Genomic DNA, 57,034 nt, shown 5'->3' with positions numbered 1-57,034 from the left:
CAAGAACATGACTTTAGCTGCAGCGTTGACACTGGCCATGACGGCCTGGAGCTCCGGCGCCATGGCCCAGGAGGCAGTGGCGGCACCGGCTGCCGTCGAAGCGGTACCCGATAATGTGGTGAGCTATAACGTGGCGCTGACCAGCGACTACCGCTACCGTGGCGTGTCGCAAACCCGCCTCAAGCCAGCGATCAGCGGCGGCGCCGACTATACCCATAATCCTACCGGTCTGTATGTGGGCACCTGGCTGTCGAGCATCAAATGGATCAAGGACGGCGGCGGCGATACCAACCTGGAATGGGATGTCTACGGCGGCAAGCGCGGCGAATTTGCACCGGGGATCACTTACGATGTGGGCGGCCTGTATTACTTCTACCCATCGAATGGCCTGAGCACGAATGCCAATACCTTCGAGTTGTATGGCCAGGTCGGTTTCGGCCCCGCCTACATCAAGTATTCGCACTCGACGACCAATCTGTTCGGCGTGGCTGACAGCAAAAACAGCGGCTACATCGACGCCGGCCTGAATATACCCCTGTACGACGATTACACCTTCAACCTGCATGTGGGCCATCAAAGCGTCAAGCATAATGAATCGCTCAGCTATTACGACTACAAACTGGGCGTAACCAAGGATTTCCCCGGCATCGCCACCGTGTCTCTGGCCGCCGTCCGGGCCGACATCACGTCGCTGGCGCCTAACGGCAAGAATCTGGCGAAACTTGGCTTCGTATTGACTGTTTCTAAAACCTTTTAAGCGAGACTGCCATGAAAATGATTACTGCAATCATTAAACCGTTCAAACTGGACGAAGTGCGTGAAGCCTTGTCGGCTATCAATGTGCAAGGGATTACCGTTACCGAAGTCAAAGGTTTCGGCCGTCAGAAAGGCCACACGGAACTCTACCGTGGCGCCGAGTATGTTGTCGATTTCCTGCCAAAAACCAAGATCGAAGCGGCTGTCGACGACGCCATCGTCGACCAGGCCATTGAAGCGATCGAAGGCGCCGCGCGTACCGGTAAAATCGGTGATGGCAAGATTTTTGTGTACAACCTGGAACAAGTCATCCGCATCCGTACCGGTGAAACCGGCAACGAAGCGCTCTAAGGGGAATATTGATGCGTAAAAATATAACAAAATTGCTAGCTGGGTTTGCCTGTCTGTGTGCGTTTGGCGTTGCCGCGCCTAGTTTTGCCGATGCGCCGGCCAAGCCGGAAGCCGTGGAGATGGCTGTTGCCACGCCTGCCGTGACGCTCGCTCCGGATGCTGCTGCTCCTGCCGTGACGCTCGCGCCGGATGCTGCCGCTCCTGCTGTCGCACCAACTGCCGCCGCTGCGGCCCCATCAACGGCCGCGCCCGTCGCCAACAAGGGCGACACCAGCTTCATGATGATCTGCACCGTGCTGGTGATCCTGATGACGATCCCCGGCCTGGCCCTGTTCTACGGCGGCCTGGTGCGCTCGAAGAACATGCTGTCGGTACTGATGCAAGTGTTCATGGTGTTTTCGCTGGTAGTGGTGCTGTGGTGCATTTATGGCTACTCGGTCGCCTTCACGGAAAAAACCGCCTTCTTTGGTGGCTTCGACCGCCTCTTCCTGAATGGCATATGGGATCCGGCCAAGGGCACGTTCGCCGCCGCCGCTACTTTCAGCAAAGGCGTCGTCATTCCCGAATTCGTGTTTGTCGCCTTCCAGGGCACGTTTGCCGCGATTACCTGCTCGCTGATCGTCGGCGCCTTTGCCGAACGCGCCAAGTTTTCCGCCGTGCTGGCCTTCATCGTGCTGTGGTTCACGTTTGCCTACCTGCCAGCGGCCCACATGGTCTGGTTCTGGACCGGTCCTGATCTGATTACGGACGCGGCCACCGCCGCTACCGAAGCGGCCAAGGCTGGCTGGATCTGGCAAAAAGGCGCGCTGGACTTCGCCGGCGGCACCGTGGTGCACATCAATGCCGCTATCGCCGGCCTGGTGGGCGCGATCATGATCGGCAAGCGCGTCGGCTACGGCCGTGAATCGATGGCGCCGCATTCGCTGACGATGACCATGATCGGCGCTTCCCTGCTGTGGGTAGGCTGGTTCGGTTTCAATGCCGGTTCCTCGATGGAAGCGGGCGACGTGGCGGCGTTGGCTTTCATCAATACCATGCTGGCCACGGCGGCTGCGACCCTGTCGTGGGTGTTTGGCGAGTGGATCAGCAAGGGCAAGCCTTCCATGCTCGGTGGCGCTTCCGGTGCCGTTGCCGGTTTGGTGGCGATTACCCCGGCTGCCGGTTTTGTCGGCCCGATGGGCGGCCTGGTCATTGGCTTGCTGGCCGGTATCGTCTGCCTGTGGGGCGTGAATGGCCTGAAACGCCTGATCGGCGCTGACGATTCGCTCGACGTGTTCGGCGTGCATGGCGTGGGCGGCATCCTGGGTGCCTTGCTGACGGGTGTGTTTGCGGCGCCGCAACTGGGTGGCCAGGGCATCTTCGACTACGTCACCAACAAGATGTCGGCTGACCCGTATTCGATCAGCCATCAAGTGTGGGTGCAGGCACAAGCTGTCGGTACCACCATCATCTGGTCGGCCGTGGTCTCCGTCATCGCCTATAAACTGGTCGACATCGTCATCGGCCTGCGCGTACCGGAAGAAGAAGAGCGCGAAGGCCTCGATATCACGAGTCACGGCGAACAGGCTTATCATGGCTAAATAATAAGTTTCTGCTGCGCCAGCGCCACGGCGCGGTGTGCCAGCGTTGTTTTGCTTGGAAAGGCACCTCGTCGAGGTGCCTTTTTTTCGTTATGGGAATGGAAAAGGTCTTTAAAACAAGGCTTTTGCCCCGATTTAGGGTGCTTACACGGTAATATAGTCGGCAGTTCTGTGTGCTTTTTTGAATACTGCACATAATTTAAGGATGTAACTATGGTTCCCCATCTCGTCACGGCCCTGACCGGACCGCTGCTCGACCTCGAAAAAAAGATTCTGGCCGCGACGCCGGCCATTGAGCGCTGGTTCCGCATGGAGTGGCAGGAGCACACGCCGCCCTTTTATTGCTCGGTAGACTTGCGTAATGCCGGCTACAAGCTGGCGCCCGTCGATACCAATCTGTTCCCTGGCGGTTTCCATAACCTGGCCACGGAAATGCTGCCCTTGTCCGTGCAGGCTGCCATGGCCGCCATCGACAAGTATTGTCCAGACGCCCGCAACCTGCTGATGGTGCCGGAATTGCACAACACCACGCCGCAGTACCTGCAAAACGTGGCGCGGCTGATGCAGATTTTCCGCCAGACGGGTTTGCACGTGCGCCTCGGTTCCTGGTCGCCCGAGATTACCCAGCCCACGCCGTTAGCATTGCCGGATGGAAATATGCTTGTCATCGAGCCGCTCGTGCGCCTGAACAACGGCCGCCGCCTGGGCTTGAAGGATTTCGATCCATGCACGATTTTGCTGAATAACGACTTGTCGGACGGCATCCCCGATATCTTGCAAAATATTCATGAGCAAAGCCTGCTGCCGCCGCTGCATGCGGGCTGGGCCTTGCGCCGCAAGAGCAACCACTACACGGCCTACGATGAAGTGGTGAAAAAATTCGGCAAGATGATCGATGTCGATCCGTGGATGCTCAATCCTTTCCACGCCAAGTGCAGCGACGTCAATTTCCAGGAAGGCGAGGGCGAAGATGCGCTCGCTGCCAGCGTCGACGTGCTGCTGGCGAAGATCCGCAAGAAATACAAGGAATACGGCATCAAGGAAAAGCCGTTCGTCATCGTCAAGCCCGATGCGGGCACGTATGGCACGGGCATCATGACGGTGCGTGACGCCAGCGAAGTGCGCGATCTGTCGCGCAAGCAGCGCGACAAGATGTCCATCGTCAAGGATGGCAAGATAGTCACCGACGTCATCATCCAGGAAGGCGTGCCGACCTTTGAAAGCATCAAGGATGCCGTGGCCGAGCCGGTCGTCTACATGATCGACCGCTATGTGGTCGGTGGCTTTTACCGCGTACACGCGGAACGGGGCGTGGACCAGAACCTGAACGCGCCTGGCTCGCAGTACGTGCCGCTGGCATTTGCCCAGCAGCACGCCGTGCCGGACTTGAAGGCCAAGCCGGGCACGGCCGCGCCGAACCGCTTCTATGTGTATGGCGTGGTGGCGCGCCTGGCCTTGCTGGCCGCGTCGCTGGAAATGGAACGCACGGACCCGAATCCCGAAGTGTATTAATCCGCCGATGACGGCGCGCCGGGCGTGGTGAGCACTGCGCCTGGCGATCTCGGCTAGAATCAGGCATTACCCAGGCACCCGATTGGACCGTATCATGAAAATTGCATTCCTCGCCGATCCGTTGGCAGGCTTCAAGACTTATAAAGATTCCACCTTCGCCATGATGCGCGAGGCGGCCAGGCGCGGCCACGCCGTCTACGCCTTCGAGCAGAAGGACATGGCGCTGGAAGAGGGCATCGTCACGGCCCACATACAGCACATCGAGCTGACGGGCGACGAACACGACTGGTACAAGGTTGTTTCCCGCGAGGAAGTGCGGCTGTCGACCCTGGACGCCATCATCGAGCGCAAGGATCCGCCGTTCGACATGGAATACGTGTACGGCACCTATTTGCTGGAGCTGGCGGAAAAACAGGGCGCCTGCGTCTTCAACAAGCCGTCCGCCATCCGCGACAACAATGAAAAGCTGGCCATTGCCCAGTTTTCCGAATTCACCTCGCCGACCCTGGTGACGTCGAGCGAAGCGCGCCTGCGCGCCTTCCACGCCAAGCACCAGGACGTCATCTTCAAGCCGCTCGACGGCATGGGCGGCACGGGCATCTTCCGCGTCAAGGCCGACGGCCTGAACTTGGGCGCCATCATCGAGACTTTGAGCGAGAACGGCGCGCAAACCATCATGGCGCAGCGGTTTATCGCCGACATCGTCAAGGGCGACAAGCGTATTCTCGTCATCGGCGGCAAGCCGGTGCCGTTTTCGCTGGCGCGCATCCCGCAAGCGGGCGAAGTGCGCGGCAACCTGGCCGCCGGTGGCAAGGGCGTGGCGCAGCCATTGACGGCACGCGACCTGGAAATCGCCGAAAAGCTGGGTCCCATCCTGGCCGCGCGTGGCTTGATGCTGGTAGGATTGGATGTGATCGGCGACTATTTGACGGAAGTCAATGTCACCAGCCCGACTTGCTTCCAGGAAATCATGCAGCAGACCGGTTTTGATGTGGCCGCCATGTTTATCGACGCCGTCGAGCACGGCGTCGCCACAACGCAGCAGCGCCAAGCAACGATAACAAGGTGAAATGCATATGGTAGGGATTTTGCTCATGACACATGCACCGCTGGGACAGGCGTTCATCGCCGCTTGCGCGCATGTGTTTCGCGGGCCAACGGAACGTTTTGAAGCCATCGATGTCGTCGCCGACCAGGACTTGGCCGAAGTGCAAAAGCTGGCCGCGGATGCCATCTGCCGTCTCGACGACGGTGCCGGTGTGCTGGTCATTACCGACGTGAAGGGCGGTACGCCATCGAACTGCTGCAACAAGCTGGCCGATGCGGGCAGGGTGGAAGTCATCGCCGGCATCAGCCTGCCGATGCTGCTGCGCGCTATCACGTATCGCCGCGATACGCTTGACGTAGTAGTGGAGATGGCGCTGGCTGGCGCGCAAAGCGGCGCCGTGCGCGTCGACAACCGCATTCGCGTGGGCGAGTAAACAGTGTCATGGCCGCCGCCTTGCAGGTGGCGGGTTTTACAGGTCAAGATTGTCATCAGCGTAGTGCATTCAGGGATAGAGACCATACAAAAATGATTCAAAAAGAACTCGAAATCATCAACAAGCTGGGACTGCACGCACGCGCTTCCGCCAAATTTACCCAGTTGGCCGCCAAGTTCAAGAGCGACGTGTGGCTGACCCGCAACGCGCGCCGCATCAATGCCAAGTCCATCATGGGCGTCATGATGCTGGCCGCCGGCAAGGGCGCGAAAGTGACCCTGGAAGCCGAGGGTGATGATGAGCAGGCATGTGTCGATGCGCTCACCGCCCTGATTAACGACAGGTTTGGCGAAGGCGAGTAATGCCCGCCGAACGCAGCCGCAGCCGCATTCCGACAGGTCAACCCATGGCATCCTTCACGCTCCACGGCATCCCGGTTTCCCGCGGCATCGCCATTGGCCGCGCGCATCTGCTGGCGCCGGCCGCCCTTGACGTCAAACATTATCTGGTTGCCCAGGAACAGATCGAGGCCGAAGTACAGCGCCTGCAAAACGCCATCTCCACCGTCCACAAGGAACTGCAAACGCTGTGGAACGATCTGCCCAAGGATGCGCCCACGGAGCTGGGCGCCTTCATCGACGTGCACGCGCTGATCCTGTCGGACCCGATGATCGCCGAAGCGCCGCTCGACATCATCCGCAAGCGCCACTACAACGCCGAATGGGCGCTGTTGACGCAGATTGATGAATTATCGGCACAGTTCGATGAAATTGAAGATCCGTACTTGCGCGAGCGCAAGGCCGACATCCAGCAAGTGGCCGAACGCGTGCTGAAGGTCTTGCTGGGCACGGAGCAATTGCTGCCGGCAGCGGCGGCCGAAGACGAATTGATGGCGCAGATGATTGTCGTCGCCCATGACATTTCTCCGGCCGACATGCTGCAGTTCCGCGACCGCTCCTTTATCGGCTTCATCACCGACGTGGGCGGGCAGAACTCGCATACGGCCATCGTTGCGCGCAGCCTGGATATTCCGGCCGCCGTCGGCATGTCGCAGGCGTCGATGCTGATCGAGCAAGACGACTGGCTGATCATCGATGGCGACGCCGGTGTGGTGATCGCCAACCCCAGTGCCCTGGTGCTGGAACAATACCGCGAACGCCAGACGGCCATGCAGCGCGCGCGCAAAAAGCTGGGCAAGCTGAAAAAGACGCCGGCCGTGACCAAGTGCGGCACCGCCATCACCTTGCTGGCAAATATCGAGCTGCCAGAGGATTGCCCGTTTGCCCTGGAATCGGGCGCCAGCGGGGTGGGCCTGTTCCGCTCCGAATTCCTGTTCATGGGCCGCGGCCACAAGATTCCCACCGAGGACGAGCAATTCGAGGCCTACCGCAACACGGTGCAGTCGATGAAGGGGCGCGTCGTCACCATCCGCACGCTCGACATCGGCGCCGACAAGCCGCTCGATCAGTCGGACCATACGGCCTTGAATCCCGCGCTGGGCCTGCGCGCCATCCGCTATTGCCTGGCCGAGCCGCAATTGTTCCTGACGCAGTTGCGGGCCATCTTGCGCGCCTCCGCTTTTGGCAAGGTGCGCATCCTGATTCCCATGCTGGCGCACGCGTTCGAGATCGACCAGTCGCTGGCGATGATCGCGCAAGCCAAGGCCAGCCTGCGCGCCGAGGGCATCAAGTTCGACGACGAGGTCGAAGTGGGCGCCATGATCGAAATTCCCGCCGCCGCGCTGGCGCTGCCCATGTTCGTCAAGCGCATGGACTTCCTCTCCATCGGTACGAATGACTTGATCCAGTACACCCTGGCCATCGACAGGGTCGACTACGAAGTGGCGCATTTGTACAATCCGCTGCATCCGGCCGTGCTGCAACTGATCTCCATGACGATTGCCGCCGGGCACAAGGCGGGTATCGACGTGGCCGTTTGCGGCGAAATGGCAGGCGACGTGAAGCTCACGCGCTTGTTGCTGGGCATGGGCTTGCGCGAGTTTTCCATGCACCCGGCGCAACTGTTGGCGGTCAAGCAAGAGATCATCAACAGCGATCTGGGGCTGATTGCACCACAAATGCGCAAAATTATGCGTTCCATGGAGCCAAATGTGATCGCGGAAGCCGTACAACAGTTGCAGCTCATGTAAACTGTCACTTCATCAGCATCAGGGCACATCGCGCGCGGCAAGATGTTTCCTGGTATTAAAGTTGCAGAACCTATCATCGCGGTGCTGCATCGACCAAGGCCCGTGGGGCCACCCCCTTTTTATAAACCGACACACATGTCATCCATTGGAATCGTTTCGCCGCAAGCCATGTATTTTGCGCAACCCTTGCAGCTGCAAAGCGGAGCATCGCTGCAGGACTATATGTTGATGTATGAAACCTACGGCACGCTGAACGCCGACAAATCGAACGCGGTGCTGGTCTGCCACGCCCTGAACGCCTCGCACCACGTGGCCGGCGTGTATGCGGACGAGGCGAAAAGTACGGGCTGGTGGGACAATATGGTCGGTCCCGGCAAGCCGCTCGACACCAACAAATTCTTCGTCATCGGCGTCAACAACCTGGGCTCCTGCTTCGGTTCGACGGGGCCCATGCACACCAATCCCGCCACCGGCAAGCCGTATGGCGCCGCCTTCCCCGTCGTCACGGTGGAAGACTGGGTCAGCGCGCAGGCGCGCCTGGCCAATGAACTGGGCATCACCCAGTTCGCCGCCGTGATGGGCGGGTCCCTGGGCGGCATGCAGGCGCTGGCGTGGAGCATCATGTTCCCCGAGCGGCTGCGCCACTGCGTGGTGATCGCCTCGACGGCCAAGCTGTCGGCACAAAATATCGCCTTCAACGACGTGGCCCGCCAGGCCATCCTGTCCGACCCTGATTACCATGGCGGCGACTTCTATGCGCATGGCGTGGTGCCGAAGAATGGCTTGCGCGTGGCGCGCATGGTCGGGCATATCACTTATTTGTCGAATGACGACATGGCCGAAAAATTCGGCCGCAAGCTGCGCGACGCGGCGCAGACGGGCGACTACAAGTTCGGCTTCGGCATCGACTTCGAGATCGAATCGTATCTGCGCTACCAGGGCGACAAGTTCTCCGAATACTTCGACGCCAACACGTATCTGCTCATCACCAAGGCGCTCGACTATTTTGATCCGGCGCGCGCGCATGGCGGCGACCTGGCCAAGGCCTTGTCGGGTACGCAAGCCAAGTTCTTCGTGGCGTCGTTTTCCACGGACTGGCGCTTCTCGCCCGAGCGCAGCCGGGAAATCGTCGAGGCACTGGTGTGCAACCGCCGCCAGGTGACGTACGCCGAAATCGATGCGCCGCACGGCCACGACGCCTTTTTGCTGGAAGATGCGCGCTACATGAACATGGTGCGCGCCTACTATGGCCAGGTATGGAACGATATCGCCGCGGGCGTGCCCGCAGCCGCCGTACAGAACACCGCCGTCCGCCAGGGCGCGAAGGAGACCGCATGACTTTTGACGAATTGAGCGCGCTGCGCCCCGACCTGGCCTTCATCGCCCATTGGGTGCCGAACAACGCGCATGTACTGGACGTGGGTTGCGGCGAAGGCGTGATGCTGCAGTACCTGCAAAGCGATAAAGAGTGCAGCGGCTATGGCATCGAGATCGCCGACGACAAGGTATTGGCCAGTACTTTGCGCGGCGTCAATGTGATCCAGCAGGACATGGAAAAGGGCTTGGCTATCTTTGGCGACAACAGCTTCGACACGGTGCTTTGCCTGTCTTCCCTGCAGATGATGAAGCAGGTCGAGCCGCTGTTGCGCGACATCGTGCGCGTGGGCGCCGAGGCCATTGTCTCGTTCCCCAACTTCGCCTATTGGCCGCACCGCGTGGCGCTGCTGAAAGGGCGCATGCCCGTCTCGAAATCGCTGCCTTACCAGTGGTATGACACGCCCAACGTGCGCTGTGCAACCATCACTGACTTCCGTGAACTGGCCGAGGAATGCGGCCTGGAAGTGATTGAATGCGTGGCCCTGGCTGAAGGCAAGATGGTTTCCGTGCTGCCGAATCTGCGCGGCGACCTGGCCGTCTTCCGCCTGCGCAAAAAAGCGGTGCACTGATGACAAAAAGCCCGGCGCCAGGCTGGCGTTCCTACGTCAGCGGCCGCATGCTGGCCGTGCTGGTGCTGGGCTTCAGTTCCGGCCTGCCCCTGTTCATCTTGCTGTATCTACTGCAGGCATGGCTGGCCAAGTCGGGGCTGAACGTAAAGGCGCTGGGGCTGTTCGCCCTGGTGCAGTTCCCGTACATCTGGAAATTTTTGTGGGCGCCCCTGATGGACCGCTACAGCATCCTGGGCCTGGGGCGCCGGCGCGGCTGGATGGCCGCGACGCAGGTGGCGCTGTTTTTCTCCATCGGCGCCATGGGCATGCTCGACCCGCTCACGCAGATCGGCCTGATTGCGGCAGCTGCCGGTGGTGTGGCTTTTCTGTCGGCCAGCCAGGATATCGTCATCGACGCCTACCGGCGCGAAATCCTCAGCGATAACGAGCAGGGGCTGGGCGCCGCCGTCATCGTCAACGCCTATAAAGTGGCAGGCATGGTGCCGGGCGCGCTGTCGCTGATCCTGGCCGACCGCATGCCGTGGCAGAGCGTGTTTTGGATCACGGCCGCCTTCATGCTGCCGGGCTTTGTGTGCACCTTGCTGATCAAGGAGCCGAGCGTGTATGGCTCGCCGCCAAAGACCATGCGCGAAGCGATCATCTTGCCATTCCAGGAATTCATCGCACGCGATGGTTGGCGTAACGCAATGTGGATACTCGCCTTTGTACTACTCTACAAAATAGGCGACAGCATGGCGACGGCGCTGGCGACGAAGTTTTATCTCGACCTGGGATTTTCCATGACGCAGATCGGCCTGGCGGCCAATACCACGGGTTTCTGGGCCAGCCTGGCCGGTGGCATGGTGGGCGGCGTGTGGATGCTCAAGCTGGGCATCAACCGGGGCCTGTGGGTATTCGGTGCGCTGCAAGCGATCGCCATCCTGGGTTTTGCCTGGCTGGCGCAGGTAGGGCAAAATACCATGCTGCTCAGCGCCGTGATCGGTTTTGAAGCATTTGCCAGCCTGGGACTGGGTGCAGCCGCCTTTGTGGCCTTTTTGTCGCGCACCACGGATCCGCGCTACACGGCCACGCAATATGCCTTGTTTTCCAGCCTGAGTGCCGTGCCGCGTACGTTGATCAATGCCTCGGTGGGGTTCCTGGTCGCCGAGCTGGGCTGGTTTTCATTTTTCATCGTTTGCTTCTTCCTGGCCTTCCCGGCCATGCTGATGCTGCCTAAAATTGCTCCATGGAGGTCTGCCAATGGCACCAATATCCCTTAAGCGCTACGCCTTGCTGGCCAGCCTGTGCGCGGCCACCGCGCTGGCGCCCCTGTCCGCCCAATCGCAGCAGCAGGTCGTCCAGGATGGCATCAAGGTGCGTCCCTTGTCCGGCACGCGCATCTTTGCGGGCGGCGAGAATTTCAATGAAAAGTCCAGGTTGCAGTACGCGCAACTGGTGCGCGACGCGAAGGAAAAAAACGCGCTGGTGCCCGACAGCGATCCGCAGGTGAAACGCTTGCGCGCTATCGCCCAGCGCATCATTCCATACGCCTCGCGCTGGAACGATGCCGCCAGCAGCTGGCAGTGGCAAGTCAACCTGCTCAACTCGGACGAAGTGAACGCCTTCTGCATGCCGGGCGGGCAGATCGCCTTTTACAGCGGCATCCTGAATAAATTGAATCTGACCGACGATGAAGTCGCTGTCGTCATGGGCCATGAAATCTCGCATGCGCTGCGCGAACACTCGCAGGCGCAGGCGGGCAAGGGCAACCTGGCGGCCGTGGGCGCCAAACTGGCCGGCGCGGGCCTGTCGGCCTGGCTCGGCGTCGATCCGAGTATTACCAGCACCGCCACCAACATGGCGGCCCAGGGCGTGATGTTGAAGTTCTCGCGCGACGACGAACGCGAAGCGGACCTGATCGGCATGGACCTGGCCGCGCGCGCCGGTTTCGATCCGCGCGCCGGCGTGGTGCTGTGGCAGAAAATGGCCGCCGTGAGCAAGGGCGCGCCGCCGGAATTCCTCTCGACGCATCCATCGGGCAGCGACCGCATTTCGCAGATGAATAGCCACATGGCGCAAGTGCTGCCTTTGTTCGCACGCAGCAAGGGCGTCAGCGTGGACGCCTTGCCGCCGTACCGCAGCAACGCCATCGCGACGCGCTAGGATGTCCGTTCGCAGCAATCATCCTGTGGCTGTGGCTGTGCCTGTGGCGCCGCTGCCCATGCGTGACGGCGTCGCCCCCAGTTATTTGTGGCTGCCGGAAGGCCAGTGGCCGGACATGCTTGCTTTTCTGATTGCACGCTATCCGCAGATCAGCGCCGCGCAATGGCTGGACCGTATGGCACGCGGTGAAGTGGTCAATGGCGATGGCGCCGTGCTGGGCCCGGAAAGTGCGTACCGGCGCGGCATGCGCATTTTTTACTATCGCGAGCTGGAGCGCGAAACGCCAATTCCGTTCCAGGAAGAGATCCTGTTCCAGGACGAGCATTTGGTGGTGGTCGACAAGCCGCATTTCCTGCCCATGACGCCGGGCGGGCGTTTCGTGCAGGAGACCTTGCTGACGCGACTGAAGAAAAAGCTCGATTGCACCGCCCTGACGCCGATACACCGCCTCGACCGCGAAACGGCTGGCGTGGTGCTTTTTTCGCGCCAGTTGTCCAGCCGTGGCGCCTATCAGTCGCTGTTCCAGCGCCGCGAAGTGCGCAAGACTTATGAAGCGCTGGCGCCGCGCCTGGAAGGTCGCGATTTCCCTTTTACCTACCGCAGCCGCATGGTGGAGGGTGAACTGTTTTTCCTCATGCGCGAGGAAGCGGGCGAGCCGAATTCGGAAACCGTCATCGACGTCATCGAGCAGCGCGGGGACTTGAATTTATACCGTTTGCATCCCCACACAGGACGCAAGCACCAGCTGCGCGTGCACCTGGCTGCCCTGGGCATCCCCATCGTCAATGATGCGTTTTATCCGGTCATCTTGCCGTGCAAGGAAGACGACATGTCGCAGCCTTTGCTGTTGCTGGCGCGCGCGATCGATTTCACGGACCCTCTGACGGGAGAGCTGCGCCACTTCGAGAGCCGGCGCAGCCTGTAATGGAGCTCAGTTCTTGGGCGTGTAATCGATGATCAACGGCGCGTGGTCGGAGAAACGCTCGTCCTTGTAGACGCTGACCGTATGCGCCTGGCCCGCGATGCCGGGCGTGGCGACGTGGTAGTCGATGCGCCAGCCCACGTTCTTCGCATAGGCCTGGCCCCGGTTGCTCCACCAGGTGTACTGGTCTTCACGCTGGTCCAGGCCGCGGTGCACGTCGACGTAGCCTAGTTCATCGAAGACGCGCGTCAGCCACGCCCGTTCTTCGGGCAGGAAGCCGGAGTTCTTCTTGTTGCCCTTCCAGTTTTTCAGGTCGATCTCGTGGTGGGCGATATTCCAGTCGCCGCAGATGACCACTTCGCGCCCCAGCGCCTTCAATGCCAGCAGGTGCGGCAGGAACACGTCCATGAAGCGGAACTTGGCTTCCTGGCGCTCCGGACCGGATGAGCCGGACGGGCAGTACACGGAAATGATGGACAGGTTGCCAAAATCGCAGCGCACATAGCGGCCTTCGGCATCGAATTCAGGGCAGCCGAAGCCGACATGCACGGCGTCCGGTTCTGCCTTGCTGTATACGCCCGTGCCGGAGTAGCCCTTTTTCTCGGCGTAGTGGAAATGGCCATGATAGCCATGCGGATTGAGGAATTCCGGCGTCATGTCGGGCAACTGCGCCTTCAACTCCTGCACGCAGATGAAATCGGCGGTCTGCGCGCCCATCCAGTTGAAAAAGCCTTTTTTGGCGGCGGAACGGATGCCGTTCAGGTTGGCGGAGATAATTTTTGGCATAGGTTGAGAGTGAAAAGGGCGCTGGGCGGGGCCGGCGGGCGCGGCATGGCGATTGTCTCGCCGGTGCGCGCGGATTAAAATACAGGCACTTTTAAAAAATGAGGCTAATGTGAATAATTTACGCCAGCAGTTTATCGCGTTTTCAGTATCCAAGGGAGTCTTGCGGTTCGGCGAGTTCACCACCAAGGCCGGCCGCCAGTCGCCATACTTCTTCAACGCAGGCCTGTTCCATGACGGTGCCACCCTGGCCGAGCTGGCGCAGTTCTACGCGCAGACCCTGCTCGACTCGGGCGTGGAGTTCGACATGCTGTTCGGCCCCGCCTACAAGGGCATCACCCTGGCCTCGGCCACCGCCGTGGCGCTGGCCGGCAAGGGCCGCAACACCTCGTTCGCCTTCAACCGCAAGGAAGCCAAGGACCACGGCGAAGGCGGCACCATCGTCGGCGCCAAGCTGCATGGCAAGGTTGTCATTATTGACGATGTGATCTCGGCCGGTACTTCGGTGCGCGAATCGGTGGACATGATCCGCGCCGCCGGCGCCGAACCATGCGCCGTGCTGATCGCCCTGGACCGCATGGAGCGTTCGGGCCCGGACGGCCAGCTGTCGCCAAGTTCGGCGGTACAGGAAGTGTCGAAACAGTATGGCATTCCCGTCATCTCGATCGGTAACCTGGACGACTTGTTCGGCTATCTGAATGGCGCGGGTGCCGATCCGGAACTGCTGCAGCACAAGGCAGCCGTCTCCGCGTACCGCGCACGGTATGGTATTTAAGTAGCCTTCCCCAGCAACGGCGCGCTTGCTGATGTCGGGCATGTTCGCCTTGCTGGACTTTTTTTCAGGACGTTTTCATCACGCCAGCCATGGCTTGAGCGCCGAATGCAGTCCCAAGGCGAACAGGCCGATGAAGAAGCATTTCCTGAACAGCTCTTGCGAGATGCGCCCGCGCAGCCACTGGCCGGCCAGCATGCCGGCCAGTGCCGGCAGCAGCGCATACGCGGAAGCGCCAGCCGCACCCAGGCTGAAATCGCCGTGCAGCGCCAGGCTGGCAGCCAGCGCGATGGTCGATGCCGTGAAGGCCAACCCCAGCGCCTGTACCAATGCATCGCGCGCCAGCCCAAGCCCTTGCAGGTAGGGCACGGCCGGCATCACGAATACGCCCGTGGCGGCCGTCACCAGCCCCGTCGCGGCGCCCACCACGGGTGCCAGCCAGGCTTCGTGCCTGGCTGGCACCCGCAACTGCAACGAGAATAGTCCGGCCAGCGCATACAGCATCAGCGCTGCGCCCAGCGCGACGACGGCCCAAACGCCACCGTCCTTCGGCAGCAGGGCGCCGCCCGTCAAGGTGCCGGCCACGACGGCAGCCAGCATGGGCCACAAACGCCGCAGCAGGGCGCGCAGGCCGGGGCCGGCCGCCAGCTGCCACAGATTCGTCACCATCGACGGCACGATCAGCAGCGCGGCTGCCTGCACAGGCGCCATGACGAGGCTGAGCGTGGCCATGGCGACCGTCGGCAAGCCCAGTCCGACTACGCCCTTGACGAAGCCAGCGATGATGAAGCTGGCGCCAACTGCCAGCAGGAATGCGATGTCCATTTTTTGCACTTGTGAATGAATTTGCATGAATTCTGCGCGTTGCGCACGATTTCGCCAAGGTGGATTATCTTGAGTCAGCCTAAGTTAAATGCGAAGGCTGGTAAGATGGCGCAAAGGAGGGGCCATGCGCTTTGATCTGGTCGACTTGCAGCTGTTTGTCAACGTGGTGGAGGCGGGCAGCTTGACGGCGGGCGCCGCGCGCAGCCACCTGGCGCTGGCGTCGAGCAGCGCGCGCGTGCGCGGCATGGAAGAGATGCTGGGCATGCCTTTGCTGCTGCGCGGCCGGCGCGGCGTGGAGCCGACGCCGGTGGGCCAGACCCTGCTGCATCACGCGCGCCTCGTTTTGCTGCAAATGGAGAAAATGCGCGCTGAGCTGGGCGAATTTGCGCACGGCTTGAAAGGGCAGTTGCGTTTGCTGTGCAATACGGCGGCACTCAGCGAATTCCTGCCCGAGGCGCTGGGCGCTTTCCTTGACAGCCATCCAAACCTGACCATCGACCTGGAAGAGCGTCTCAGTTACGATATCGTCAAGGCTGTCTCGGAAGGGCTGGCCGACATGGGCATCGTCTCCGATTCGGTAGACATGCGCGGCTTGCAGACGTTCTTGTTCCGCCCCGACCGCCTGGTGGTGATCGCCGCAGCGGACGGCGTGCACCACCGCGCCATCGGCCAGGGTGGTGTCGTCGATTTTGCCAGCGTGCTCGATCACGATTTCATCGGCCTGGCCGACGACAGCGCGCTGCAGCAGTACCTGGGCCTGCATGCGGCGCGTCTGGGGCGCCCGTTGAAGGTGCGCGTGCGCCTGCGCAGCTTCGACGCCGTATGCCGCATGGTGGCCAGCGGCGTGGGCATCAGCGTGGTGCCGCTGGCGGCGGCAAGCCGCTGCCAGCAGACGATGGCGCTGCGCTGCATGGAGTTATCCGATCCCTGGTCGGTACGCAATCTGACCATCTGCGTGCGCCAGTTCAGTGAATTACCCCTGTACGCGCGCCAGTTGATCGATCACCTGAAGGCGTGACAGGATATGACAGGAGCAGTGATGCGTTTTTCAGAAGACAAGATGGCCAGCCTGCGGTGCAGCGACCAGGTCGAGCGGCCCATCCACATCTGGCAGCCGCCACAGCCACAACTGCCACGCGCCGTGATCCTGGCGATCCACGGCGGCATGGCGCATGCGGGCGACTACGTCACGCCGGCGCTGTACTTCCGCCAGCACGGCATCGCCACCGTCAGCTTCGACATGCTGGGCCACGATGGCAAGCGCCGGGTCGACATTGCCTCGTTTGCCGCCTTCCTCGACGACGAGGAACTGTTCCTTGCCTGGGTCAAGGCGACATATCCGGGCTTGCCGATTTTTGTCATGGGCCACTCCATGGGCGCCCTGATCGCGACGCACCTGGGACTGCAGCGTTTTACGGGCGACCCGGCGATCAAGGGTTTTATCATTTCATCACCGTATTATGTGAATGCGATTCCCGTGCCGAAGGTGCTGCAAATGCTGTCGGGCTGGCTGGCAAAGCGCTTCCCGACGATGAAAGTGCCCTTGGGCAACCTAACCATGCTGCTGACGCACGATCAGACCATCACTGCGCGCCATTTCCAGGACGAGCGCGACGGCATCCGCGCCAGCGAGGCGACGGTACGCTTTGCCCACGCTTTGATGTCGGCGCAAAAAGAACTGGCTGGCGGCTTGTCTGCCTGGGGCTTTCCCCTGTTTGCCGTGGTGGCGGGCGACGATAAGCTGGCCAACAGCGGCGCCACGGAAAGCATGCTGCGCAGCGTGCCCGATGGACTGCTCGATTACCATTTTTATCCGGCCAATTACCACGAGAATTTCAATGAGATCAACCGCGACGAGATCTTTGCCGCCATCCTGGCCTGGATGAACAAGCTGCTTGCGCCATCGGCGACTTGATCCGGTCCATATCGTTATAATTGGCTTAACTACTTTCACAGTCGGCGCATGCCGGCCCGAGCCCCGCGGCACAGGGGATGCACAAGGAAACAAACATGCGCTTGCTGATCGCCCTGATACTCCCATGGCTGACCTTTTTCACGATCGGCCGTCCTATCGCCGGCATCATTTGCCTGCTACTGCAAATTACCCTGATCGGCTGGCTGCCGGCCACGATTTGGGCCGTGTATGCCCTGAGCCAGTACAAGACGGACCAGAAGATCGCCGAGGCCATGCGCCGGCGTTGATGATTCTCTAAGGACTGCCTAAGCTGCACTTCCTATCTTGATACAAGCGAGTTGATGGAGACTGAAATGGCACATGACAGACGCGGTATCCTGGGCCTGGCAACAGCAGTGCTGGCGGCCGGACTATTCTTGGCAGGCGCTGTTCAAGCTCAAGCCCAGGCCGAGAATGCATTGCCGCCCGTGCAAAAGAGCGGGGCGGTGCAATACCTGAGCGGCGGCATTGGCCTGGACGAATCGACGGCCATCAAGAGCGCCAGCCGGCATTGGCCATTGAGCCTGGTGTTTTCCGTGCAGGCGGCGGGCAAGGCGGAATTTGCCTCCGACGTGAAGCTGGAAATACGCGATGCCAAGGGGGTGCTGGTGCTGGAAACGACGGCCAGCGGGCCATTCCTGCTGGCCAGGCTGGCGCCGGGTAGCTACAGCCTGCGCGCCACGCTGGCGGGCAAGACTTTGGCGCGCAAGGTGCAGGTCAAGGCGGGCAGCTCAAGGCAAGTGGAACTGGTCTGGCCGGCAGGAACGAATCAGGGTCAACCCTGATGTTTGGCACCGCGTGGCGATTTGCGCGTGGCCATCGACAAGCTGCTGGCGGTGGACGCCATCATTTTTCTCGTCAGCGCCTTGGTGCTGGCCTTCGTGATCACCTGAGCTCGATCAACCGACCTTGAGCACGCGGCCTTCGGCTGCGCTTTGCAGCGCCAGTTCGATCAAACGTATCGTCGCCGCCGCATCTTCTGCCGCCACCGGTGCCGCTGCGCCGTGGCCGATGGCGTCGGCCATGCCCTGGTAAAAGTCCTGGTAGCGGCCGGGCTGCATTTCCAGGTGCTGGAACTGGCCGTCGGGCTGCGCCCCCAGGTGCAGCGCACCGCGCACGGGATCGACGCCCCAGCCAGGCTGGCCTGGCTTGCCGCCCGCCTTCAAGGCATCTTCCTGCGGATCGAGTCCGAATTTGACAAAACTGCCTTTGTCTCCATGCACGGCGAAGCGCGCCGTCGGCGCCTTCACCAGGCAGCCCGCCTGCAATACCACGCGCAGCCTGTCGTAATACAGCACAAGGTGGACATAATCGACAGCCTGCGCGCCATCGCGCTGCAGGCCGATGTCCGCATACAATTTTTCCGGCTGGCCGAACAGTTGCAAGGCCTGGTCCAGCATGTGCGGGCCCAGGTCGTACAGCAAGCCGCCGCCCGGTGCGCTGGACTCCCGCCAGCGCTGGCGGATCTCGGGGCGGAAACGGTCGAAGTGCGATTCAAAGCTGGCGATGCGGCCCAGAGTCCCTTGCGCCAGCAGCGCCTTGAGGGTCAGGAAATCGCCATCCCAGCGCCGGTTGTGGTACACGCTGAGCACCAGATTGCGCTCTTTGGCCACAGTGATCAGGGTCTGCGCCTGGTCGCTGGAAATGGTAAATGGCTTGTCCACTACCACATGCTTGCCCGCTTGCAGGGCTGCCAGCGCCAGGCTGAAATGGGCTTCGTTGGGCGCGGCGATGACCACCAGCTCGATCGATGCGTCGGCAAACAGCTGCGCCGGTTCTGCATACACGGTCGCTTGCGGCCAATCCTTGTGCACGAGTTCTGGCTTGCTGGAGGCGACGGCAGCCAGTTCCAGGGCATCGATAGTGGACAGTACGGGAGCATGGAAGGTGGAGCCGGCAAAGCCGTAGCCAACCAGGCCGGTTTTGATTTTTTTCATGGCTTGTTCACGGGGGCGTGGAAGAATCCATGATCATACCCGCAAGCGGGCGGCGGCACCGCTGCTGCAATGCCGCCACTTTTACATTAGTCCAGGCTCCAGACGTATTGCAGCCTCACGCTGGCGCTGACGGGCTTGCCTGCGGCCAGCGCCGGCTTGAACGTGCACTTGGCCATGCCACTACGTGCCGCCTCATCGAGGGCAGGGTGGCCGCTGCTCTTGATAACGCTTGACCCCTGGACCTTGCCCGTGGCATCGACATCGTAGGACAAGATGACGGTGCCGGTTTCCTTCGCCTGCAGCGACGCGCTTGGATAGTGCGGCTTGCTGCAGACACCAAAGTCGATGATGGCGTTGCGCTCCAGCACTGGCGCGCTGTCGGCGGCGACGGCTTGGCCGTAGATGCCCAGGCAGGCGCCAGCCAGTGCCAGCAGCGGCACGGCCGCCTTCCAGTTCAGGGTTTGTGGTGCGGGGCGCAGCAATCGTTTGATACGTGACATAAGGTCTCCTCCGTTGGCCGCCTGGGCCAGGTGGTGGGTTGAGAACTGGAGACGTTCCAGTTCCGAGAGTGCAAGAGCCAGACGCCGCGGTTCGCCCAGTTGTCTTGCTGCGAAATCATCTGCAATGTGTTCGCGTTCGAGGCGCACGCCGCGTGAGATCCACCAGACGGCCGGGTGAAAGAACAGCAGCGCCTCGATGGCGTTTTGCAGCAGGTTGAGCAGATAGTCGTGGCGCCGGATGTGCGCCAGTTCGTGCGCCAGCAGCGCGTCGAGCAGATGGGGTGGCATGCCGCTGATCAGCGCTGCGGGCACCAGTACCATGGGGCGCCAGATGCCGGCCGTGAACGGACTGGCAATGCCGCCGAGCACGCGCAGGCGCACGGGCCGCGTCACGCCGGCGTCTTGCGCCAGGCCTGACAAGCGTGCCTGCCACGGCGCATGCATGGCGGCTGTGTTCCTGCTGCTGCGTTCTATCCACAGCATGCCCAGCGCCATGCGCAGGGCCAGCATGGCGGCGCACAGCGCCCAGACGCCGACGACGGCGCGCAGGGCCAGGTCAAGGTTGGGCAAGTCAACTGGCGCCAGCAGTGCGGCTGGCAGCAAGGGGCTGGAGAACATGGCGCCGGTGGCATCGCCGCCTGCCAGGCGCAGATACAAGCCCGCCGCCGGCCACGCCAGGCAGGCCAGAAGGGCGCCGCAACCGACGGCGTAGCGCGCTTCTGGCCGCGCATTGCGCAGGGCTGCCCACGCCAGCGCCGTGGCGCAGCCGATCAGCAGGCCTTGCCACAGGAAGTGCAGCAGGGTCCAGCCCAGGGCCTGCACGAAGCTGCTCATGATTGATCGTCCTTGAGCATTTTTTCAATCTCTTCGCGTTCGGCGCGCGACACGCCCGTGCGCAGGGCAGCCAGCACCAGCGCCTTGGCCGAGCCGGCAAAGGCTTTTTGCATCAATTCTTTCAGCAGATTCGTCTGCAGGCTGTCCTGTGCCTGGGCCGGCGCATACACGTGCGAGCGCTGGCTTTCATCGCGGATCAGCAAGCCCTTGGTGTGCATGATCTGCATCAGGCGCAGCACGGTGCCATAGGTAATGGCCGGCTTGGCCAGCGCCATCGCCTCGTGCACCTGCTTGGCCGTGGCGGCACCGAGTGGCCACAGTGATTGCAGCAGATCGAGTTCGGCTGCCGTCGGTTTCGGGATGTCTGGAGTCTTGAGCACGCTGTTTTCCTCTTGCCTGAAATTCAATATGGCTAGCGTAAACGTTGTAGACAAAAATGTATACTTTAATTTCAGTGTCACATAAGCGCCTTTAAAGAATGGGAAAAAACCTAGACAAGCTTGTTTATGAATGACACGTATAGACGAAAAAAAAGACGCCGCAGCGTCTTTTCCTGTTCCAGCCGGCGCTTATCCGGCCAGCTTGGCTTTCAGCAGCTCCGTCAGCTGGGCCGGGTTGGCCTTGCCTTTGGAGGCTTTCATGGCCTGGCCGATCAGCGCATTGATGGCCGCTTCCTTGCCGGCGCGGTACTGCTCCACCGACTTGGCGTTCGCCGCCAGCACTTCATCGACGATCGCTTCCAGGGCGCCCGAGTCGGAAATTTGCTTCAGACCCTTGGCGTCGATGATGGTGTCGACCAGATTCTCGTCGCTCGCCTTGGCTTCCCACATGCCGGCGAAGACTTCCTTTGCCGCCTTGTTCGAAATCGTGCCGTCGGCGATGCGTTTCAACATCGCGGCCAGCTGCGCGGCGGAGACGGGCGCTTCATCCAGGTCCACGCCTTCGCGGTTCAGGGTCGACGCCACGTCGCCCATCAGCCAGTTAGCGGCGGCCTTGGCGTTGTCCTTGCCTGCCTTGTCCACCACGGCGACGAAATAGGTGGCCATCGATTTCGATTGCGTCAGCACCAGCGCATCGTATTCCGGCAGCGCGTATTCGCTGATGAAACGCGCGCGCATGGCCACTGGCAGTTCTGGCATCGAGGCCTTGACCGAATCGATCCACGCTTGCGAAATGGCCAGCGGCGGCAGGTCCGGATCCGGGAAGTAGCGGTAATCCTGGGCGTCTTCCTTGCTGCGCATTTCGCGCGTTTCCTTGCGGTCCGGATCGTACAAACGCGTAGCCTGCACGACCTTGCCGCCGTCTTCGATCAGTTCGATCTGACGGCGCACTTCGACGTGCACGGCTTCCTCGATGAAACGGAACGAATTCAGGTTCTTGATTTCGCAGCGGGTGCCAAATTCTTTCTGGCCGACGGGGCGCACCGAAACGTTGACGTCGCAGCGGAACGAGCCTTCCTGCATGTTGCCATCGCAAACGCCCAGCCACATGACCAGCGAGTGCAGTGCCTTGGCGTAGGCCACGGCTTCGGCGGCGCTGCGGATTTCCGGTTCCGAGACGATTTCCAGCAGCGGCGTGCCGGCGCGGTTCAAGTCGATGCCGCTCATGCCGGCGTAGTCTTCGTGCAAGGACTTGCCCGCGTCTTCTTCCAGGTGGGCGCGCGTCAGGTTGACCGTTTTGGTGACGAATTGGCCATCCTTTTCATAGCCGAAGGTCAGCGCGCCGCCGATGACGACAGGGTCTTCGAACTGGCTGATCTGGTAGCCCTTTGGCGAATCCGGGTAAAAATAGTTCTTGCGCGCGAAGACCGATTGCGGCGCGACGGTGGCGCCCACGGCCAGGCCGAAGCGGATAGCGCGCTCGACGGCTTGCTTGTTCATCACCGGCAGCACGCCTGGCAGGGCCAGGTCGACGGGGCTGGCCTGCGTGTTGGCTTCGGCGCCGTACTTGATCGGCGAACCGCTGAAAATTTTGGATTCGGTCGTGAGCTGCACGTGGTTCTCAAGACCGATGACGACTTCCCATTGCATAGTGTTCTCGCTTATTTTTGGTGGCGCCGCCTTGGCGGCGCAAATATATTCTTTAGATGCCAGCAGTTGCGTCGCCTGGGCTGCGCGTATGCCAGTGCGTCACTTGCTGGAACTGGTGGGCCACGTTCAGCAGCCTGGCTTCGTCGAAGTAATTGCCGATGATTTGCAGGCCGACCGGGCGCCTGGCGTTTTTCTCGCCTTCGCCGAAGCCACATGGGATCGACATGCCGGGCAGGCCGGCCAGGCTGGTCGACAGGGTGTAGATGTCGGCCAGGTAGTTCGCTACCGGGTCGTCCGTCTTGTCGCCCAGATCCCAGGCCACGGTCGGCGCGACCGGTCCTATGATGACGTCGCAGACGGCGTCCGGGCCATTCAGCACGGCTTCGAAATCTTGCGCGATCAGGCGGCGGATCTTTTGCGCCTTCAGGTAGTAGGCGTCGTAGTAGCCATGGCACAGTACATAGGTGCCGACCATGATGCGGCGCTGCACCTCAGGGCCAAAGCCTTCTGCGCGCGACTTCTTGTACATGTCCTGCAAATCCTTGTATTCGGCCGCGCGGTGGCCGTAGCGTACGCCGTCGTAGCGCGACAGGTTCGACGATGCTTCGGCCGGCGCGATCATGTAGTAGGCAGGAATCGACAGGGCGGTGTTTGGCAGCGAGATGTCGACCAGGGTGGCACCCAGCTTTTCATACTGCGCCAGCGCGCCGCGCACGGCCGCTTCCACGTCCTTGGCCAGGCCCTCGCCGAAGTATTCGCGCGGCACGCCGATGCGCAATCCTGTCAGGGCTTGATCGAGACTGCGCGAAAAATCTTCCGCTACGCCGCCTTGTTCAGGTGTCAGGCTGGTCGAATCGCGTTCGTCGAAGCCGGCCATGGCGGTGAGCAGCAGGGCGCAGTCTTCGGCCGAGCGTGCCATCGGGCCACCCTGGTCCAGCGACGAGGCAAAGGCGATCATGCCGAAGCGCGATACGCGGCCGTAAGTTGGCTTGATGCCGGTGATGCCGCAGAAGGCGGCCGGCTGGCGAATCGAGCCGCCCGTGTCGGTGCCGGTGGCCGCTGGCGTCAGGCCGGCAGCCACGGCGGCGGCCGAGCCGCCCGACGAGCCGCCCGGTACGGCCGTTTTATCCCACGGATTTTGCACGGCGCCAAAGGCCGAGTTCTCGTTGCCGGAACCCATGGCGAATTCATCGCAATTGACCTTGCCCAGGGTGACCATGCCGGCTGCCTGGAATTTTTCCACCACGGTGGCGTCAAACGGGCTGGTATAGTTGGCCAGCATTTTCGAGCCGGCCGTGGTGCGCCAGCCTTTCGTCACGAACAGGTCTTTGTGGGCGATCGGCACGCCCGTCAATGGCGTGGCCGTGCCGGCGGCGATGCGCGCGTCCGCTTCAGCTGCTTGCGCCAGGGTCAGGGCACGGTCGACGTGCAGGAAAGCGTTCGAGTTGTCCGCTTCGATGCGGTCGAGGAAATGCGTCGCCAGTGCAACGGCGGAAATTTCCTTGTTCTGCAAAAGCGTGGACAGCTGTTTGATGGATTTTGTATGCATGGCGTTTCTATTTTGATATTCGACGGGAGGGCAAAAGCACGGTGCAGCGCTTACTCGATCACTTTCGGGACCAAATACAGGCCATCCTGCACTTTTGGCGCCACGGCCTGGTAGTCGTCGCGGCGATTCGTCTCGGTGGCGACATCTTCGCGCAGGCGCAGGGCGATATTGTCCATGTGGGCGGCCAGCGGGTGGCTCAAAGGGGCCACGCCGTCGGTATTGACGGCTTGCATTTGCTCGGCCAGTGCAAAAATCTTGTTCAATTGATCCAGCGACGTGACGGCCTGGTCGTCGGCCATTTCAAGTTGTGCCAGGTGGGCGATACGTTTTACGTCGGATAGTGTCAGGGACATGGCGAATGGCGCGGAGTGCCGCGCATTAGTATTAAGTTGGCGTTTTGATAAAACGCGGGTATTTACTGCTCTTTTGCTCACAAAAACCGAGGAATGCCGCGTAACTCGCGGCTGCCAGAGTCGCACTTTTCCATGGTTTTTGGGCAAATCGCATTCAAATTATAAGGTAGAATGGCGGGTTAATGCGTTGCCGGCGCTGATGGACTGCTGCCGCAGCATAGAAAAGATTGCGCAAGCGCCAAGCGAAACCCGGAAAAATCGCCTCCATGGATTTTCAGGGTGCCTGAAAGCGCCCGCTTTGAAACTCCCCATAAACAGCTTTTGCGCAGCTCGATGCGCTACAGGACACTCATGTTTGGTTTTTTACGCAGGTATATCTCCACCGATCTGGCCATTGACTTGGGCACGGCCAATACCCTTATTTATGTACGCGGCCTCGGTATCGTCCTGGACGAGCCGTCCGTCGTAGCGATCCGCCAGGAAGGCGGTCCGAATGGCAAAAAGACCATTCAAGCAGTCGGCAAGGAAGCCAAGCAGATGCTGGGCAAGGTGCCGGGCAATATCGAAGCGATTCGTCCGATGAAAGATGGCGTGATCGCCGACTTTACCGTGACCGAGCAGATGCTCAAGCAATTCATCCGCATGGTGCACGACTCGAAATTCTTCCGTCCATCGCCGCGCATCATCATTTGCGTGCCTTGCGGCTCGACCCAGGTCGAGCGCCGCGCGATCCGCGAATCGGCCCTGGGCGCTGGCGCCTCGCAGGTGTACCTGATCGAAGAGCCAATGGCTGCGGCCATCGGCGCGGGCCTGCCCGTGTCCGAGGCGACCGGCTCGATGGTGGTCGATATCGGCGGCGGCACCACCGAAGTGGGCATCATCTCGCTGGGCGGCATGGTCTACAAGGGTTCCGTGCGCGTCGGTGGTGACAAGTTCGATGAAGCCATCGTCAACTACATCCGCCGCAACTACGGCATGCTGATCGGCGAACAGACGGCCGAAGCCATCAAGAAGGCCATCGGTTCGGCTTTCCCCGGTTCGGAAGTGAAGGAAATGGAAGTCAAGGGCCGCAACCTGTCCGAGGGCATCCCGCGTTCGTTCACCATTTCCAGCAACGAGATCCTCGAAGCGCTGACCGACCCGCTGAACAACATCGTCTCGGCCGTAAAAAACGCGCTGGAACAGACCCCGCCGGAACTGGGCGCCGACATCGCCGAAAAAGGCATGATGCTGACGGGCGGCGGCGCACTGCTGCGCGACCTGGACCGCCTGCTGATGGAGGAAACCGGCCTGCCGGTGCTGGTGGCCGAGGACCCGCTCACCTGCGTGGTGCGCGGTTCCGGGATGGCACTGGAACGTATGGACAAGCTCGGCTCGATGTTCTCCTACGAATAATCTCACAGAAGGGCCGGAAACCATTTTCCGGCCTTTTTTTGGTTTTGGCACCGGCGTTTGCCCGGGGTTCGCACGTTGGCGCACTGCGCCTGATTATTGGATGTCATGGAATACAGTCCTCCGCCACTTTTCAAACAAGGCGCCTCTGCCCGCGTCAAGATGATGGTGTTCGCCGGCATTTCTATCGCCCTGTTGCTGGTCGATTCGCGCATGCACGCGCTGACGGCCGTGCGCCAGGTGGTTGGCACCGTGCTGTATCCGGTGCAGATGGCGGCCCTGATGCCGCGCGATGTGGCGCTCGGCGTCGGCAATTACTTTTCGTCGCTGTCCGTGCTGGAAAAACAGGTGCGCGACCTGAAACACGAGCAGATCGCCTCGGCGCAGATCCTGCAGCAGGCGCAGCTCAACATCGTTGAAAATAACCATTTGCGCAAATTGATGGAGGCGCGCGAGCGCGTACCCGTCAAGACCATGATGGCCGAAGTCCTGTATGACACGCGCGATTCGGCCACGCGCAAGATCGTGCTCGACCGGGGCATCCAGAACGGCGTTGAACTGGGCCGTCCCGTGATCGACAATCTGGGCGTGGTGGGGCAAGTCACGCGCGTGTTCCCTTTTACCTCCGAAGTGACCCTGCTGACCGATGAAGAGCAGGCCATTCCCGTGCAGCTGCTGCGCAATGGCGTGCGCAGCGTGGCCATCGGCCGCGGCAAGTCCGGCACCATGGAATTGCGCTTCACGGCGCCCAGCGCCGACATCCAGATTGGCGACATCGTCATTACCTCGGGCCTCGATGGCCTGTATCCGGCCGGCCTGGCCGTGGCGCGCGTGACCCTGGTCGAACGCAATGCGCACGGTCCGTTTGGCCGCGTCGTGTGCCAGCCGCTGGCCGGCATCGAGCGCAACACCCAGTTGCTTATTTTGATGACGTCGCCCGACATGGCGCCGCGTCCGCCGGCCGAAGATATCAAGACGGGCCGCAAGATCGCCGGCAAGATGGCGCCGATCAAGGACCCGGCGGCCGCTGCGGTGGCACCGCAGGCCACCGCGCCAGTTGTCAACGCGTCCACTGCGCCGGCAGCGAAACCGCCAGCAAGTCCCGTGCCGAAGCCGGCAGCGGCACCAGTACCGGCACCGGCAGCCGTGCCACCGAAGGAGGCGACACGATGAACCGCCCGCATTACATCCTGCTGCCAGTCAGCCCCCTGTTCATCGGGTTTTCCCTGCTGTGCGCTTTTCTGCTGAACCTGCTGCCATGGGGGCATTTCGTCGGCGTGCCCGATTTCGTCGCGCTGGTGCTGGTCTTCTGGGGCATCCACCAGCCGCGCAAGGTGGGTATCGGCATGGCGTTTTTCATGGGCCTGATGATGGATGTGCATGACGCGACGCTGCTGGGCGAGAACGCGCTGGCCTACACCTTGTTGTCCTACTTTGCCATCATGATGCACCGCCGCGTGCTGTGGTTCCCCGTCATGACGCAGGCGCTGCACGTGCTGCCGCTGCTGTTGCTGATCCAGGCGCTGCAGCTGTTGACGCGATTGATCGTCTCTGGCCGCTTCCCGGGCTGGCTCAATTTCATCGAGAGCTTTGTCGCCGTCGCCCTGTGGCCCATGGTCACCTGGATCTTGCTGGCACCGCAGCGCCGTGCCGTGGACCGCGACCACAATCGCCCGATTTAACGAGCGCCTGCAATGACTGAACTTAAAAATAACGAGCGCGAACTGCATTTTTTCCGGATGCGCCTGAGCGTCCTGGGCGCGCTCGTCTTTGTCTGTTTTTCGCTGCTGCTGGCACGCTTCATCTGGCTGCAGGTGATCAAGCACGAGGACTATGCAACCAAGGCCGAAGACAACCGCATCGCCGTGGTGCCCATCGTGCCCACGCGCGGCCTGATCCTCGACCGCAATGGTGTGGTGTTGGCGCGTAACTACTCGGCCTACACGCTGGAAATTACGCCATCGAAGCTCAGTGCCAGCCTCGATTCGGTGATCGACGAGCTGTCGACGCTGGTGCAGATCGACATCAAGGACCGCCGCCGCTTCAAGAAACTGCTGGAAGAGTCGAAGAATTTTGTCAGCGTGCCGCTGCGCACGCGCCTGACGGACGAAGAAGTGGCGCGTTTCACGGCGCAGCGCTTCCGTTTTCCCGGCGTCGAAGTGCAGGCGCGTCTGTTTCGCCAGTATCCGATGGGCGAGGTGGCGTCGCACGTGGTGGGCTTCATCGGCCGCATCAACCGCAACGAAGCCAAGGCGCTCGATGAGGGCGAGGACGCGGCCAATTACAACGGTACCGACCATATCGGCAAGGAAGGCCTGGAGAAAAGCTACGAGAAACAGCTGCACGGCACTACCGGCTACGAAGAAGTGGAAGTATCGGCCGGCGGACGCGCCATGCGCACCTTGTCGCGCACGGCGGCAACCCCCGGCAATAATTTGATCCTGTCGATCGATATCGAACTGCAAAAGGTGGTCGAGGAAGCGTTTGGCGAGTGGCGCGGCGCGGCCGTGGCGATCGACCCGGCCACGGGCGACATCCTGGCCTTCGTCTCCAAGCCCGGCTATGACCCGAACCTGTTCGTCGACGGCATCGACCAGCAAAGCTGGAATGAACTCAACACTTCGCTGGATCGGCCGATGGTCAACCGCCCCCTGTCCGGCACCTACGCGCCGGGTTCTACCTTCAAGCCCTTCATGGCGCTGGCCGCGCTGGAACTGGGCAAGCGCACGCCGAGCCAGTCGATTTCGGACCCTGGGTTCTTCATCCTCGGCGGGCATACCTTCCGCGACGACAAGGTGGGTGGCCACGGTACGGTCGACATGCACAAGTCCATCGTCGTCTCGTGCAACACCTATTACTATCAGCTGGGCCGCGACATGGGCATCGACGCCATCCACGACTTCATGAAGCCGTTCGGCTTTGGTCAGCTGACGGGTATCGACCTGAGTAACGAAAAGACGGGCGTACTGCCGTCGATGGAATGGAAGCGCAACCGCTTCAAGACGCCGCAGCAGAAAAAATGGGTGGGTGGCGATACGATTTCGGTGAGTAACGGCTCCGGCTACAACTCCTATACGCCGTTGCAGATCGCCCACGCGACGGCCAACCTGGCCAATAACGGCGTGGTGATGAAGCCGCACCTGGTGAAAATCATCGAAGACGCCAGCACGCGCGCGCGTACCTTGACGGTGCCGAAGGAAAGCTACCGGATTCCTCTCAAGCAGGAAAATATCGACATCATCAAGCGCGCGATGGTTGGCGTGACCAGCGAGGTGGGCGGCACGGCCGCGCGCATCTTCGCCGGCGTGCAATACACGGTGGGTGGCAAGACGGGGACGGCGCAGGTGGTGGGCATCAAGAAAAACGAGAAGTACAACGCCAAGCTGCTGGCCGAACGCCTGCGCGACAACGCCTTGTTTACCGCCTTCGCACCGGCCGACAAGCCGCGCATCGCGATTGCCATCGTGGTGGAAAACGCCGGTTTCGGCGCGGGCGTGGCCGCGCCCATCGCGCGCAAGGCGCTCGACTACTACTTGCTGGGCAAGCGTCCGAGCGACAAGGAAAAAGATACCACCAAGGTGCCAAAGGAAGACGTCGACGAAGTGCGCACCCTGGAAGAAATCACTGATGAGCAGGCCGCCCCGGCGCCTGCAAGGCAATAAGGAAACGCATGTCCCGCACGTATATTAACGAGAGGCGCTCGCTGTGGCGGCGCGCCAAGCCCTATTTGGCGGTGTTCGATCCGCCACTCATGATCATCATCCTGATGCTGCTCAGCACCAGTTTGCTGACTCTGTATTCGGCCAGCATCGGCATTCCCGGCAAGATTGAAGACCATCTGCGCAACATGCTGCTGTGTTTTTTTGTGATGTGGGTAGCGGCCAATGTGACGCCGCAGATGATGATGCGCATTGCCGTGCCGGCGTATACGGTCTCGGTGCTGCTGCTGGTAGCCGTGGCACTGTTCGGCACCATCAAGCTCGGTGCGCGGCGCTGGCTGCATATCGGCGTCATCGATATCCAGCCTTCGGAATTCCTGAAGATCGCCACGCCGCTGATGCTGGCCTGGTTCTTCCAGCAGAATGCAGGCGCCCTGCGCTGGAAATCGTTCGCGGTGGCGGCCGTGCTGTTGCTGGTGCCCGTGTACCTGATCGCGCGCCAGCCCGACCTGGGTACGGCGCTGCTGGTGGTGGCGGCGGGTTTTACCGTCATCTTCCTGGCCGGCCTGTCGTGGAAAGTGATGGCGGGATTGTTCCTCGTGGTTGCCTGCTACCTGCCGATCGCCTGGTCGCATCTGCATGATTACCAGCGCGACCGCGTGATGATGCTGATCGATCCGACCAAGGACCCGCTGGGCAAGGGCTTTCACATCATCCAGTCCATCATTGCCATCGGTTCCGGCGGCATGACGGGCAAGGGCTGGACGCACGGCACGCAAGCCCACCTGGAGTTTGTTCCAGAGCGCACCACCGACTTCATCTTCGCCGTGTATTCCGAAGAGTTTGGCCTGGTCGGCAACTTGATCCTGATGCTGATGTATTTGCTGCTGGTGGGACGCGGGCTGATGATCGCCGCCAACGCCCCCAGTTTTTTCACTCGCCTGCTGGCAGGAGCGATAACGATGATCTTCTTTACTTACGCCTTTGTGAACATGGGCATGGTCAGCGGCATTTTGCCGGTGGTAGGTGTACCCTTGCCGTTCCTTAGCTACGGCGGTACGGCGCTGCTGACCCTGGGCGTCGCCTCCGGCATCCTGATGAGCATTCAGCGCCACCGCAAGCTGGTGCAGACTTGATGCGCTCCCCTGTTGACACCTTCGCCATGCGTGGGCTTGGCCTTGCGGTTTTGCTGACGCTGGCCGCCTGCGGCACGGCGCCGCAAAAATCGCCAGGCAATGTACCCATGCCGTCCGGTGGCAAGGTCAAGATGCCCGTGCGCAAGGATCCTACCTTGCCGGCGTTGCCGGCGGCCGGTTCCGGGCGTGGCGGTTACTACAAGGATGATGGTCCGGGAGACAATCCACCGGCCAACCTGCGCGACGTGCCCGATGCGGAAGTACGCAACGAAGCGTATTCGACGCGCTCGAATCGTCCCTACGTCGTGTTTGGCAAGACGTACACGCCGATTACCCATAATGAACCGTTTACGCAGAAGGGGACGGGCACCTGGTATGGCAAGAAATTCCATGGCCAGCGCACCTCGTCGGGCGAAATCTACGATATGTACAAGATGACGGCGGCCCATCCAACCTTGCCGATTCCATCGTATGCGCGCGTGACGAGCATCGACAGCGGCGAACAGGTGATCGTGCGCATCAACGACCGCGGTCCGTTCCACGCCACGCGCGTGATCGACGTGTCGTACACGGCGGCGCTGAAACTGGGCTTCCTGGGCAAGGGCAGCCACCAAGTGGTGGTCGAGCGCCTGCTGCCAGCCGATATTGACGCCATCCTGGCTGCCCGCGCGGCGCCGAAACCGGTGCCGTCGGTGGTGGCCATGTCGATTGACACCCCGATCGACACACCGCCGGAAATGGGCGCCGTGGTGCAGCCGGAAGTGTCGGCAAAGATGGATGCCACGGTCGCCGCGCCGGCTCCGGCCGCGCTGGCCAGCGGCTTCTATTTGCAGCTGGGCGCGTATGCGCGCGCCGACAATGCGGAAACGGGGCGCGTGCGCCTGGCGCCGTTTGCGTCAGCCCTGGGTAAGCTCGGTGTGGTGCAGGTCGGTAATCTGTTCCGCCTGTACGGCGGACCATTCTCCAGCCGCGCCGATGCGGCACGTGCGGCGGCGAATTTGCCGGAATCGACTGGCGTGAAGCCGATTGTGATTCAACGTTAGGGGCTTATTTGCAGCCGCGCAGTTCCTGCTCTGGGAACTGCGCCTTGATCTTCTCCAGGCGCGTACGCGTGGCCACATCGAGGTCGCGGAACTGGTAGGCCAGCTGCTTGCTGGGGCTATAGCGGGGGGCGATGCGGGCGCTGTGCACGCCTTGCTTGTTCAGCGATGCCAGCTGGGTCTGCGCGCTGCTTTCCGATTTGAATACGCCCAGCGAAATGCCCCAGCGTAGCGGGTTCGCTTCGTTCATGATGAAATAATTCGTCACGCCCAGCTGCTTCAATTCACCAGCCTTGCGCTCGGCGCCATCCTTGCTGCCCTGCGGCGCGATGTACACCATGTAACTGGAAATGTCCTGGCCAGCCACGTTGCGGCGCGACTGGCGGTCGCCCAGGTCCAGCGCGGCTATCTGCGTTTCGAAGCGGCGCGCGTCGGCCAGCACGAAATTGCCCACTTCCGTGCAGGCGTATGATTGCGGCGGCACTGGCTTGGAGGCCTCATTTTCGCCAGGCGGCGCGGCAGGCGCCGTTGCCTGCTCCTGTGTCCGCAAGGTGAGTTTGCCGGCTTGCAGCTGGTTTTTCAGGCGCGCAGGTTCGCGCGTCTCGCTGCGAAAACTGCCCAGGTAGCCCTGGCCGATGGCAAACACCAGCAGATTGACGCCAGCGAGCAGCCAGAAGACGAATTTCAGCATGGATGTTCCCCTTGTTTTCCTGCTTCTCCGCTGGCGCGCGCAGCTGCCTGCAGGCCGATCATGACGATGTTCTCCAGCAGACGCAGTGGTACTGGCAGCGCCAGAGCTTGGGCGATGCGCGGTGCGGCGCCGCCCGATAACAGGCAGGCGCTGGCGCCATGCATGCGCACGGCCCGTTCGATAGCGCCCGCTTGCGCCGCCAGGCAGCCGGAGAGGATGGCATCGTCCGTGTTGTCGGCAAAGCCGGCCGGCAGCACTGCATCGCTGGCGATCTGCGGCAATTGCGCCGTATTGCGCGCCAGCGAGCTGGCCATCAACCCAAGTCCCGGCAAGATCATCCCGCCGATGAAAGCGCCGTCGGCCGTGATGGCGTCGATGGTGGTGGCGGTGCCGCAATTGGCGACGATGACGGCCTGGCCCGGCGCCAGCGCATGTGCGCCGATGGCGGCGGCAAAACGGTCGCAGCCCAGTTGCGCTGGATCGCGGTAGTCGTTGCGCAGTCCGGCCAACTGCGGCAGCGAGGCAAAGGTGGCGATCGCTTGCGGCAGCAAATGGACAGGGAGTTGCGCCAGCAGGCGCGCGCCGATGGCCGCCCCTGCCACGTTCGACAGCAGCACAGCGGAAATGGCCAGGCTGCTCCAGGCCGCTTTCAAGGTGTCGAGCTGCGCGTGTGCCGCGGCGCCGCTGGCCAGCCAGGCGCCGGCCGCGCCAGTGGGGGCGCAGAGTGCCCATTTGATGCGGGTATTACCGGCGTCGATCAGCAGTAGCATGCGCTTACTCCTGGGCCAGGCGCAGCGAGACGTCGCCGGACATGATGTGCTGCAGGCCGTCATCGGTGCGCAGCAGCAGGCGGCCCAGCTGGTCCACGCCGGACGCCACGCCTTGCTGCAGCAGCTGGCCGTTGTCGAGGATGTTTACGTATTGTTCCTGCCACGCGTGCAGCGCGTTCCAGCGTTGCGCGAAGGGTGCAAAACCCGTGTCGTCGAATTCAGCCAGCACGCCGGCCAGGCGGCTCAAGAGCGCCGCCACCAGCGTGTTGCGCTCCATTTGCGCCAGCCAGGGCACGGCCGAGACACTGCGCCCGATCTGCTGTTCCAGCGCGTCGGGCATCAGCAGGTTGATGCCGCAGCCGATCACGGCCCAAACGCCGTCGCCGTCCGGCGCCTGCTGCGTTTCGACCAGGATGCCGGCCAGCTTGTTGCCATCCTTGAGGATGTCGTTTGGCCATTTCAGCTGCACCGGCACGCCCAGCGCAGTCATGCTTTCGGCCAGCGCCACGCCAACGGCCAGCGGCAAGCCAACCAATTGATGCAGCGGTCCCTTGAAGCGCCAGGCCAGCGAGAACATCAAACTGGCGTCGGACTGCGAGACCCAGGGCCGCCCGGCGCGCCCGCGTCCGGCCGTCTGCTGGCCGGCGATGCGCAGGGTTGGTCCGGCCAGGGTGGCGCAGCGCGCCAGCAGGTCGGCGTTGGTCGAGCCGGTTTCGTCGACCACTTCAATGGCCACGTGGGCGGCTCCCGTGGCGCAATGGGCGGCAATGGCCGCGCTGTTCAGGTCTGCATGCTTCGTCATAGGAATCGTGTGGTTTTACTGGCTGTCGCCGGATGGTTTGCTGCGCGCCTTGTGCGGCGCATTCGCGAAGGCCCGGTCGTAGACGGCATTGGGCAGCGCGCGCAGCAGCTTGGCGACGATGCCCATCTGCCACGGGATCACGCGGTAGCTGTCACCGTCGGCGATGGCGCGCGCGGCGCGCGCGGCGAACTTTTCGGCCGGCATCAGGAAGGGCATGCGGTAGGCGTTATGGCGCGTCATCGGCGTGTCGATATAGCCGGGGGTGATGGTGACGACCTTGATGCCTGCCGGCTTGAGTTCCAGGCGCAGCGATTCGCAGTAGCTGATCACGGCCGCTTTCGAGGCGCTATAGGCTTCGGCGCCGGGCAGGCCGCGAATGCCGGCCACGCTGCCGATGCCCACCAGGCGTCCGCTGCCTTGCTGCTTCATGCTGGCGATGAACGGCGCGAAGGTGGCCACGGTGGCCGTGACATTGATGGCCATCAAACGGGCGAAGGCATCGAGGTCTTCCGCGTGCTCGGTCAGGGTGCCGTACGACACGCCGGCGCTGGCGATGACGGCGTCGATACGCCCCGCATGCCGGAGAAAATCATCCGCCGCGCTTTTCAGGGCCGCGTGGTCGCACACATCGACGGCGTAGGCGCGGTGGCGTTCAGGGTGGGGCAGGGAGGCGATCAGTTGCTGCAAGGCGTCGCCGCGGCGGGCCAGCAAACCCAGGCAGGCGCCCTGGCGCGCGTACTGCAGCGCCAGGGCGGCGCCCAGTCCACTCGATGCGCCCGTGATGAATACGCTGTAAGGCACGCTGTGCATCAGGCGACGGTCGTCATGCTTATTTCTTTTCCGCTTTGGCTTTCGCGACCAGCACGTCCATCACGGTGAGCGCCTGGGCGTTCAGCTGCTCTTCATTTTTCGCCGACTTGCTGCCTTGATCGGCTTGCGACGGCGAGGTGATGTAGCGGCCGTCGATGGCGATCATAGGCCAGAACGTGACGTTATACGCCTGCATCATGGCGTCCGCATGGCGCACACGGCCGGAGATGCCAAACGAGCGGTAGGTGTCGATGAACTTCTGGCGGTCCACGCCCTGCCTGGCGACGAAGTCGAACACCGCTTCGTCGGTATTGAGGCGGTTGCGTTCCACATGCATGGCATTGAACACCTTGCCGTGCAGCTTGTCGAGCAGGCCCATGGCTTGCAAGGTGAAGAACAAACGCTGTTGCGGCGCCACGCTCTCATCGCGCGACACGTGCACGCGCTTGAAGACGATGTTGTCGCCCTGTTTCTTGACCCAGGCTGCCAGTTGCGGTTCGAGCACGTTGCAATGCGGGCAGTAATACGCGAAAAACTCCGTCACTTCGATCTTCGTGCCCGCTTGCGTGGCTTGCGGCGTGGCCAGGGTTTCGTATTCGACACCGTTCTTCGGCTCGGCCGGCGAGGCGTACGCGCCCATGGCGGCGCCGCACAGGGCGGCGGCGAACAGGATTTTTTTCAGAAAACGCATGCTGGTTCCTTATTTTTGGTTGCGGACGACGGCGACATCGATGCCGTTTTCAGACAGTTTGGTGCGCGCGCGGTTCATCGCTTCGAGCTGGTTGAACGGCCCGATGCGCACGCGGTGCAGCACGCCGGCATCGGTGCTGCGGTCGCTGATGGCCGCTTCGAAACCGAGCAGCGCCAGTTTGCCGCGCGTGCTTTCGGCGTCTGCCATGTCATGGAAGGCGCCGGCCTGCAGATAATAAATCCATTTGTCGCTGGCTGCATCGGTCTTCGCCTCGGTTTTGGCTTGCGGCGCTGGTGCAACTGCTGGCGCTTTCGGCGCCGGCTTGTCCTTCAGGGTGCCGATCAATTCCTGCAGCGCGTCCGGTGGCGGCGCCTTCGGTTGCTGCGCCGGTGCCGGAGTTGGCGCAGATGGCTGCGTCGGCGCGCCGATCTCGCGCGGCTCCTTGGAGAAGTCGCGTGCCGCTTCCTTGGCCGCTTCCTTGTTGCCGTACATCGGCTTGTTCGGGTCGGCGATCTGGCCGGCCGTCGGTTCGGCCGATTTTCCGGCGCGGCCCGACTTGTCGGTAAATGGCGAGGAGCCCTTGGTGATCACCAGGGCGACCACCACGGCGATGCCCAGGCCGATGACCAGGCCGATGATGATGCCGACCAGGGTGTTGCCCTGCTGGCGCCGGGTCGGAATAAAGCGGGAAGGGTGAGGGAAAGCGTAACGCATTGGCAGTTTGACTTTCGTGATTACATTTTGCTTGGCGCGGACACGCCAATCAGTGCCAGGCCATTGCGCAGCACCTGGCGCGCGGCGACCACCAGTGCCAAACGGGCCAGCTTGATGGCTTCGTCCTCGACCAGCACTTTTTCAGCGAAGTAGAAGCTGTGCAGGTTGGCGGCCAGGTCGCGCAGGTAGAACGCGACTTGATGGGGGCCCAATTCGCTTTGCGCGCGCGCCAGCATTTCCGGATAGGCTGCCAGGGTCGCCAGCAGGGTCGCTTCGGTCGGTGCCGTCAGTGGCGACAAATCAACGTTGGCGAGGGTGCTTTCGTCGCCAGCCCAGTTTTCCAGGATGCGGCAGATGCGCGCATGCGCGTACTGCACGTAATACACCGGGTTTTCATCCGTTGTTTTCAGCGCCACGTCGACGTCGAAGACGAATTCCGTGTCGGCCTTGCGCGAGATCAGGAAGAAGCGCACGGCGTCGCGGCCTTTGGCGATATCGCCGCCGCCCGACCATTCGATCAGGTCGCGCACGGTCACGTAGGAGCCGGCGCGTTTCGAGATTTTGACTTCTTCGCCGTCCTTCATGACGGTGACCATCTTGTGCAGCACGTAGTCAGGGTAGCCTTGCGGGATGCCCATGTCGACCGCCTGCAGGCCGGCGCGCACGCGCGCAATGGTGCCGTGGTGGTCGCTACCCTGGATATTGATGGCCTGCACGAAGCCGCGCTGCCATTTCACCAGGTGGTACGCCACGTCCGGCACGAAATACGTGTAGGTGCCGTCGGTCTTGCGCATGACGCGGTCCTTGTCGTCGCCGAAGTCGGTGGTGCGCAGCCATAGCGCGCCATCCTGCTCGTACGTATGGCCCGTCTTGATCAGCGTTTCCACGGCGCTATTGACCTCGCCGTCGGCGTACAGCGACGATTCGAGGTAGTAATTGTCGAACTTCACGCCGAACGCCTGCAAGTCGATGTCCTGCTCGTTGCGCAGGTAGGTGACGGCGAACGGGCGGATCGAATCGATGTCTTCCACGTTGCCATTGGCCGTGGCAGGCAAGCCATCGCTGGCCGAGACGGTCTTGCCGGCCTTGAAATCGCTGGCGATGTCGGCGATGTAGTCGCCGTTGTAGGCGGACTCCGGCCATTCGGCGTCGCCCGGCTTGAAGCCGCGCGCGCGCGCCTGCACGGAATTGGCCAGGGTCTGGATCTGCACGCCCGCATCGTTGTAGTAAAACTCGCGCGTGACCTTGTAGCCTTGCGCGTCGAACAGCGACGACAGCGCATCGCCCAGGGCCGCCTGGCGGCCGTGGCCCACGTGCAGCGGGCCGGTCGGGTTGGCCGAGACGAATTCCAGGATGACTTGCTTGCCGGCGCCGGCCGTGCTGCGGCCGTAGTTGTCGCCTTCGCTCAGGATGGCCTTGAGCACGGCCTGCTTCGCGGCAGCGCAGAGGCGCACGTTGATGAAACCGGGGCCGGCGATTTCCACCGCTTCGACCAGGCCCTTGCCGGCCGGATTGGCCAGCACGGCCGTGACGATGGTTTGCGCCAGTTCGCGCGGATTCTGTTTCAGCTGCTTGGCCAGTTGCATGGCGATGTTGCAGGCGACGTCGCCATGCGATGCGTCGCGTGGCCGCTCGAGCACCACGATTGGGGCAAGTGAAGTGCCGGCCAGGACGGGAGCGAGGGCGGCCTGGAACAGGGCGATGATTTCTTGTTTCTGTTGGGCGAGCATGAGCAGGATGGCGGCGGAACCGCGTTAAGAATGAATAGAATGAATCAAAAGCAAAACGGACGGCGTTGGCAACAGCCGTCCAGGTAGCGTCAATTATACTGGTTTGCTGCCGGGAACAATACGCTTGCCGGCAGCGTTCCCGTGCCAGTGCTTTTCACGATATTATCAGGAAGGTATCTCCTTGCTGGTGCGCGAAAACATCAGCGTGGTGCATTCTGCTTGTATATATGCAGTTTTTTGCCGCAAATTGCCCATATCGCTGCAATCGCTTGGGCCAGAGAGCGCCACAAACGCTACAATCGACCCTTTATTGATGACGCGCGGCCGCGAATTTGCAACCATGCCACCAGCCGCGCGCAGCCACACCGGATAACTATGAACAAGCGCCCCACGCTGAAATTGAAAACCAAGCCGGCGCCAGGCCAGGTCTCTGCACCTGCCGCGCCGAAATTGCGTCCCAGCTACCATCCCGACCTGAAACCGGTCTTGCAGCCAGGCTTCCAACCCGATTTGCGCACCGACTCGCTGGCTTTTTGCCTGCTCGGCGCCGCCAATGCCGTGGCGCAAGTGCGCACGGGGTCGGCCCTGCCGCAGGCGCTGGCCAAGGTGTTTGCGCAATCGAACGCCAGCGCGCAGGCGCGCGGCGCCATCCAGGATATTTCCTACCGCACCATGCGCCAGCTGGGCCGCAGTGAAACCCTGGTCGGCCTGATGACATCGAAGGCACCCGAGCCGCCGATGCTGGCGGCACTGCTGTGCTGCGCGCTGTCGCTGATATCGAACGAACCGGGCGAGCAGCCCTACGAAGAATTCACCGTTGTCGACCAGGCTGTCACGGTCGCCACGTCGCACCCTGACCTGGCGCATGCCAAGGGCATGGTCAATGCGGTCTTGCGACGTTTCTTGCGCGAGCGCAAGTCCTTGCTGGAAACGGCCTTGCAGCAACCGCTGGCGCAATGGAATTATCCGCAGTGGTGGATCGATACGCTGCGCCTGGCCTATCCGCGCGACTGGCAAGCCATTTTGACGGCCGGCAATGCCGTGCCGCCGCTGACCTTGCGCGTGAACCGCCGCAAGAGCACGGTGGAAGCCTATCTGGCGGTGCTGGCAGACGCTGGTATCGCTGCGCGCCAGGTGGGACCGTTCGCCGTGCGCCTGGACAAGCCGATCGGCGTGGCCCTGATCCCCGGCTTCGAGCAGGGTGTTGTTTCCGTGCAAGATGCTGGCGCGCAACTGGCTGCGCCGCTGCTGGACTTGCAAGATGGTATGCGCGTGCTCGACGCCTGCGCCGCGCCGGGCGGCAAGACTTGCCACATCCTGGAGCTGGCCGATGTGCAAGTGACGGCCATCGACGCGGACGCCAAGCGCTTGCCGCGCATCGCGGAAAACCTCGAGCGCCTGGGCCTGGAAGCGACCTTGAAGGCGCAGGACGCGCAGTCGAACGCCTGGTGGGATGGCCAGCAGTACGACCGCATCCTGGCCGACGTGCCGTGCACGGCTTCGGGCATCGTGCGCCGCCATCCGGACATCCGCTGGTTGCGCCGCAAGGGCGATGCGTTCCAACTTGCAACACTTTCTGCCAAAATTCTGGACAACCTGTGGCAGATGCTGCGTCCCGATGGTAAATTGCTATTTGTGACGTGTTCATTGTGGCCGCAAGAGTCCGAGGCACAGGCGGCAGCATTTGCGGTGCGCAATAATGCGACCCGTTTGACAGCGCCTGGCCAGCTGTTGCCGACTGGCAGCGCGGAGCAGGACCATGACGGCTTGTTCTATGCACTGTTTCAAAAAAATGCGGCTTGAGCGATTCGTCGATACTTTTCCTACGGACACTACCGGCACACTTGTGACAACACGACTCTTCCGACTCCTGGCCCTGCTGTTGCTGCTGGCGTGTAGCATGCCGCGCGCGCATGCCGCCGATGTGGTCGAGATCACCCGTGCCTACATCGAGTCGGGCGAAGAAGGCTACAAGCTGGCCGCCACCTATTCCTTCGAACTCAATCACGATCTCGATGATGCGGTGCAGCATGGCGTGCCGCTGTTTTTTACCACGGAAATCGAACTGACCCGGCCCCGCTGGTACTGGTTCGATGAAAAGGCCATCGTGGCGCGCCAGACCAGCCGCCTGTCATACAACGTGCTGACGCGCCAGTACCATGTGTCGGGCGGCGGCTTGCAGCAAAATTTCTCCACCCTCGATGACGCCCTGTTCCTGATCCGCCGTCCCAGCCGCTGGCTGGTGGCGCGGCGCGGCGAGCTGAAAGTAGGGCAGACGTATAACGTGACCTTGCGCATGGGCATGGACCGCGACTTTCTGCCCAAGCCGATACAGGTCAATGCCTTCAATAACAGCGACTGGCGCCTGGCTTCGAATAAAAAAACCTTCTTGTATACGGCCGAGTAGTGAGTCAAGCATTGCGCTATCTGCTGGTAGTGGGCGGCGGCATTGTCAGTATCTTGCTGTTCCTGCTGGCGTCGGCTTCCGACAATTCCGGCTTCTTCGACCGCTACTATTCCTGGCTGCTGGGCCTGAACGCCGCCGTGGCCGTTTCGCTGCTGGCGCTGGTCGGCATTTCCCTGGGGCGTTTGTACGCGCGCTACAAGAGCGGCAAATTCGGCTCCAAGCTGATGACCCGCCTGGTGATGCTGTTCGCCGCCGTCGGCATCCTGCCTGGCCTGGTGATTTTCCTTGTCTCAGTGCAATTCGTTTCCCACTCGATCGAATCCTGGTTCAACGTCAAGATTGAAGCGGCGCTGGAATCGGGCCTGGAACTGGGTCGCGCCGGCCTGGATGCGGCGCTGGTCGAACTCGACCATCGCGGCAAGAAGGCAGTCGACGAGTTGCGTGCCGATCCGGTGGCCGGTCCGGCGGTGCTGACCAGCCTGTTACGCGAAGAGGGCATGCAAAATGTCATGATCGTCAGTGGCGATGGCGTGCTGCTGGCCAGCGCCGGCCCGCACAGCGCGGCCGACCTGCCGACGCCGGCCATGCTGGCGCAGGCGGCCTTGCCGGCCGGCTACGCTTCTGCCGAAGGCGGTCTGGAGCTGCACAACGACAGCATGGAATCGGGCGGTGGCGGCATCCGCGCTGGCCCGCCTGCTGCGCGGGACGCCGCAGCCAGCTTGCGCCTGCGCGTGCTGGTGGCCGTGCCGGGGCCGTCCGTGTCGCCCCGCTACCTGCAAATGCTGCAATCGGTGCCGCCCAAGCTGGCGACGAACGGCGAAATGCTGCGCGCCGCCTACAGCGAATACAAGGAACGTTTTGTCGCGCGTGTGGGATTGCGCAAGATGTACATGGAAATCCTCACCCTGACCTTGCTGCTGGCCATTTGTGGCGCCATTGGCAGCGCCTTCTTGATCGCAGGCAACCTGGCCCAGCCCTTGCTGCTGCTGGCCGAAGGCACGCGCGCCGTGGCCGAGGGCGACTTGTCGCCGCGCCCCATCGTCGCTACCAAGGATGAGCTGGGCACGCTGACGCAATCGTTCAACATCATGACGCGCCAGTTGCTCGACGCGCGCACGGCCGTCGACAGCAACCGCGCCGCGCTGCAAAACGCCAAGGCCCACCTGGAATCGGTGCTGGCAAACATGTCGGCCGGCGTGATGGTGCTCGATGGCGACTTCAAACTGGTCACTTGCAATGAGTCGGTCGAGCGCATCCTGCAGCATTCGGGCGCCAGCATGGTGGGCCAGCCGCTGGCAAATATTGCCGGAATGGAAGAGTTCGGTGGGGCTATCGTCAGCGCCTTCTCGGCGCAAAGCGCGCAGTCGGCATCGGGCCGCAACCAGCAGCGCCTGCACTGGCAGCGCCAGATCGAGATTCCGCGCCGCCTGGGCAGCAGTGCCGACGAGCACGATATCACCTTGCTGGCGCGCGGTTCTCGCCTGCCGCTGGAGTCGGGCAGCGGCTACATCGTTGTGTTCGATGATATTTCCGACGTGATTTCCGCGCAGCGCTCGATCGCCTGGGGCGAGGTGGCGCGCCGCCTGGCGCATGAAATCAAGAATCCGCTGACGCCGATCCAGCTCTCGGCCGAGCGCTTGCAGATGAAGCTCGAAGGCAAACTGGAGCAGCCGGACGCCGACCTGCTCAGCCGCGCCACCACCACCATCGTCAAGCAGGTCGATGCGATGAAGCGCATGGTCGACGATTTCCGCGACTATGCGCGCACGCCGCCGGCCGTGCTGGCGCCGCTGCGCCTGAACGAGCTGATCGAGGAGATCCTGAACCTGTATTTGCGTGGCGATGATGGCGACATCATCCACCCGCACCTGGCGCCGAATCTGCCGATGGTGATGGGCGATCCGACGCAGTTGCGCCAGGTCATCCACAACTTGTTGCAGAATGCGCAGGACGCCATGGCCGACTTGCCGCTGGAATCGCCGCATCCGCGGATTGACGTAAGGACGGAAGCAATACATTATCGCAGTGCGGACGGCGGCGTGAATATCGCCGTGCGCCTGGCCATCACCGATAATGGCCCTGGTTTCGCGCCGAAAATCCTGGCGCGGGCCTTCGAACCCTACGTCACGTCAAAGGCGCGCGGCACGGGCCTGGGCCTGGCGATGGTGAAGAAAATCATCGATGAACATGGTGGACGCATCGATATCGAGAATCGGGTTGACGGCAATGGCGCTTCGGTGGTCATTTTGCTGTTAAAGTTAGCTCCTGACGCTCCTGCCTAGCAATTGCTGGCTTGAGGGTCTGGTTTAGTATTTAAAAAACCAATAAAATCATAGTTGTCCGCGCGTGCCTACTGTGCGCGAAGGGTGGCGAAATGAGGAAGGCAAGACACGAATGGCAAACATACTCGTAGTGGATGATGAAATGGGTATCCGTGAGTTGCTCTCGGAAATATTGGGCGACGAAGGACATGCTATCCAGCTGGCCGAAAATGCGCAGCAGGCGCGCGAAGCGCGTGCCGCCGGTGCGCCGGATCTGGTACTACTCGATATCTGGATGCCAGATACCGACGGCGTGACCTTGCTCAAGGAGTGGCAGCGCGATGGCTTGCTGACCATGCCGGTGATCATGATGTCGGGCCACGCCACCATCGATACGGCCGTCGAAGCGACGCGCATCGGCGCGCTGAACTTCCTGGAAAAGCCGATTGCCCTGCAAAAACTGCTGAAGGCGGTCCAGCAAGGCTTGACGCGGGCCCAGGAAACCGTGCGCGCGCCGAGCGTGGCGCCGCGGCCGGTAGCGCCCGTCATCGCCGAGGAAAGCAGCCATCCCGTGCCCAGCTTCGGTGGCAGCGCGCCGCAACAGCTGATGGTGCGCCCAGGCATCAGCGTGCCGGCGGTGGCCGAAGGCCATGGCTACAACCTGTCGTTCGACTTGCCATTGCGCGAGGCGCGCGATGCGTTCGAGCGCATGTATTTCGAACACCACCTGGGCCGCGAAGGCGGCAGTATGACGCGCGTGGCGGAGAAAACGGGCCTGGAACGCACCCATTTGTACCGCAAGCTGAAACAGCTGGGCGTCGAACCGGGCAAGCTGGCCAAGAAAAACCTGTGACGCCAGCCGTGCGGCACGCCACGCCACTGACCCTGGTCAGCGGCGGGCGTGCCGCTGACCGCGAGGCTGCCATCGCGCATGCCTTGCTGGCGCAGCACAGCACCGCCGTGATCCTGGAAGGATTTGCGGACGGCAACTCCATCCTGGCCAACCTGGCCGAGCAAGATTCCCCTGTGCCAGCGTTTCCCTTGCAACTGTTGCGCATCGCGCCCGGTTGCCTGTGTTGCAGCGGCAATCTGGTATTGCGTGTAACATTGAATCGTCTGTTGCGCCATCCCCCCGCGCACTTGTTCATCAGCCTGGCCGACGCCACGCACATCGAGCAACTGCGCACCTGGCTGACCGCCAGTCCCTACGATGTCCTGTTGGCGCTGCAGCCGGATCTATTGCTTCCCTGATCACCGCACTCGCAACTTGCATCTCGTTACAACTGCGTAGCCCGCAGGGCGGCATGGCGCTTGAAATCGCGCCGTGTCAGCCCCACCTCTGTTCTGACACCGCAGGAGATCCTCCTGCTTGAGCGAAGGATGCAAAATGAATCTGATCTATAACAGCGAGCAATATAGCGTCGTGGAATTTGGCGTCGACGTCGACCTGGAAGCGCTGCGCTTCGGCGGCTATGAAATCGTCGACAAGGGCTGCAAGCGTGAAACGTTTATCGCTGGCATCCTTGCGCAGCATTTCCGCCGCGACGTCACGGAGCTGATCGCCAGCGAACCGAGCATGGAAGAGATCGATGAATTTTTAGGTAGCTATGATTCGCTCATGAGCCAGCCTGTCCTGTTGCACTAATCCTGGCTGTTTGATGGCGATCGCCACCATGCCACGGTAGGCCGGTATGGTATGGTGGCAGTGTTATCCAGCTGCAAACAGACTATGTGCCAACTTCTCGGAATGAATTGCAATGTCCCGACCGACATTGTTTTTAGTTTTACCGGCTTCGCCATGCGCGGCGGCCATACCGATACCCACCACGACGGCTGGGGCATCGCCTTTTTCGAAGGCGCCGGCGTGCGCCATTTCGTCGACCACCAGGCGGCCATCGCCTCGCCCGTGGCCGAACTGATCAAACGCTATCCCATCAAATCGCGCAACGTCATCGCGCATATCCGCAAGGCAACCCAAGGCAAGGTAGCGCTGGAAAACTGCCACCCCTTCGTGCGCGAACTGTGGGGCCGTTACTGGGTCTTTGCCCACAATGGCGATCTAAAAGAATTTCATCCCGTGTTGACGGGCAGTTACCGGCCCGTCGGCTGTACCGACAGCGAGCTGGCGTTCTGCTATCTGCTGCAGGAGCTGCACGCGCGCTTTGGCGATGCCCCTCCGGCCTTGCCGGCCCTGCATGCGGCGCTGGCGCAATTGTTGCCAAGCATCGCCGCCCACGGCACATTCAACATGCTGCTGTCGAGCGGCGAAGCGCTGTTCGCCCATTGCTCCACCAGCTTGTACTATCTGGTGCGACAACATCCGTTTCCAACTGCTAAACTCTCCGATGAAGACTTGAGCGTGGACTTTTCCCAGGTGACCACGCCGCAGGACCGGGTGGCCGTGATCGTTACCCAGCCGCTGACGACCAATGAGCAATGGACGGCGTTTGCCGCCGGAGAATTGAAGTTGTTTGTCGACGGCATGGTGCAAGAACCCCTGGCGGCCTAATTTGTTGACGACAATATGCTGTATTACTGCCAAAATACCCACAGCATGGGCTAAATTCAGCTAAAGTATTGTCAATAGTGAACCTTGATGCGGGCGCGGCGCGGCCGGTGTCACTCGACGTGATTGATGACGAATTAATGATCGATATTTCCAGCAACGACATCACCCCGAAACCCTTGCGCGTGCGCGAGTTTTATCTTGGGCGACAGCCTATCCTTGACCGCAATCAAGCCCTGTTCGGCTATGAGCTGCTATTTCGCAATGCTCCGGTCGGGCCCGCCAACATTACCAGCGACCTGTCCGCTACGGCTTCCGTGATCGCCCATGCCTCGCAACTGGGTATGGAAAAGGTCATCGGTGATGCGCTCGGTTTCGTCAATGTCGATGCCGACGTCATCATGAGCGACATCTTTGTGTTCCTGCCACGCGAAAAAGTCGTGCTGGAAATCGTCGAATCGATGCAGGTCACGCCTGAGCTGCGCGCGCGCATCAGCGAACTGGTGGGCCATGGTTTCACCTTCGCCCTAGAAAACGTCGTGGCCGATACGGCGCAAGTGCAGCAATTATTGCCTCTGGTGCAATATGTGAAGATGGACATGAGCAAGGTCGAGCCAACAGTGCTGGCGGCCCTGGCGCCCCGTTTCAAGCAGGAAAACAAGAAACTGGTGGCGGAAAAGGTCGAGACGCGTGAAGAATTCAAGACGGGCCTGGATCTGGGCTTCGATTACTTCCAGGGCTATTATTTCGCCAAGCCAGCCATCATGACAGGCAAGAAGTTGTCGCCGTCGCAACTGGCCGTCATGGAACTGATGACTCTGGTCACGTCTGACGCCGATAACATGGATATCGAGCGCGCCATCAAGCGCGACGTTTCGCTGGCCTTAAATCTGTTGCGCTTGGTCAATACGCCAGCCGTGGGCGCGCGCCAGCGCATCGATTCGCTGAGCCAGGCTGTCAGCGTGCTGGGACGCCGCCAGTTGCAGCGCTGGCTGCAAATCATGCTGTACGCAGAACCAAGCAAGCGCGGCCATAGCATGACACCGCTGCTGATGCTGGCCACCACGCGTGGCCGCTTGCTGGAATTGCTGGCGCATAAATTGCGCCCGAATCACGCCCATTCGGCCGATATCGCCTTTACGGTCGGCATCATGTCGCTGATGGATACCCTGTTCGGCGTGCCGATGTCGGAAATCATGAAACAGATCGAAGTGAGTGACGAAGTGGCCGAAGCGCTGCTGTCGCGCGACGGCTTCTACGGCGACTTGCTGCGCCTGGCCGAATGCATCGAACGCATCGAAGACATGGAAGGCGAGATCGTGCCCACCCTGCGCGACCTGGCCATGTCGCCGGACGACCTGGTGGAGCTGGAAATGGCCGCCTTCGAATGGAGTGATAACGTCGTCCGCTACGCTTTGTAGTGACACCTGACCTTAAGCTACTGCGCGTCGGTATAGGTAGCTTGCGATGCTCACCGTACTTCAGTACGGTTGCGCTTCTCGGCCACCTCTACCTTCCGCTCGCTACGCTTATGTCAGGTGTTGTGGCGCCCGTAGTTGTAGCGCTCGTATTTTAAAAAGCCCCGCCAGCATTTTTTTGGCGGGGCTTTTTTTGTGGCGGGCCGGATTACGACAAATTCGGCGCCAGCCAGCGTTCCACGTCCTCGATTTTGGCGCCACGGCGCTTGGCCATGTCTTCCACCTGGTCCATGCCGATCTTGCCGACGACGAAGTATTTCGACTCCGGGTGGGCAAAATAGAAGCCGGAGACGGCCGCGCCGGGGAACATGGCGTACGATTCGGTCAGCATCATGCCGATTTCCCCGGCTTGCATGACCTCGAACATCTCTTTCTTAACGGTATGTTCGGGGCAGGCAGGGTAGCCGGGCGCGGGGCGGATGCCCACGTATTGTTCGGCGATCATGGCGTCGTTGCTCAGGTGCTCGTCGGGCACGTAGCCCCACAAATCCTTGCGCACGCGCTCATGCAGGTATTCGGCAAACGCCTCGGCCAGGCGGTCGGCCAGGGATTTGAGCATGATGGACGAGTAATCGTCGTGCGCATCTTCGAAGCGTTTCTCGTACTTCTCGATGCCCAGGCCCGAGGTGACGGCGAACATGCCGATGTAATCCTTCACGCCAGATTCTTTGGGAGCAATAAAGTCCGCCAGGCACTGGTTCGGGCGCTGCACGCCATCGACCACGGGTTTCACGCCTTGCTGGCGCATGCCGTAATAGGTAAACGCGACAGTGGTGCGCGTGTCGTCCGTGTAGAGCTCGATATCGTCGTCGTTGACGCTGTTGGCCGGCAGCAAGGACACTACGCCATTGGCCGTCAGCCAGCGCCCGTCGATGAGTTTTTTCAGCAAGGCCTGGCCTTCCGCGTACACCTTGGTCGCCGCGTCGCCCACCACGTCATCGGTCAGGATGGCGGGGAAGGGGCCAGCGAGGTCCCAGGTCTGGAAGAACGGGCCCCAGTCGATATAGTTGGCCAGGGTGGCGAGATCCACATTCTTGAACACACGCCGGCCGATGAACTTGGGTTTCACGGGCTTGCAGGCGCCATCGAAGGGCACGTGCATCTTGTTGGCGCGCGCCTGCAGCAAAGGCAGGATCGGCAGCGCCTTCTTGTTGGCGTGCTGCTCGCGGATGCGCGCGTAATCGAGTTCGATATCTGCCACGTATTTGTCGCGCTGTTCCGGCGTCAAGAGCGACTGCGCAACCGACACGGAACGCGAAGCGTCCGGCACGTAGATCACGGGGCCGTCATAGTTGTGCGCGATCTTGACGGCCGTATGCGCGCGGCTGGTGGTGGCGCCGCCGATCAACAGGGGGATCTTGAGCATGCGGAAATGCTCATCGCGCTGCATTTCCTTGGCGACATACGCCATTTCTTCCAGCGACGGCGTGATCAGGCCAGACAGACCAATGATGTCGGCGTTTTCCACCTTGGCGCGGGCCAGGATTTCCGAGCAGGGCACCATCACGCCCATGTTGACCACTTCGAAGTTGTTGCATTGCAAGACCACGGTGACGATGTTCTTGCCGATGTCATGCACGTCGCCTTTGACTGTGGCCATGATGATCTTGCCCTTCGGCTTGGCCACGATGCCCGTGCGCTTTTCTTCCAGCAGCTTTTCTTCTTCGATGAACGGTATCAAATGGGCCACGGCCTGCTTCATCACGCGCGCCGATTTCACCACTTGCGGCAGGAACATCTTGCCCTGGCCAAACAGATCGCCGACCACGTCCATGCCGGCCATCAGTGGGCCTTCGATCACGTGGATGGGGCGCCCGCCATTGTGCAGCAGCTCCTGGCGCGCTTCTTCCGTGTCTTCGACGATGAATTGCGTGATGCCGTGCACCAGCGCGTGCGACAGGCGCGCCTGCACCGTGCCTTCGCGCCAGGCCAGGGTTTGCGCTTCGGCCTTGCCGCCCGCCTTCAGAGTGCCGGCGATCTCGATCATGCGCTCGGTAGAGTCTTCGCGGCGGTTCAGCACCACGTCTTCCACGCGCTCGCGCAGTTCCGGGTCGAGGTCGTCGTACACGCCCACCATGCCGGCGTTGACGATGCCCATGGTCATGCCCGCCTTGATGGCGTGGTACAGGAAGACCGTATGGATGGCTTCGCGGGCCGGATCGTTGCCACGGAAACTGAATGACACGTTCGACACGCCGCCTGAAATCTTCGCGTACGGCAAGTTTTCCTTGATCCAGCGCGTGGCGTTGATGAAGTCGACGGCGTAGTTGTTGTGCTCTTCGATACCGGTGGCGACGGCAAAGATGTTCGGATCGAAAATGATGTCTTCCGGCGGGAAGTCCAGCGCATCGATCAATAAATGATAGGCGCGCGCGCAAATTTCGATCTTGCGCTCGAAGGTGTCGGCCTGTCCCTTTTCATCGAAAGCCATGACGATCACGGCCGCGCCGTAGCGGCGGCACAGCCTGGCCTGGCGCAGGAATTCCTCTTCGCCTTCCTTCATCGAGATCGAATTGACGATGGCCTTGCCCTGCACGCATTTCAGGCCCGCCTCGATGACCGACCATTTCGACGAGTCAACCATGATGGGCACGCGCGAAATATCGGGTTCCGAGGCGATCAGGTTCAGGAAACGCGTCATGGCGGCCAGCGAATCGAGCATGGCTTCATCCATGTTGATATCGATCACTTGTGCGCCATTTTCCACTTGTTGGCGCGCAACGGACAGCGCTTCGTCGTATTGCTCGTTGAGAATCATGCGCGCAAAGGCTTTCGAGCCCGTCACGTTGGTGCGCTCGCCCACGTTGACGAACAGCGATTCGTCGTTGATGACGAACGGCTCCAGGCCCGCCAGGCGCATCTCGTGCGACGCTGCCGGCACGCTGCGCGGCGCGGTCTTCGACAGCAACTCGCCGATGGCGGCGATGTGTTCGGGCGTGGTGCCGCAGCAGCCGCCGGCCATGTTCAGGAAGCCCGCGTCGGCAAATTCGCGCAGCAGGGCGGAGGTGTCGGCCGGCAACTCGTCGAAGCCCGTGTCGCTCATGGGGTTGGGCAAGCCCGCGTTCGGGTAGATGCAGACGTAGGTGTCGGCGATCTTCGCCAGTTCTTCCGCGTACGGGCGCATCAGGGCCGCGCCCAGCGCGCAATTGAGGCCGATGGTCAACGGTTTTGCGTGGCGCACGGAATTCCAGAAGGCAGGCACGGTCTGGCCCGACAAGATGCGTCCCGAAGCGTCGGTGACGGTGCCCGATATCATCAAAGGCAGGCGCACCACGTGCGGGTTTTGCTCGTAGAACAGGTCGATGGCGAACAGGGCCGCCTTGCAGTTGAGCGTATCGAAAATGGTTTCCACCAGCAGCACGTCGGCGCCGCCTTCCACCAGGCCCTGGGTTTGCTGCAAATACGCGGCCACCAGCTGGTCGAAGGTGACGTTGCGCGCGGCCGGATCGTTCACGTCGGGCGAGATCGATGCCGTTTTTGGCGTGGGCCCGAGGGCGCCGGCGACGAAACGGGGCTTGTCCGGCGTGGAATACTTGTCGCAGGCGGCGCGCGCCAGCCTGGCTGCCTGCACGTTCATTTCATAGGCCAGGTGGGCCATGTGGTAGTCGTCTTGCGCGATCGTCGTGGCGCCGAAGGTGTTCGTTTCGATCAGGTCGGCACCGGCCGCCAGGTAGCGCTCGTGGATTTCCTGGATGATATGCGGCTGCGTCAGGGTCAGCAGCTCATTGTTGCCCTTGACGAACAGTTCGCGCGCGCCGCTGCCGGCTGGCGCGGCGAAATCGATGAAGCGGCCAGCGGAGCCGCCCCGGTAGGCTTCTTCGTCGAGCTTGTATTGCTGGATGATCGTACCCATCGCGCCGTCGAGAATCATGATCCGTCGCGCAAGAATGGCGCGCAAGGTGGCTTCGGTCGGGGACATGGCGGGGATCACGGTATCGTTCATTTCATGCTTTCAATAGGCAAACGGGCGGCGGCGCGGTGGCAAGACAGTTGCAAGGCGGTTGCGGGTCAGCAGGGTCAGCTAACGGAGAGCGCCGGCCGGGTAGGGCAGGCAGAAGGTGGCAATCGCCTGATTTCACCGGGTCTAAAATTATACGGCATCAGGCTGCTTTGGTTTTGCGCAAAAGGGGCTGGACACCACTGTGCAGTCGTTCCTGCAACACATCGTCTTCCACGGCGGCGCTACCTGGGCAGTTTTTAGAAATGACATTCCTGAAAATCTGACTGAAAATGTTAATTCTTCCGCCAAAATTGGCGGGAAGGCATGCACTCTGGTTTGTGGATATATTTCCACATTATTTTATTGGGCCACATTTTTTTTCATGAAGTGAATGGCAATAGTCGTAGATGGAAACAATCTTGATTTTAAACAATGCAGAGTGAGACGAATCATGCTCACAATAAAGCTTACCAAGAAGATGCTTTAATGATTATCAAAACCAATTGAATCAAAAGCATTAATAGTTGTTCTTCGGAATTGAACTCATCGATAATACTGGTTCGTCAAAATGTAATTCTCACCAAAAGTAACCAATATGTCACATTTCCCGCTCGCCGCTCCCAGCTCCCGCCTCGCGCCGTTCGAACATGGTTGCCAGCCATGAAAAACCATTTGCTTGTAGCATTGTTTCTCATGTTGGGCCTATCCGCCTGCGGTGGCGGCGGTGGCAGTGCTGGCGGGGGCGACACGGTGGTGGCGACGACTTCTGGCAATCCCGTGGTGGTGGTGGTGCCTGCCGTGACGGCCGTGTCAGCAAGCAATGTCGCCATCGGCGGCAGCGTGCTGGTCACCGGTACGGGCCTGAGCCAGGTAACGGCCTTCCAGGTAGCCGGCGTGACTGTCGCCACCAGCGCCGCCAGCGACACCAGCGTGACCTTGGCCATGCCGGGCGTGCCCGTGTCGGGCGCCTTGAGCCTGGTCAGCGCCAGCGGCACGGTGGCGAGCAGTTACAACGTGAATGTTTACCAGCCGCTGACGGTCAGCGGCGTCACACCGGCAACGGGCGGCGTCGGCTCCAGCGTCACCGTCGCCGGTAGCGGCATGGGGGCAGTCACGGCGGTGCAGTTTGGCAGTGGCGCGGCGGCAACTGCGCAAAGCCAGAGCGCGACCAGCGTGACGGTTCTGGTACCGGCGGGCGCCGCGACGGGGTCGCTGACCTTGCGCGGTCCGTATAACGACGTGGCCAGCAACGAGACCTACACGATCCTGGCCAGCGTGACGGTGACGTCGATCAGCACGGCCGTCAATGCTTCGACGCTGTCGGTGACGCTGCAGGGCAATAACCTCGATCAGGTGAGTGCTGCCTCGGTGGGCAGCACGCCGGCCGCCATCGTCAGCGCCAGCGCCAGCCAGCTGGTTTTGTCGGCGCCCGCCACGGCGACGGGCAATGTGCTGTTGTCGGCCGCCTCGCGCGTGGCCGTCAATGCGGGCACGGTGTCGGCGTATACCCTGGGCAGCATTGATTTCGCGCAGGTCTTGAGCTTGAACGCCAGCGATACGGCCTTGCGCTTGACGCTTGGCAAACCGGCCGCCGTGCGCGTGCCCGTGCTGGCCATGCAGGCAGGCCAGGCCAGCCCGGTCGTGACTCTCTACGCCACGGCCGCCAATGGCAGCAACCTGGGCAGCATCCCGATGAGCGGCCCGGCGCTCTTGCCGACGGCGAAAAGCGATTACAGCTTCAATGGCAATTTCAGTGCCGTCCTGCCCGCTGCCTGGATCTTGCCCGGCGTGCGCGTGCGCGTCACGGCCGTGGGCAGCGATGGCGTGCAAACCAGCCAGGAAGCGGCGCCCGTCGTTTCCAGCGCGGCCAAAATCCGCCTGGTGCTGGTGCCGTTGAGCACGGACGATGGCGTGGCGCAATTGCCTGACGCCGAGGTAATCCGTGCTGCGCTGACCCGCGTGTATCCGTATGCGGCGGAAAATATCAGCATCAGCACGCGAGCGCCGCTGAGCGTGCCGGGCAGCAGCACGGCCGACAGTTGGTGGAGCACGACCCTGGGAACGCTGGACAGCAAGCGCGCCCAGGAAGACAGCGGTGCCTACTATTATGGTTTCGTGCCGGCCATGTCCGTCAGCCGCGCCGCTGGCCTGGCCTACATTAACCTGCGCACCGGCAGCAATGATTACACGTCGGCCATCGGCCTCGATGCCAAATTCACCAACATCGCGTCGATCGATTCCTTCGGCAATGGCTGGCCTGAATGGCTGACCACGCTGGTGCATGAGCTGGGCCACAACCACTCGCTCAAGCATGTAGCCTGCGGCGGCCCGGCCGACGCCGCCACCGATTATCCGTATGCAAATGGCAACCTGGGGCCGCAACCGCTATATAACAGCAACTATGCGGGCAGCATCGGCCAGCTGAGCAAAGCGGCCTATGGCGCGGGCACGCCAATGAAAGACGTGATGAGCTATTGCAGCGGCGCCTGGTTTTCCGACTACAGTTATGGCCGGGTGCAACAATTCCTGGAAAAGCGCAGCACGCAGGGCACGGGCAGCAATGTGCTGGGCGCCAGCACGTCCGTTGCCGGGAATGGCTATCTGACCATTTCCGGACGCATCACGCCGGCCGGCGTGGCGCTGCATCCAGCCGTTGTCTCGTCCTCGCGCGTCGGCGCGGCCGCCAGCGGCAGCGGCCAGGGCTATACCCTGCGTCTCCTGACGGCGTCAGGACAGACTATCGACTTGCCCTTCGATGCCGTCTCCCTGGCCGATCACGGCGGCAGCGCCATGAGCCATTTCCGCGTCAGCTTCGCCAACCCGGGCGATATCAGCGAAGTGGAAGTATTGTCAAAAGGTAAGGCTTTAGCCAAGCTGGAGCGCCCTGCGCGCCGCAGCAAGGCCGCCGCCAACGATGCTAGTTTTGATGCAACGCAAAGCGGCGGCAAGCTGGCGCTGGCCTGGAATGCCCAAGCCGAGCCGTATGCCGCCGTGCTGCACGTGGCCGCCGATGGCCGCAAGACGGTGGTCGCCAGTGGCTTGACTGGCGGCAACGCCAGCGTTGACGTGAGCGCCTTGCCGGCCGGCGGCCGCTTCGAGGTCAGCCTGTCGTCGTCCATCGGTGGACGCTTGATGAAGGTCATGCGCCGCTAAGCGCTGGCCGGACGAAAAGGGCTTGCCGTTGGCAAGCCTTTTTTCTGTGCGCAGCCATTGGTGCAGAAACTGCACAGGTCCTGTGCCCGGCAGGGGCTGCCATTTTGCCGCCTGCCTGCCTAGAATAGGGCTTCCTGTCACCCATGCGGAGTGCCCCATGCCTATCTTGAACCTGCGTTTATCCACCGCGCCCGATGCGCGCCAGTCGGCCGCCATCGCTGCCATCCTGAGCCGTTTGACGGCGCAACTGTTGCACAAGGCGCCCGAACTGACGTCAGTGGCGATCAGCCATGCCGATGCGGCGCACTGGTTTGTTGGCGGGCCATCGTTGCAGGCACAGGGAAAAACGAGTTTTTTTCTCGATATCCTGATCAGTGATGAAACGAATACGGCGGAGGAAAAGGCCGCGTATATCGCCGCCGTGTTCGCCGCCATGCAGGAGTGCCTGGGCGAGTTGCATGACGTCAGCTACATCCACGTGCATGACGCGCGTCAGGCGGCCTGGGGCTATGGCGGCTTGACGCAGCAGTTCCGCGCCATGCGCCGTGCGCTGCAGCAGCCGTGATCAATCCCAGTGACGTTCTTGATAGTGTTGGACGGCAAAATCGACGAAGACCCTGACCTTGGGCGACAGCTGGCGGCTCTGCGGATACAGCGCGTACAAGCTGCGTGGGCGCATGGTGTAGCCCGGCAACACCTCGACCAGATGGCCGCTGCGCAGCGCGTCGCACACGATGAAGGCCGCCACGCTGGCGATGCCCATGCCGCCCACGGCCGCTTCGCGCAGGGCGACGCTGGTATTGGCTTGCAGGCTGCCGCGTACGGCCACCTTGTGCGTGGCGCCAGCGGCGTCCGTGAAGGACCATGCATCGGGCTTGTCCGCCAGGGTATAGCGCAGGCAATTGTGTTGTAGTAATTCTTCTGGCGTCGCCGGATGGCCATGGCGGGCCAGGTAGGCGGGCGAGGCGACGGCCAGCGTGCGGCTGCTGGCTAGCTGGCGCGCCACCAGAGTGGAGTCGGGCAAGCCGCGCGCCAGGCGCAGCGCCACGTCGAAGCCATCGTCGATCAGGTCGACGATGCGGTCATTGCAGACCAGGTCGAGGTGGATATGCGGGTACTGCCGGGTGAAGTGAGGCAGCCAGGCGGCCAGTTCCAGGGCGCCGAAGGCCATCGGTGCATTGATGCGCAGGCTACCGGACGGTTGCGCCTGATGCTGGGCGACGGCGCGGTCGGCAGCGTCGAGCGCATCGAGTATGTCGCGGCTGGCCAGATAATATTCCTGGCCGGCGGCCGTCAGTGCGAAGCGGCGCGTCGTGCGGTTCAGCAACTGGGCGCCCAACTGGCTTTCCAGCTGGCCGATCTGGCGCGAGATGATGGAATGTGACACGCCCAGCGCGGCGCCGGCAGCGGTGAAGCTGCCCAGTTCCACGACGCGGCGCAGGGCGCGCAGGGCGCTCAGCTGGTCCATGGGGCGCTTGCCGCCGGGTTGGTCGGTTTGCCAGTTAAACGAAACGCTTGCCTTCGAGCGGGAAGCCCTTGATGAATTCGGCAGCGGGCAGGCGCTTGCCGCCCGGTTTTTGCAGTTGCGTCAGGCGCAGCGAGCCATTGCCGCAGGCAACGATGATGCCGTGCTGGGCGTCGGCCGCCAATACCTGGCCCGGCGCTTCCTTGCTGTCCGCTTCGAGTGCGTCGGCGGCCCAGATCTTGATGGTCACGCCGTCGACCTGGCCGCAGGCGCCGGGAAACGGATTGAAGGCGCGGATTTTCAGGCCCAGTTCCAGGGCCGGCTGGCTGAAGTCCAGCGCCGCTTCGTCCTTGGCAATTTTTGCCGCATAGGTGACGCCCGCTTCCGGCTGCGGCACCGCTTCCAGTGGCTGCTGCTGCATCTTGCGCAGGGTCTCGACGATCATTGCGCCGCCCAGCCTGGCTAGCTTGTCGTGCAAGGTGGCGGTGGAGTCGCCCGCTTCGATGGGCGTGCGCTCGATGGCCAGCATGGGGCCCGTGTCGAGGCCTTCTTCCATCTGCATGATGGTCACGCCCGTCTCATCGTCGCCCGCCTCGATGGCGCGGTGGATGGGGGCGGCGCCGCGCCAGCGCGGCAGCAATGAACCGTGGATATTGATGCAGGGTTTGATGTCGAGCGTGCTGCGCGGCAAGATCAAGCCGTAGGCGGCGACCACCATCACGTCGTAGTCTGTGGCCAGCAGGCGCTCGTGGGCCGCCTTCGCTTCGGCGGCGCGCTGCGGGTCCTTGCTGTCCATGCGCAAGGACAGTGGCTGCAGCACGTCGATGCCGTGTTCCTGCGCGTACTGCTTGACGGCCGAGGCGTGCATTTGCATGCCGCGTCCGGCAGGGCGGTCGGGCTGGGTCAGCACCAGCGGAATCTCAAAGCCCGCTTCGTGCAAGTCTTTCAGGGCCGTGGCGGCGAATTCAGGCGTGCCTGCGAAGATCACTTTCATATTATTCCTTGACGTGAGGTGCGCAGGCCCGCGCCCGAGGGCGCCAGGCTGGCGTGGTGTAACTATTACTCTTGACGGTCAGTCTATCAGCAGTGGCTTAGAAGCGGCGATTCTGTGCGCGCAGGCTCGCTTCGCGTTCGAGGCCACGGGTTTCCTTGATCATCTTGGCCTTGATGCGGTTGCGCTTGAGCGGCGACAAGTATTCGACGAATACCTTGCCCAGCAGATGATCCATCTCATGCTGGATGCAGACGCCCAGCAAGCCATCGGCGTCCAGTTCAAACTGCTTGCCGTGGCGGTCCTGCGCGCGCACCTTGATGCGGGCCGGGCGCTCGACGCCATCGTAGACGCCGGGCACGGACAGGCAGCCTTCGTCGTAGACCTGCTTTTCGTCGCTGGCCCAGGTGATTTCCGGGTTGATGAATACTTGCAGCTGGTTTTTTTCTTCGGTGATATCGATCACCATCATCTGGATATGTTCGTCCACTTGCGACGCAGCAAGGCCGACACCAGGGGCGTCGTACATGGTTTCGGCCATGTTGTCGATCAGGGTTTGCAGGCGGTCGTCAAAGGCGGTAACGGGCTTGGCGACCGTGTGCAGGCGAGGATCGGGGTAACGCAGGATATTTAATATGGACATACGGATTCGACTGGTTAAGGTGGGCGCCGGTGCGCCGGATTGTTCATGCCTGGGCCATGCGGAAGATGGCACGGCTGTTTTGTTTTGAGTACGCTACGCTTGGGCGCGTGCTGCGCAGCGGCGCGGCAGATGCATTTGCCAGTGCGTCGATTAGTCTGATTCAAAGGGAAATTTTATCACAGACGCCCATTTACCTGTGAAAGGTGGGCCTTTTTGCCAGGGCGATTGCATGAAGGATTAGTGGTCGGTTTGGCCGTAGGGAAAAAATATTGCTTGTAAACCTGCCAAGAAAGGCGTTTACTTTCGATATTTGGACGCGCAAATGGCAAACGAACCGATCTCGCTGGTGGCAGCATTCGATGACTTGAACGACCCGCGT

At 61.8% G+C, this 57,034-nt stretch carries 54 protein-coding genes (1 of these 54 cut by a window edge); 34 read left to right on the top strand and 20 right to left on the bottom strand.

Annotation, left to right across the window (positions count from 1 at the left end; genetic code table 11):
- From ACQ4W6_RS24205 to ACQ4W6_RS24145, 13 genes are all read left to right on the top strand, one after another.
- Positions 1-757, top strand: the 3' portion of a protein-coding gene (locus ACQ4W6_RS24205; RefSeq protein WP_436569717.1) for a TorF family putative porin. 14 nt of this gene lie to the left of the window's left edge; the window shows 757 of its 771 coding nt (coding positions 15-771); the start codon falls outside the window, past its left edge; it ends in the stop codon at positions 755-757.
- Between the two features lie 11 nt (positions 758-768).
- Positions 769-1,107, top strand: a complete 339-nt coding sequence (locus ACQ4W6_RS24200) for a P-II family nitrogen regulator (protein WP_010393464.1) — start codon at positions 769-771, stop codon at positions 1,105-1,107.
- An 11-nt stretch (positions 1,108-1,118) separates the two neighbouring features.
- A complete protein-coding gene (locus ACQ4W6_RS24195) occupies positions 1,119-2,687 on the top strand; it encodes an ammonium transporter (protein ID WP_436569716.1) in 1,569 nt (522 codons plus the stop codon).
- A 213-nt stretch (positions 2,688-2,900) separates the two neighbouring features.
- Positions 2,901-4,199, top strand: a complete 1,299-nt coding sequence (gshA, locus tag ACQ4W6_RS24190; RefSeq protein WP_436569715.1) for a glutamate--cysteine ligase — start codon at positions 2,901-2,903, stop codon at positions 4,197-4,199.
- A gap of 94 nt (positions 4,200-4,293) precedes the next feature.
- Positions 4,294-5,268: a glutathione synthase gene (gene gshB, locus ACQ4W6_RS24185; protein WP_436569714.1), complete on the top strand. Its 975-nt coding sequence runs from the start codon at positions 4,294-4,296 to the stop codon at positions 5,266-5,268.
- 7 nt (positions 5,269-5,275) lie between these two features.
- Positions 5,276-5,680 (top strand): PTS sugar transporter subunit IIA, encoded by a 405-nt coding sequence (locus ACQ4W6_RS24180; protein WP_436569713.1) that lies wholly within the window; start codon positions 5,276-5,278, stop codon positions 5,678-5,680.
- A 92-nt stretch (positions 5,681-5,772) separates the two neighbouring features.
- Positions 5,773-6,042 carry an HPr family phosphocarrier protein gene (locus ACQ4W6_RS24175; RefSeq protein WP_010393142.1) on the top strand — a complete coding sequence of 90 codons (270 nt, stop codon included), beginning with the start codon at positions 5,773-5,775 and terminating at the stop codon, positions 6,040-6,042.
- A 44-nt stretch (positions 6,043-6,086) separates the two neighbouring features.
- Positions 6,087-7,829, top strand: coding sequence for a phosphoenolpyruvate--protein phosphotransferase (gene ptsP / locus ACQ4W6_RS24170; protein WP_436569712.1), 1,743 nt, complete (start codon positions 6,087-6,089; stop codon positions 7,827-7,829).
- Between the two features lie 135 nt (positions 7,830-7,964).
- Complete coding sequence (gene metX / locus ACQ4W6_RS24165; RefSeq protein ID WP_436569711.1) at positions 7,965-9,167, top strand: homoserine O-succinyltransferase MetX; 1,203 nt, start codon at positions 7,965-7,967, stop codon at positions 9,165-9,167.
- Positions 9,164-9,775: a methionine biosynthesis protein MetW gene (gene metW / locus ACQ4W6_RS24160; RefSeq protein WP_436569710.1), complete on the top strand. Its 612-nt coding sequence runs from the start codon at positions 9,164-9,166 to the stop codon at positions 9,773-9,775. The genes metX and metW overlap by 4 nt, the downstream gene beginning before the upstream one ends.
- Entirely contained in the window at positions 9,775-11,034 is a 1,260-nt protein-coding gene (locus tag ACQ4W6_RS24155) for an AmpG family muropeptide MFS transporter (RefSeq protein WP_436569709.1), read from the top strand. Before metW ends, ACQ4W6_RS24155 begins: the two co-directional genes overlap by 1 nt.
- Positions 11,015-11,917, top strand: a complete 903-nt coding sequence (locus tag ACQ4W6_RS24150) for a M48 family metallopeptidase (protein ID WP_436569708.1) — start codon at positions 11,015-11,017, stop codon at positions 11,915-11,917. Before ACQ4W6_RS24155 ends, ACQ4W6_RS24150 begins: the two co-directional genes overlap by 20 nt.
- Positions 11,918-11,975: 58 nt before the next feature.
- Positions 11,976-12,842 (top strand): pseudouridine synthase, encoded by an 867-nt coding sequence (locus ACQ4W6_RS24145; protein WP_436569707.1) that lies wholly within the window; start codon positions 11,976-11,978, stop codon positions 12,840-12,842.
- A gap of 6 nt (positions 12,843-12,848) precedes the next feature.
- Here ACQ4W6_RS24145 and ACQ4W6_RS24140 read toward each other — a convergent pair whose 3' ends face one another.
- Positions 12,849-13,625: an exodeoxyribonuclease III gene (locus ACQ4W6_RS24140; RefSeq protein ID WP_436569706.1), complete on the bottom strand. Its 777-nt coding sequence runs from the start codon at positions 13,623-13,625 to the stop codon at positions 12,849-12,851.
- Positions 13,626-13,734: 109 nt separating this feature from the next.
- Between ACQ4W6_RS24140 and pyrE the strand changes: the two genes are divergently transcribed.
- Complete coding sequence (gene pyrE / locus ACQ4W6_RS24135; RefSeq protein WP_436569705.1) at positions 13,735-14,397, top strand: orotate phosphoribosyltransferase; 663 nt, start codon at positions 13,735-13,737, stop codon at positions 14,395-14,397.
- 78 nt (positions 14,398-14,475) lie between these two features.
- Here the strand turns inward: pyrE and ACQ4W6_RS24130 are convergent, their stop codons facing one another.
- The gene (locus tag ACQ4W6_RS24130; RefSeq protein WP_436569704.1) at positions 14,476-15,219 is read right to left on the bottom strand and encodes a sulfite exporter TauE/SafE family protein; all 744 of its coding nucleotides are present in this window, start codon (positions 15,217-15,219) and stop codon (positions 14,476-14,478) included.
- 124 nt (positions 15,220-15,343) lie between these two features.
- Between ACQ4W6_RS24130 and ACQ4W6_RS24125 the strand changes: the two genes are divergently transcribed.
- The 4 genes from ACQ4W6_RS24125 (at position 15,344) to ACQ4W6_RS24110 (ending at position 17,958) form a co-directional block, all read left to right on the top strand.
- The gene (locus tag ACQ4W6_RS24125) at positions 15,344-16,237 is read left to right on the top strand and encodes a LysR family transcriptional regulator (protein WP_436569703.1); all 894 of its coding nucleotides are present in this window, start codon (positions 15,344-15,346) and stop codon (positions 16,235-16,237) included.
- Between the two features lie 21 nt (positions 16,238-16,258).
- On the top strand, positions 16,259-17,134 hold the full coding sequence (locus tag ACQ4W6_RS24120) for an alpha/beta fold hydrolase (RefSeq protein ID WP_436569702.1): 876 nt from the start codon (positions 16,259-16,261) through the stop codon (positions 17,132-17,134).
- A 95-nt stretch (positions 17,135-17,229) separates the two neighbouring features.
- Positions 17,230-17,421 carry a YqaE/Pmp3 family membrane protein gene (locus ACQ4W6_RS24115; protein ID WP_436569701.1) on the top strand — a complete coding sequence of 64 codons (192 nt, stop codon included), beginning with the start codon at positions 17,230-17,232 and terminating at the stop codon, positions 17,419-17,421.
- 66 nt (positions 17,422-17,487) lie between these two features.
- Positions 17,488-17,958: a carboxypeptidase regulatory-like domain-containing protein gene (locus ACQ4W6_RS24110; protein ID WP_436569700.1), complete on the top strand. Its 471-nt coding sequence runs from the start codon at positions 17,488-17,490 to the stop codon at positions 17,956-17,958.
- Between the two features lie 114 nt (positions 17,959-18,072).
- Here ACQ4W6_RS24110 and ACQ4W6_RS24105 read toward each other — a convergent pair whose 3' ends face one another.
- The 6 genes from ACQ4W6_RS24105 to gatC all read right to left on the bottom strand — a co-directional run bounded on the left by ACQ4W6_RS24105 (position 18,073) and on the right by gatC (position 24,376).
- A complete protein-coding gene (locus tag ACQ4W6_RS24105) occupies positions 18,073-19,110 on the bottom strand; it encodes an oxidoreductase (protein ID WP_436569699.1) in 1,038 nt (345 codons plus the stop codon).
- Between the two features lie 86 nt (positions 19,111-19,196).
- Complete coding sequence (locus ACQ4W6_RS24100; protein WP_436569698.1) at positions 19,197-20,444, bottom strand: TonB family protein; 1,248 nt, start codon at positions 20,442-20,444, stop codon at positions 19,197-19,199.
- Complete coding sequence (locus ACQ4W6_RS24095; protein WP_436569697.1) at positions 20,441-20,824, bottom strand: BlaI/MecI/CopY family transcriptional regulator; 384 nt, start codon at positions 20,822-20,824, stop codon at positions 20,441-20,443. Before ACQ4W6_RS24095 ends, ACQ4W6_RS24100 begins: the two co-directional genes overlap by 4 nt.
- Positions 20,825-21,013: 189 nt before the next feature.
- On the bottom strand, positions 21,014-22,489 hold the full coding sequence (gene gatB, locus ACQ4W6_RS24090; RefSeq protein ID WP_436569722.1) for an Asp-tRNA(Asn)/Glu-tRNA(Gln) amidotransferase subunit GatB: 1,476 nt from the start codon (positions 22,487-22,489) through the stop codon (positions 21,014-21,016).
- Between the two features lie 37 nt (positions 22,490-22,526).
- Positions 22,527-24,023, bottom strand: a complete 1,497-nt coding sequence (gatA, locus tag ACQ4W6_RS24085) for an Asp-tRNA(Asn)/Glu-tRNA(Gln) amidotransferase subunit GatA (protein ID WP_436569696.1) — start codon at positions 24,021-24,023, stop codon at positions 22,527-22,529.
- 50 nt (positions 24,024-24,073) lie between these two features.
- The gene (gatC, locus tag ACQ4W6_RS24080; protein ID WP_436569695.1) at positions 24,074-24,376 is read right to left on the bottom strand and encodes an Asp-tRNA(Asn)/Glu-tRNA(Gln) amidotransferase subunit GatC; all 303 of its coding nucleotides are present in this window, start codon (positions 24,374-24,376) and stop codon (positions 24,074-24,076) included.
- A gap of 351 nt (positions 24,377-24,727) precedes the next feature.
- Between gatC and ACQ4W6_RS24075 the strand changes: the two genes are divergently transcribed.
- From ACQ4W6_RS24075 to ACQ4W6_RS24050, 6 genes are all read left to right on the top strand, one after another.
- Positions 24,728-25,771, top strand: a complete 1,044-nt coding sequence (locus ACQ4W6_RS24075) for a rod shape-determining protein (protein WP_436569694.1) — start codon at positions 24,728-24,730, stop codon at positions 25,769-25,771.
- A 105-nt stretch (positions 25,772-25,876) separates the two neighbouring features.
- On the top strand, positions 25,877-26,941 hold the full coding sequence (gene mreC / locus ACQ4W6_RS24070; protein WP_436569693.1) for a rod shape-determining protein MreC: 1,065 nt from the start codon (positions 25,877-25,879) through the stop codon (positions 26,939-26,941).
- Positions 26,938-27,450, top strand: a complete 513-nt coding sequence (gene mreD, locus ACQ4W6_RS24065) for a rod shape-determining protein MreD (protein ID WP_436569692.1) — start codon at positions 26,938-26,940, stop codon at positions 27,448-27,450. The genes mreC and mreD overlap by 4 nt, the downstream gene beginning before the upstream one ends.
- 12 nt (positions 27,451-27,462) lie before the next feature.
- Positions 27,463-29,430 (top strand): penicillin-binding protein 2, encoded by a 1,968-nt coding sequence (gene mrdA, locus ACQ4W6_RS24060; protein WP_436569691.1) that lies wholly within the window; start codon positions 27,463-27,465, stop codon positions 29,428-29,430.
- Positions 29,431-29,438: 8 nt separating this feature from the next.
- The gene (gene rodA / locus ACQ4W6_RS24055; protein WP_436569690.1) at positions 29,439-30,563 is read left to right on the top strand and encodes a rod shape-determining protein RodA; all 1,125 of its coding nucleotides are present in this window, start codon (positions 29,439-29,441) and stop codon (positions 30,561-30,563) included.
- Positions 30,563-31,606, top strand: a complete 1,044-nt coding sequence (locus ACQ4W6_RS24050) for a septal ring lytic transglycosylase RlpA family protein (RefSeq protein ID WP_436569689.1) — start codon at positions 30,563-30,565, stop codon at positions 31,604-31,606. The genes rodA and ACQ4W6_RS24050 overlap by 1 nt, the downstream gene beginning before the upstream one ends.
- Positions 31,607-31,610: 4 nt before the next feature.
- Here the strand turns inward: ACQ4W6_RS24050 and ACQ4W6_RS24045 are convergent, their stop codons facing one another.
- Genes ACQ4W6_RS24045 through argS form a run of 7 tightly spaced genes read right to left on the bottom strand, consistent with a single transcriptional unit; the run spans position 31,611 to position 37,811 of the window.
- Entirely contained in the window at positions 31,611-32,294 is a 684-nt protein-coding gene (locus ACQ4W6_RS24045; RefSeq protein ID WP_436569688.1) for an SPOR domain-containing protein, read from the bottom strand.
- The gene (locus tag ACQ4W6_RS24040) at positions 32,288-33,064 is read right to left on the bottom strand and encodes a type III pantothenate kinase (protein WP_436569687.1); all 777 of its coding nucleotides are present in this window, start codon (positions 33,062-33,064) and stop codon (positions 32,288-32,290) included. Before ACQ4W6_RS24040 ends, ACQ4W6_RS24045 begins: the two co-directional genes overlap by 7 nt.
- Positions 33,065-33,068: 4 nt before the next feature.
- On the bottom strand, positions 33,069-33,866 hold the full coding sequence (locus tag ACQ4W6_RS24035; protein ID WP_436569686.1) for a biotin--[acetyl-CoA-carboxylase] ligase: 798 nt from the start codon (positions 33,864-33,866) through the stop codon (positions 33,069-33,071).
- A 15-nt stretch (positions 33,867-33,881) separates the two neighbouring features.
- Complete coding sequence (locus ACQ4W6_RS24030) at positions 33,882-34,667, bottom strand: SDR family oxidoreductase (RefSeq protein WP_436569685.1); 786 nt, start codon at positions 34,665-34,667, stop codon at positions 33,882-33,884.
- 28 nt (positions 34,668-34,695) lie between these two features.
- On the bottom strand, positions 34,696-35,367 hold the full coding sequence (locus ACQ4W6_RS24025; protein ID WP_436569684.1) for a thiol:disulfide interchange protein DsbA/DsbL: 672 nt from the start codon (positions 35,365-35,367) through the stop codon (positions 34,696-34,698).
- A 9-nt stretch (positions 35,368-35,376) separates the two neighbouring features.
- A complete protein-coding gene (locus ACQ4W6_RS24020; protein ID WP_436569683.1) occupies positions 35,377-36,081 on the bottom strand; it encodes an SPOR domain-containing protein in 705 nt (234 codons plus the stop codon).
- A gap of 20 nt (positions 36,082-36,101) precedes the next feature.
- On the bottom strand, positions 36,102-37,811 hold the full coding sequence (gene argS, locus ACQ4W6_RS24015; protein ID WP_436569682.1) for an arginine--tRNA ligase: 1,710 nt from the start codon (positions 37,809-37,811) through the stop codon (positions 36,102-36,104).
- A gap of 375 nt (positions 37,812-38,186) precedes the next feature.
- Here argS and rsmB point away from each other — a divergent pair, with 375 nt between their 5' ends.
- From rsmB to ACQ4W6_RS23975, 8 genes are all read left to right on the top strand, one after another.
- The gene (gene rsmB / locus ACQ4W6_RS24010) at positions 38,187-39,614 is read left to right on the top strand and encodes a 16S rRNA (cytosine(967)-C(5))-methyltransferase RsmB (RefSeq protein ID WP_436569681.1); all 1,428 of its coding nucleotides are present in this window, start codon (positions 38,187-38,189) and stop codon (positions 39,612-39,614) included.
- Positions 39,586-40,218 (top strand): DUF4390 domain-containing protein, encoded by a 633-nt coding sequence (locus ACQ4W6_RS24005; RefSeq protein WP_436569680.1) that lies wholly within the window; start codon positions 39,586-39,588, stop codon positions 40,216-40,218. Before rsmB ends, ACQ4W6_RS24005 begins: the two co-directional genes overlap by 29 nt.
- Entirely contained in the window at positions 40,218-42,500 is a 2,283-nt protein-coding gene (locus tag ACQ4W6_RS24000; RefSeq protein WP_436569679.1) for a sensor histidine kinase, read from the top strand. Before ACQ4W6_RS24005 ends, ACQ4W6_RS24000 begins: the two co-directional genes overlap by 1 nt.
- A gap of 112 nt (positions 42,501-42,612) precedes the next feature.
- Positions 42,613-43,332, top strand: coding sequence for a response regulator (locus ACQ4W6_RS23995; RefSeq protein WP_436569678.1), 720 nt, complete (start codon positions 42,613-42,615; stop codon positions 43,330-43,332).
- A complete protein-coding gene (locus ACQ4W6_RS23990; RefSeq protein ID WP_436569677.1) occupies positions 43,329-43,730 on the top strand; it encodes a P-loop NTPase family protein in 402 nt (133 codons plus the stop codon). Before ACQ4W6_RS23995 ends, ACQ4W6_RS23990 begins: the two co-directional genes overlap by 4 nt.
- 136 nt (positions 43,731-43,866) lie before the next feature.
- Positions 43,867-44,124, top strand: a complete 258-nt coding sequence (locus tag ACQ4W6_RS23985; protein ID WP_436569676.1) for a BTH_I0359 family protein — start codon at positions 43,867-43,869, stop codon at positions 44,122-44,124.
- Between the two features lie 84 nt (positions 44,125-44,208).
- Positions 44,209-44,988 (top strand): class II glutamine amidotransferase, encoded by a 780-nt coding sequence (locus ACQ4W6_RS23980; protein ID WP_436569675.1) that lies wholly within the window; start codon positions 44,209-44,211, stop codon positions 44,986-44,988.
- Between the two features lie 137 nt (positions 44,989-45,125).
- Positions 45,126-46,406: an EAL and HDOD domain-containing protein gene (locus ACQ4W6_RS23975; RefSeq protein ID WP_436569674.1), complete on the top strand. Its 1,281-nt coding sequence runs from the start codon at positions 45,126-45,128 to the stop codon at positions 46,404-46,406.
- 205 nt (positions 46,407-46,611) lie between these two features.
- Here ACQ4W6_RS23975 and metH read toward each other — a convergent pair whose 3' ends face one another.
- The gene (gene metH, locus ACQ4W6_RS23970; protein ID WP_436569721.1) at positions 46,612-50,382 is read right to left on the bottom strand and encodes a methionine synthase; all 3,771 of its coding nucleotides are present in this window, start codon (positions 50,380-50,382) and stop codon (positions 46,612-46,614) included.
- Positions 50,383-51,096: 714 nt separating this feature from the next.
- Here metH and ACQ4W6_RS23965 point away from each other — a divergent pair.
- The gene (locus ACQ4W6_RS23965) at positions 51,097-53,556 is read left to right on the top strand and encodes an IPT/TIG domain-containing protein (protein WP_436569673.1); all 2,460 of its coding nucleotides are present in this window, start codon (positions 51,097-51,099) and stop codon (positions 53,554-53,556) included.
- Between the two features lie 157 nt (positions 53,557-53,713).
- Positions 53,714-54,121, top strand: a complete 408-nt coding sequence (locus ACQ4W6_RS23960; protein WP_436569672.1) for a tautomerase family protein — start codon at positions 53,714-53,716, stop codon at positions 54,119-54,121.
- Here ACQ4W6_RS23960 and ACQ4W6_RS23955 read toward each other — a convergent pair whose 3' ends face one another.
- The 4 genes from ACQ4W6_RS23955 to ACQ4W6_RS23940 all read right to left on the bottom strand — a co-directional run.
- A complete protein-coding gene (locus tag ACQ4W6_RS23955) occupies positions 54,122-55,024 on the bottom strand; it encodes a LysR family transcriptional regulator (RefSeq protein WP_436569671.1) in 903 nt (300 codons plus the stop codon).
- Between the two features lie 34 nt (positions 55,025-55,058).
- Positions 55,059-56,015 carry a methionyl-tRNA formyltransferase gene (gene fmt / locus ACQ4W6_RS23950; protein ID WP_436569670.1) on the bottom strand — a complete coding sequence of 319 codons (957 nt, stop codon included), beginning with the start codon at positions 56,013-56,015 and terminating at the stop codon, positions 55,059-55,061.
- A gap of 97 nt (positions 56,016-56,112) precedes the next feature.
- Complete coding sequence (def, locus tag ACQ4W6_RS23945) at positions 56,113-56,655, bottom strand: peptide deformylase (protein WP_436569669.1); 543 nt, start codon at positions 56,653-56,655, stop codon at positions 56,113-56,115.
- 176 nt (positions 56,656-56,831) lie between these two features.
- Positions 56,832-57,034 (bottom strand): hypothetical protein (locus ACQ4W6_RS23940; RefSeq protein WP_436569668.1); only part of this gene is annotated, 203 nt, incomplete at its 5' end.

The organism is Janthinobacterium woesei, from assembly GCF_051380875.1.
Lineage (GTDB): Bacteria > Pseudomonadota > Gammaproteobacteria > Burkholderiales > Burkholderiaceae_D > Janthinobacterium.
The sequence above is the reverse complement of the archived record's forward strand: the minus strand, read 5'-3'. Positions and strand labels throughout refer to the sequence as shown.

Coding starts and splice junctions, on each gene's coding strand:
- ACQ4W6_RS23965 (WP_436569673.1), top strand. CDS start 51,097: ATGTTGGGCCTATCCGCCTGCGGTGGCGGCGGTGGCAGTGCTGGCGGG.
- ACQ4W6_RS23985 (WP_436569676.1), top strand. CDS start 43,867: ATGAATCTGATCTATAACAGCGAGCAATATAGCGTCGTGGAATTTGGC.
- ACQ4W6_RS23975 (WP_436569674.1), top strand. CDS start 45,126: ATGATCGATATTTCCAGCAACGACATCACCCCGAAACCCTTGCGCGTG.
- metX (WP_436569711.1), top strand. CDS start 7,965: ATGTCATCCATTGGAATCGTTTCGCCGCAAGCCATGTATTTTGCGCAA.
- ACQ4W6_RS24150 (WP_436569708.1), top strand. CDS start 11,015: ATGGCACCAATATCCCTTAAGCGCTACGCCTTGCTGGCCAGCCTGTGC.
- gshA (WP_436569715.1), top strand. CDS start 2,901: ATGGTTCCCCATCTCGTCACGGCCCTGACCGGACCGCTGCTCGACCTC.
- ACQ4W6_RS24005 (WP_436569680.1), top strand. CDS start 39,586: ATGCACTGTTTCAAAAAAATGCGGCTTGAGCGATTCGTCGATACTTTT.
- ACQ4W6_RS24130 (WP_436569704.1), bottom strand. CDS start 15,219: ATGGACATCGCATTCCTGCTGGCAGTTGGCGCCAGCTTCATCATCGCT.
- rsmB (WP_436569681.1), top strand. CDS start 38,187: ATGAACAAGCGCCCCACGCTGAAATTGAAAACCAAGCCGGCGCCAGGC.
- def (WP_436569669.1), bottom strand. CDS start 56,655: ATGTCCATATTAAATATCCTGCGTTACCCCGATCCTCGCCTGCACACG.
- gatC (WP_436569695.1), bottom strand. CDS start 24,376: ATGTCCCTGACACTATCCGACGTAAAACGTATCGCCCACCTGGCACAA.
- ACQ4W6_RS24025 (WP_436569684.1), bottom strand. CDS start 35,367: ATGCGTTTTCTGAAAAAAATCCTGTTCGCCGCCGCCCTGTGCGGCGCC.
- ACQ4W6_RS24120 (WP_436569702.1), top strand. CDS start 16,259: ATGCGTTTTTCAGAAGACAAGATGGCCAGCCTGCGGTGCAGCGACCAG.
- ACQ4W6_RS24075 (WP_436569694.1), top strand. CDS start 24,728: ATGTTTGGTTTTTTACGCAGGTATATCTCCACCGATCTGGCCATTGAC.
- ACQ4W6_RS24180 (WP_436569713.1), top strand. CDS start 5,276: ATGGTAGGGATTTTGCTCATGACACATGCACCGCTGGGACAGGCGTTC.
- argS (WP_436569682.1), bottom strand. CDS start 37,811: ATGCTCGCCCAACAGAAACAAGAAATCATCGCCCTGTTCCAGGCCGCC.
- ptsP (WP_436569712.1), top strand. CDS start 6,087: ATGGCATCCTTCACGCTCCACGGCATCCCGGTTTCCCGCGGCATCGCC.
- mrdA (WP_436569691.1), top strand. CDS start 27,463: ATGACTGAACTTAAAAATAACGAGCGCGAACTGCATTTTTTCCGGATG.
- gshB (WP_436569714.1), top strand. CDS start 4,294: ATGAAAATTGCATTCCTCGCCGATCCGTTGGCAGGCTTCAAGACTTAT.
- ACQ4W6_RS24020 (WP_436569683.1), bottom strand. CDS start 36,081: ATGCGTTACGCTTTCCCTCACCCTTCCCGCTTTATTCCGACCCGGCGC.
- ACQ4W6_RS24035 (WP_436569686.1), bottom strand. CDS start 33,866: ATGACGAAGCATGCAGACCTGAACAGCGCGGCCATTGCCGCCCATTGC.
- ACQ4W6_RS23960 (WP_436569672.1), top strand. CDS start 53,714: ATGCCTATCTTGAACCTGCGTTTATCCACCGCGCCCGATGCGCGCCAG.
- ACQ4W6_RS24125 (WP_436569703.1), top strand. CDS start 15,344: ATGCGCTTTGATCTGGTCGACTTGCAGCTGTTTGTCAACGTGGTGGAG.
- ACQ4W6_RS24045 (WP_436569688.1), bottom strand. CDS start 32,294: ATGCTGAAATTCGTCTTCTGGCTGCTCGCTGGCGTCAATCTGCTGGTG.
- ACQ4W6_RS24100 (WP_436569698.1), bottom strand. CDS start 20,444: ATGAGCAGCTTCGTGCAGGCCCTGGGCTGGACCCTGCTGCACTTCCTG.
- ACQ4W6_RS24140 (WP_436569706.1), bottom strand. CDS start 13,625: ATGCCAAAAATTATCTCCGCCAACCTGAACGGCATCCGTTCCGCCGCC.
- ACQ4W6_RS24155 (WP_436569709.1), top strand. CDS start 9,775: ATGACAAAAAGCCCGGCGCCAGGCTGGCGTTCCTACGTCAGCGGCCGC.
- ACQ4W6_RS24195 (WP_436569716.1), top strand. CDS start 1,119: ATGCGTAAAAATATAACAAAATTGCTAGCTGGGTTTGCCTGTCTGTGT.
- metW (WP_436569710.1), top strand. CDS start 9,164: ATGACTTTTGACGAATTGAGCGCGCTGCGCCCCGACCTGGCCTTCATC.
- ACQ4W6_RS23955 (WP_436569671.1), bottom strand. CDS start 55,024: ATGGACCAGCTGAGCGCCCTGCGCGCCCTGCGCCGCGTCGTGGAACTG.
- ACQ4W6_RS24115 (WP_436569701.1), top strand. CDS start 17,230: ATGCGCTTGCTGATCGCCCTGATACTCCCATGGCTGACCTTTTTCACG.
- ACQ4W6_RS24050 (WP_436569689.1), top strand. CDS start 30,563: ATGCGCTCCCCTGTTGACACCTTCGCCATGCGTGGGCTTGGCCTTGCG.
- ACQ4W6_RS24145 (WP_436569707.1), top strand. CDS start 11,976: ATGCGTGACGGCGTCGCCCCCAGTTATTTGTGGCTGCCGGAAGGCCAG.
- ACQ4W6_RS24175 (WP_010393142.1), top strand. CDS start 5,773: ATGATTCAAAAAGAACTCGAAATCATCAACAAGCTGGGACTGCACGCA.
- ACQ4W6_RS23980 (WP_436569675.1), top strand. CDS start 44,209: ATGTGCCAACTTCTCGGAATGAATTGCAATGTCCCGACCGACATTGTT.
- ACQ4W6_RS23995 (WP_436569678.1), top strand. CDS start 42,613: ATGGCAAACATACTCGTAGTGGATGATGAAATGGGTATCCGTGAGTTG.
- ACQ4W6_RS24110 (WP_436569700.1), top strand. CDS start 17,488: ATGGCACATGACAGACGCGGTATCCTGGGCCTGGCAACAGCAGTGCTG.
- gatA (WP_436569696.1), bottom strand. CDS start 24,023: ATGCATACAAAATCCATCAAACAGCTGTCCACGCTTTTGCAGAACAAG.
- mreC (WP_436569693.1), top strand. CDS start 25,877: ATGGAATACAGTCCTCCGCCACTTTTCAAACAAGGCGCCTCTGCCCGC.
- ACQ4W6_RS24200 (WP_010393464.1), top strand. CDS start 769: ATGAAAATGATTACTGCAATCATTAAACCGTTCAAACTGGACGAAGTG.
- rodA (WP_436569690.1), top strand. CDS start 29,439: ATGTCCCGCACGTATATTAACGAGAGGCGCTCGCTGTGGCGGCGCGCC.
- mreD (WP_436569692.1), top strand. CDS start 26,938: ATGAACCGCCCGCATTACATCCTGCTGCCAGTCAGCCCCCTGTTCATC.
- fmt (WP_436569670.1), bottom strand. CDS start 56,015: ATGAAAGTGATCTTCGCAGGCACGCCTGAATTCGCCGCCACGGCCCTG.
- ACQ4W6_RS24105 (WP_436569699.1), bottom strand. CDS start 19,110: ATGAAAAAAATCAAAACCGGCCTGGTTGGCTACGGCTTTGCCGGCTCC.
- metH (WP_436569721.1), bottom strand. CDS start 50,382: ATGTCCCCGACCGAAGCCACCTTGCGCGCCATTCTTGCGCGACGGATC.
- ACQ4W6_RS24040 (WP_436569687.1), bottom strand. CDS start 33,064: ATGCTACTGCTGATCGACGCCGGTAATACCCGCATCAAATGGGCACTC.